The sequence below is a fragment of the Thermosediminibacter oceani DSM 16646 genome (genome assembly GCF_000144645.1).
GTDB classification, from domain to species: Bacteria; Bacillota; Thermosediminibacteria; order Thermosediminibacterales; family Thermosediminibacteraceae; genus Thermosediminibacter; species Thermosediminibacter oceani.
Genome location: NC_014377.1, coordinates 2,072,315 through 2,129,007, shown reverse-complemented (window position 1 = coordinate 2,129,007; position 56,693 = coordinate 2,072,315). Strand labels below are relative to the sequence as shown.

Genomic DNA, 56,693 nt, shown 5'->3' with positions numbered 1-56,693 from the left:
GGCTAGCCCAGAGGATAGTCGAGGGAGAGGTGCCCGAAATTCTGAAAGATAAGCGGATCGTGAGCCTTGATCTGGCTTCCCTCGTGGCGGGCACCAAGTTCAGGGGAGAGTTTGAAGAAAGGCTCAAAAAGGTGATCAACGAGGTTAAACAGGCGGGCAATGTCATCCTCTTCATAGATGAGATGCACACCATAATCGGAGCCGGAGCCGCCGAGGGGGCCATAGACGCTTCGAATATATTAAAGCCCTCCCTCGCCAGGGGCGAACTGCAGACGATCGGTGCGACCACCCTGGACGAGTACAGGAAGCACGTAGAAAAGGACCCGGCGCTGGAAAGGCGATTCCAGCCCATCATAGTCGAAGAACCTTCGGTGGAAGACACCATTAAGATACTGGAAGGCTTAAGGGACAAGTACGAAGCCCATCACAGGGTGAAAATTTCCGACGAAGCCTTGGTAGCCGCGGCCAAACTTTCGGCCCGATATATCACCGACAGATACCTGCCTGACAAGGCTGTAGACCTTATAGACGAGGCTGCTTCCAGGGTGAGGCTGCAGAGCCTGACAGCGCCTCCGGAGCTCAAGGAACTGGAAGACGAACTGGATGCCGTGCGCAAGGAGAAGGACGCCGCCATCAGGGCCCAGGAATTCGAAAAGGCAGCAAGGCTCCGGGATAAGGAACATGAGATCAAAGCCAAGGTTGACAGCCTGAAAACCCGCTGGCAGCAGGAGAAAAAGCTCGAAAATGCTACGGTGACTGCGGCGGATATAGCAGGGATAGTTTCCAACTGGACCGGCATACCCGTGGAGCGCATGACCGAAGAGGAGTCCGAGCGTCTCCTCAGGATGGAGGAAATCCTACACCAGAGGGTGATAGGCCAGGATGAGGCTGTAGAGGCCGTGGCAAGGGCTATCCGCAGGGCCCGCGCAGGCCTTAAGGACCCCAGGCGGCCGGTAGGCTCCTTTATATTCCTCGGCCCCACCGGTGTCGGCAAAACCGAGCTGGCCAGGGCCCTGGCTGAAGCCATGTTCGGCGATGAGGACGCCATGATAAGGCTGGACATGTCCGAATACATGGAGAAATTCGCCGTTTCCCGCATGATAGGTGCTCCTCCGGGATACGTGGGATACGAGGAGGGCGGTGAACTTACCGAAAAGGTGCGCAGGAAACCTTATTCGGTAATTCTGTTTGACGAGATCGAGAAGGCTCATCCCGACGTTTTCAACATACTGCTGCAGATTCTTGAGGACGGCAGGCTTACCGACGCCCAGGGCAGGACCGTGGACTTCAAAAACACCGTTATAATTATGACCTCCAACGTGGGTGCAAACCTCATCCAGCGGGCCAGGACCCTAGGTTTTACTCCCAGGGACGAAGAGACCAAAAATTACTCCGAGATGAAGGACAGGGTGCTGGAAGAACTGCGGCGCACCTTCAGGCCCGAGTTCATCAACAGGGTAGACGAGATAATAGTTTTCCACCCCCTGAACGAAGAGCACATGAAAAAGATCGTGGATCTGATGCTGAAGCAGGTCAACGAAAGGCTGAAGGAGAACGACATAAGTATCGAGGTATCCGACAGGGCCAAGGAATGGCTAGTGAAGAAGGGATTCGATCCCATGTACGGTGCAAGGCCTTTAAGGAGGGTCATCCAGAAAGAGGTAGAAGACAATCTTTCCGAAGAAATTCTAAAGGGCAATGTATCTCAAGGCGATACGGTACTGGTGGATGTCCAGGATGACAGGTTGACCTTCCATAAGAAGGAAGTGTCCGTGGCAAATACCGGTGAATAACCGGACAAAAGCACAGTTCGGCGGCAAAACACCCGGCGGGCCACGCCGGGTGTTGAACTTTGCCGGCAGTAATATTGAGGGAGGGAGAGGATTTTGAAAAGTAAAAGGCGCTTTGTCTGCCAACAGTGCGGCTTTGAGTCGGTCAAGTGGATGGGCAGATGCCCCGATTGCGGAAGCTGGAACAGCTTTGCGGAAGAGCAGGTAACTCGAAGTGCCGGAGTGTCATTTCTTTCTGAACACCAAAAACCCCTCCTTTTAAGCGAAATAGATTATTCGGAGGAGGAGCGGATAAAGACGGGTCTTTTGGAGCTCGACAGGGTGCTAGGTGGGGGTATCGTTCCCGGCAGCCTGGTGCTGGTGGGTGGAGACCCGGGTATAGGGAAATCCACGCTGATGCTGCAGGCGGCGGCAAAGCTCGGCGCCACCGGGAAAATTGTTCTCTACGTCACCGGCGAAGAATCGGCCAAACAGGTAAAGCTGCGAGCCGAAAGGCTGGGGATTTCCGGCGGGCACCTGTACATAGTAGCGGAAAACAATTTGGATGTAGTGGAAAAGCATGTAAGGGAGCTTTCGCCCCAGGTGGTCATAATAGATTCCATACAGACCGCCTACCTTCCAGAGCTCGAGTCAGCTCCGGGCAGCATCAGCCAGGTAAGGGAAGCCACCCTTCGGCTTCTCAAACTTTCCAAGGAAACGGGCACCGCCGTATTCATAGTGGGACACGTCACCAAAGAGGGGAGTCTCGCGGGCCCCAGGACTTTGGAGCACATGGTCGACTGCGTGCTGTATTTTGAAGGCGAGAGATACCAGTCTTACCGCGTGCTGAGGGCGGTGAAGAACAGATTCGGGTCAACTAACGAGATAGGCATTTTCGAGATGCAGACTTCCGGGCTGGCGGAAGTTGACAGTCCGTCTAAATTCCTGCTTTCGGGCAGGCTCGGAAATTCTCCGGGTTCTGCGGTGGTGTGCACCATGGAAGGTACAAGGCCCCTGCTGGTAGAAGTCCAGGCGCTTACCTGCCCCACCGGATTCAACCTTCCCCGCCGGCAGACTTCAGGTATAGATTACAACAGGGCCGCCCTTCTGATCGCCGTTTTGGAAAAAAAATTAGGGCTTAATCTCGCCCATGAAGACGTTTATATCAATGCGGCCGGCGGGATAAAACTCACCGAACCGGCCGTGGATCTTGCGGTTATCACCGCAATAGTATCGAGTTTTAAGAACAAACCGGTAAGGGATGTGGTGATCATAGGGGAAGTGGGTCTTGCGGGCGAGGTAAGGTCCGTAGGCTACATTGAAAAGAGGGTGAACGAAGCCGCAAAGCTAGGCTTTAAAGAAGCGATAATCCCCTATGACAACATGAGGGATTTAAAAAATACGGTAGGCATCGACATTTCGGGGGTAAAGGAACTGAAAGACGCTATAGAAGCCGCTTTTGATTGATCCGTTGAAAATGTCAGGATAAGCTGTAAATACCAAGGGTGGAGAGCTTTTCGTTTTCTTCAACGAACACGTCGTAGAGATTAAGATCCAGAAGATTACAGAGGGCTGCCAGGTAGAAGAGGTGATTTCCCAGTTCCTGTTCCAGCACTTCCCTGCAGTTGGGGCACAGGTTGCCCTTTAGGTGGGTATTCATGTATGCGCTGAGCTCCTGAAGGCTGATGTCGCTGGGGATTTGCTGTTTTTTGGCGTTGACTTCGACGCAGCCGCAGAGTGTAACGGACTTAGCGATGGCTCGGTTAATGCGGCTTACGGTTTCCTGGAGCTTTGTAAGAACATCTATTATGCTTTTGTGCCTCACAAGGCACTGGGAGACTGTGGCCTGAAATTCATCGCAGATCAGGTCCTTCATTGCTATTCCCCCTATTTATTCTTACAAGTCTTATTATATCCAGGAATTCGTGAATTTGTCAAACTTAAGTAAGAATATAGAGAATAATGTGAAGCCTCCTTTGCAACGCAGTTAAAAAATCCGTTGACATTATTCCGGCATTTATAGTATAATAAAAATTTAACTTGACAATAGAGGTATTTTATGTTAATTTAATATCAGTAAAAAGCTTAGGAGGCCTGCGGGATGTTCAATATAGGAGACAAAGTGGTCTATCCCATGCACGGCGCCGGGATAATAGAGGCGATTGAAGAGAAGGAAATCCTGGGAGAAAAACAGAAATACTACGTGATGAGAATGCCTTTCGGAAACATGAGGGTAATGATCCCCATAAACAGCGTCAAGGAGATAGGCGTCCGTCAGATTGTGAGCGATGAAGAGATAGACCAGGTTTTGAAAATCCTTCGCGGCGAAAAGAGCAAGATGCCCGCTAACTGGAACCATAGATACAGGGCCAATATGGAAAAGATAAAGAGCGGTAACATATTCCAGGTAGCCGAAGTAGTGAGAAACTTGGGCCTGAGAGAGAAGGAAAAGGGCCTTTCCGCCGGAGAGAGAAGGATGTTTGAGAACGCCAAGCAGATCCTCGTAAGCGAAATTGCACTTTCCAAAAATATCGACGAGAAGAGCGCCCATGAAATGATAGAAAATGCGTTAGGATAAGGGCGTTCTTTTTATACCTCCAATTTATGGTAGGTTTTTCTATCCTAATATGGATTTAAGAATAAATATATTATATAATGTGATGTAAGGAAAAACTGGGCTAAAAATCGGCAATACTTTATATAGGAGGTGATAACACAGTGATACACAGAATCATACGTGCTACTCTTACCCTCTTAGGCCTGGCTTTAGGGTATGAAATGACGGTGCTGTTGTTTCGCCTGAACGATTTTCTGAAACTTGCTATTATAAGCGAACCCACCGTTATTGCCGGAAAGGTCATAGGTGCTTTGGTTTTCGCAATAATATTCTATTTATTAAGTCCGAGATTCATATTATGGGGAACAAAGACCAGGGAATGGTTGGAAAGCAAGCTGCAGAAAACTCCGATGCGGGATATACTATACGGGTTTCTGGGCCTACTTATGGGACTTATAATCGCCAACCTGTTTTCAAGGGCGCTGCTCAGCATCCCGTGGATTGGGCCTTACCTTCTCGTGGTGGCCAACGTTGTGCTGGGCTACCTCGGAGCCAGTGTAGCAATAAAGAAACGGGAGGAGCTCTCGGCCCTCATACCCATACCTACCGTACAGAAAAAGCAACCCGCGGCGGCTGCGCCTAACCGGCTAAAGCCCAAGATACTGGATACCAGCGTCATAATCGACGGCCGCATAGCCGATATATGCAAGACCGGTTTTCTGGAAGGACCCATCGTAGTACCTGGTTTCGTGCTGGAGGAACTCAGACATATAGCCGACTCTTCCGATGTGCTCAAGAGGAACCGCGGGCGCAGAGGGCTCGATATACTGAACAGGATGCAGAAGGAAATGAAAATAGACGTAAAGATTTACGAAGGAGATTTTGAGGACATATCCGAGGTGGACAGCAAATTAGTCAAACTCGCTCAGATACTCGACGGTAAAATAATAACCAACGATTTCAACCTGAACAAGGTTGCCGAACTCCATAATGTTCCCGTCTTAAACATAAACGAGCTGGCAAACGCGGTAAAACCCGTAGTACTCCCGGGAGAAGAGATGGTGGTGCAGGTCATTAAAGACGGAAAGGAATCGGGCCAGGGGGTCGCTTATCTCGACGACGGCACAATGATAGTCGTCGATGGAGGTAAAAAGCACATAGGCGAAACCATAGGGGTCATGGTTACCAGTGTGCTGCAGACCGCTGCTGGCAGGATGATCTTCGCCAAGCCGAAATCGATGTAGTACGGGGTGACTTTGATGAAAATTGCGGCGGTGATTGCAGCCGGCGGCAGGGGCAGGCGCATGAACTCTACCTTGAGCAAGCAGTTTCTGATGCTGAAAGGCCGCCCCATTCTCTACTATACCCTCAGTACTTTTGAGAGCCTGGAGGAAATTGGGGAAATAATCCTGGTGGTAGGTCCTTCCGATATTTTTTTGGCCGAACAGGAGGTACTTATCCCTTATTGTTTTAAAAAAGTCAAACTTGTAGAGGGAGGACGGGAACGACAGGACTCCGTTTACAACGGTTTGAGGAGCTGCTCTCCTCAAACCGATATTGTTGTTATACACGATGGTGTGCGGCCTTTCGTGACGAAAACGATGATAAAAAACAGTATCGAAGCTGCTGTAAAATACAGGGCCGTCGGCGTAGGGGTGCCGGTAAAGGACACCATAAAGGTTGTGGACAAGGGGCTCATAATAAATACTCCCGCGAGGAGCACCCTCTGGGCCATCCAGACCCCCCAGACTTTTGAATACAATCTGATTCTGAGAGCCCACGAAGAAGCAAGAAAAAGCGGGTTTTACGGCACCGATGATACGGTTCTGGTGGAACGGCTGGGGTATCCGGTCAGGATGATCGAAGGCGCTTACGAAAACATAAAAATAACTACCCCGGAGGACATGATTGTGGCCGAAGCCTTCATGAACATGGGCTACGGCGATTTCAAGAGGTGATGAAGGATGCGTGTAGGAATAGGTTACGACGCCCACCGCCTGGTGGAGGGAAGAAGGCTCGTGCTGGGCGGTGTGGTAATCCCCTTTGAAAAAGGCCTGCTGGGCCATTCCGATGCGGACGTGCTGGTTCACGCTATTAACGATGCGCTGCTGGGGGCCGCTGCTCTCGGAGACATCGGCACCCACTTCCCCGACACCGATCCCAAATACAAAGACATAAGCAGCATCCTGCTCCTTAAAAAGGTGGGAGAGCTGCTGAAGCGGGAGGGCTTCGGGGTGGTGAACATAGACTCGGTAATATGCGCCGAAAAGCCAAAGCTTTCGCCCTTCATAGAAAAGATGCGGCAGAACATAGCGGAGGCGCTGAATATAGCGAAAGAAAAGGTGAGCGTGAAGGCGACCACAACGGAAGGTATGGGCTTTGAGGGTAGGGGGGAAGGTATTTCAGCCCAGGCTATATGCTTGATTAAAAAATTGTAGAAATGGGAATAAATAAAAGTGAGGATTGAAAACCTCACTTTTTTATTTTGCCTATAAATCTACAGTACGCCGAATTTCGCGAAAAGCGAATACGGGGGAACCAGTTTTTGGGGTGAATCCCGAAAGGGAGGGGCTACCTTTCGGCCCTAACCCGTCAGCTAACCCCGGAGGCGGAGAAAGGAGGGGTAAATTGGCCGGGAAATTTGCCGCGGCTATAATCGCAGCCCTGCTAATGGTTTTTACTGTGGGGCCTGTAAAGGGGAGCGAGACGGCGGCCATGCCTGTCGTTAACGTTAAGTCAAGGCCTGTATGCTATTCGGCCGTGCGGGAAAAGAGTGCGGTCGAAAGGCAGGTAAGTAAGCTGCCGTCGCGCAAAAAGGTGTTTACGGGCAAGGCTTCCTGGTACGGGCCGGGTTTTCACGGCAAAAGGACGGCCAGCGGCCAGGTGTTCAACCAGGAATCGCTAACAGCGGCTCACAGGTACCTGCCTTTTGGAACCAGGGTAAAAGTTACCAATCTGGAAAACGGCAAAAGCGTAGCGGTAGTTATAAATGACCGAGGCCCTTACGTAAAAGGCCGCCACATTGACCTTTCCAAAAAAGCTGCGGAAATGCTCGGAATGATAGAAAGCGGCGTCGTGCCCGTGATGATAGAAATTGAGTAAACCCCACCATTTAAGGTGGGGTTTTAACGTGAAAGGGGAATTGGAATTCCCTTGACTTTAGTCGGAAATTCTATTATCATAAATATAAAAATCAATACGAAAAAACTGTGATGGGGATCGTAGGCCCGAAATCCCTTACAGAGAGAAACCGCCGGCGGCTGAGAGCGGTTTTAAGGAAAGGCGGGACCGAAATTGCACCCCGGAGTTCAGGCCTTGAAATAAAGTAGAGGCCTGCGGCTTAGGCCGTTATCTAAAAGAGCTAAAAATCAGAGTGGGACCGCGGGCCTTTCGCCTCTGCAGAGGTGAAGGGCCTTTTTATTTACACCTAAACAAGCACCAAGAATGAAAGGAGGCAAAAGCAATGTCGTTTTTAAAGACTATCAGGGATGACATAAAAGTGGTGTTCGAGCGGGATCCGGCAGTGAAGAGCGTACTGGAGGTAATACTGTGCTATCCCGGGTTTCACGCCATCCTGATGCACCGCATAGCTCATTTCTTTTATAACAGAAAGCTTTTCCTTATAGCCAGGATCATATCCCAGGTGGCAAGGTTTTTAACGGGCATCGAGATTCACCCCGGTGCTAAAATAGGAAAGGGGTTTTTCATAGACCACGGTATGGGTGTCGTCATCGGCGAGACCACGGAAATAGGCGACAACGTCACCCTTTACCAGGGAGTTACCCTGGGAGGCACCGGCAAGGAGAAGGGCAAAAGACACCCAACCCTTGGTAATAATATAGTCGTAGGTGCCGGGGCCAAAGTCCTGGGCCCGATAAAGATCGGCGACAACTGCAAGATCGGCGCCGGTGCGGTAGTTTTAAAGGATGTACCGCCCAATTGCACCGTGGTGGGTGTGCCCGGGAAGGCCGTCGTAAGGAAGAAAATCGATTTTGCAAGAGAAGACTTTACGAAAGTCGACCTGGACCATCACCTGCTGCCGGACCCGGTGGCCGACATGATGAGAAGCTTGCAGAGAAAGCTGGAAGAACTGGAGAAAAAGATCGACTGGCTTGAGAGGAGGGTGAAGGATGAGGATCTACAACACCCTGACGAGAAGGAAAGAGGAGTTCATACCGCTTAACGGCAACAAAGTGACCATTTACACCTGCGGCCCCACGGTTTACGACTTTTTTCACGTGGGGAACGCCCGGGTGTTCATAACTTTTGATGTTATAAGGAATTATTTAAAGTATAAGGGTTATGAGGTGAAGTTCGTGCAGAACTTCACCGATATAGACGACAAGATGATAAAGAGAGCCAACGAAGAAGGCGTTACGGTCAAAGAGCTGGGGGACAGGTTTATCAAAGAATACTTCAAAGACGCTGACGCTCTCAACATAAAAAGGGCCGACGTGCACCCCAGGGCCACCGAGCACATCGAGGATATCATCGAATTCATAAAGGTTCTTATCGAAAAGGGTTACGCTTACGAGGTGGGAGGGGACGTTTACTTCGCCGCCAGGAAATTCCCGGGTTACGGCAAGCTTTCCGGGCAGAACCTGGAGGAACTGGAGGCCGGAGCCAGGGTGGAGCCCGGAGAGAAAAAGAAGGACCCGATAGATTTCGCCCTCTGGAAAGCCAAAAAGCCGGGGGAGCCTTCCTGGCCCAGCCCATGGGGCGAGGGAAGGCCCGGGTGGCACATCGAGTGCTCGGCAATGGCCATGAAACACCTGGGAGAAACTATTGACATCCACGGCGGTGGACCGGACCTCATATTCCCCCACCACGAAAACGAGGTGGCCCAGAGCGAAGCCTTCACCGGCAAACCCTTTGCCAGGTTCTTTATGCACGTCGGTTACCTTAATATAAACAACGAGAAGATGTCCAAGTCTTTAGGAAATTTTTTCACGGTCAGGGATATACTGAAGGAATACAATCCGGAAGTGCTGAGGTTTCTGATGCTTTCCTCCCACTACAGAAGCCCCATAAATTTCAGCCGGGAGCTCTTGGATCAATCAAAGAGCGCCCTGGAGCGCCTTTATAACGCCCTTTACGCCATGGAGCACCTGGAAAACGCAGCCCCCGAACGGCCGTTGAACGGCGAAGAGGAGGAGTATTTAAGGAGACAGCTTGAAAACAAAAATAAATTCAAAGATGCTATGGACGACGACTTCAACACCGCGGGAGCAATAGCGGTGCTCTTCGACATGATCAGGGAATTCAACGTCAGCCTGAACGAAAATTCTTCACGGGAAGCGGTGAAGAAGACCAAGGAGATGGTTTTGGAACTGGGCGGAGTGCTGGGGTTCTTCTCGAAATTCGAGCCGGTGCTCCTGGACGAGGAGATCGAGCAAAAGATAAAGGAAAGGGAGGAGGCCAGAAAGGCGAAAAACTACGCCTTGGCCGATAAAATAAGGGATGAGCTGAGGGCCAGGGGCATTATCCTGGAAGATACCCCCGCCGGCGTGCGCTGGAAGCGGGTATGATTGGAGTGATACACTGATGGAAGGCAAAAAATTAGATGTGTCAGCACTTTCTTCGCTGGCACTGGCTTTTGTGGGCGATGCGGTTTTCAACCTTTTTATTAGGACCATGCTGGTGGGGAACGGTAAAAAGGTGAGGGATCTGCACCACGAGGCGGTCAAATACGTGAGGGCTTCGGCTCAGGCCGAAGCCCTCAAAAAACTGGAAGAGTATCTTACCCCTGAAGAAAAGGATGTGGTCCGTAAGGCTCGCAATGCCAAAGTGAATACGGTCCCCAAGAACGCCGACATTATGGATTACCATTACAGCACCGGGTTCGAGGCGCTCCTGGGCTACCTTTACCTCACCGGGCAAAACGACAGGCTGAACAGGATACTGATGGCGTCCTTCGAGCTGGTCAATTCCGGACGGGATACCGGCCGCAGCTGAGTTCTCCCTCCGGGCAATACCCCGTGGCTTCGCAGGGAGCCCCGGCCTTTTTGAAGAGGTTCGGGGCTATTTTCTTTACCTCGGCCAGCATCATCCGCGCAAGTTCCCTTATCTCCGTCTGGGCCCTCTCGCAGCAGCGAAGGTTGAAGAAATTATACAGGCTCCTGACGTTCATGGTCACCACGAGATTTGTACGGGTTCCCATCGGCAGCACGTATCGGGCATCCTCCCTGTCGATCCCCATTTTCACCATCGCGAGGTAGCTCTTCTTGCAGGTTTCCAGGGCGTCTATGTAGACCAAAAGGGCCTCCGGATTGTTCGCGACGGCTTGGGGGAGCACACAGTAATAGCGATAGGCGATGTAATCTTCCGCCTGCTTTTTTATGCCGCTGAAAAAGTCCGCCGACCTTGTGCAAAGTTCCACCAACTTTTCGCGCAAAAAGAGAGAACCGGCAAAATCAACTCCACCGTAGATGTGGAGGCAGAAGTCCACCGCATCCTTTCCCGAAAGCAGGAGCCTTTCGCCCTCGGCCGTAAATTTAAAGGGGGTGCGGGCTAGAATCGAGGAAAACGTTCCGGGAAAGGATATCGTAAAGCTGCCGTTGGATATTTCTCCCGCCGCGTCGAAAATGCCTCTGACGTAGTGGGAGAGGTTTTCTTCGGGGATTTCTTCGGGAAGGGCCGGTAAAACGCCGGATTCCTCTATAAAGCTCTTATAAAGAGCTTTTTCCCCGCCGGCGTAAAGAAAGCCCTTCAGGTAGGTTTCGTTTTCCGATTTGAGCTTTGCCGCTTCTGTTTCATCTTCTTTTTTGAGTTCTTCCTTAAAGGGATTGTTATACCTCAGGCTCTGGACCGAGTAAGACGCTATCCGGTGGCGGGTGAGCTGGGCTAGCAGCGTGCGGCTGACACCCTCGATGGCGAAGGTGAAGGTTACGTGTTCGGTGGGGGACATGTGTCCCATGTCCATCAATTTCTGTATAAAAGAAGATATCTTTTCCTCGGTCAGGTTTTCCATGATCTCGCAGGCCCCTGCGTTGGAATAGCATAAGCGGGCCGCGGCGGCTACGGTTTTTTCCGGTTCGGGAGTATGGGTTAAAACTTTTACCCTCATGATTACTCGCCTCCTTGACTTTTAAGGCAAATTTAAATATCATTGGTACAAGCCTTTTAACTCAATTATATCATCAAATTCCGGGGAGGGATAGTGATTCTGGAAGATAAAAATGAGGCCAGAATAGAGGGCAGAAATGCCGTGCTGGAAGCCCTTTCGGCCAGCATGCCTTTAAATAAAATCTATATAAAAAAAGGGGAAAGGCACGGGGTTATGCAGAAGATAAGGGAGCTTGCAAGAAGCTCCGGTATACCGGTGGTCGAGCTTGACCCGAAGAGTTTCGAGCACATGGCCCGGACCCGAAACCCTCAGGGTGTTATCGCCCTGTCTTCCCCGAAGGAATACGTCTCGGTGGACGACATCCTTGAAACGGCGGAACGGCGCCGGGAAGCTCCTTTCGTCTTCGTGCTAAACGAGATCACCGACCCCCAGAATCTGGGCAGCATCCTGCGCACAGCCGACTGCCTGGGGGTCCACGGCGTGATCATCCCGAAGAGAAGGGCCTGCGGAGTAACGCCGGCCGTGGTAAAGGTGTCGGAAGGGGCTGCCGGGTACGTAAATGTGGCAAGGGTCACCAATATCGCCTCAACCCTGGAATGCCTCAAAGAAAAGGGGTTGTGGGTGGTGGGGGCTGACATGGACGGTGAACCCTACCACCGGGTGGACCTGACCGGACCAGTAGCTCTGGTCATCGGGGGAGAAGACAAAGGGCTGGGCAGGCTGGTCAGAGAAAAGTGCGACCTTTTGGTTAAGCTTCCCATGCGGGGTCATGTGCCTTCACTGAATGCCGCAGTAGCCGCTGCTGTCCTCGGATACGAAATTTTGAGGCAAAGGGAAGGAAGGCATGACTGAAAAATATGAGGAATATTTATTTGTAGACGGCTATAATGTCATAAATGCCTGGCCTGAGCTCGTTGAGGCAAAGAGCCTGAACCTGGAGGCCGCCAGGGAAAAACTGATAGACATTATGGCCGATTATGCGGCTCAGACGGGGATAAATGTCATCATAGTATTCGACGCCCACCAGGTAGAAGGAGGTAGGCGCATCATCTACCGCGTAAACGGCGTGGAGGTAGTCTTTACCAAAGAAGGGGAAACCGCCGACAACTATATAGAAAAAACGGTGGATTCCATGTCCATGGGACAGAGGGTAAGGGTTGCCACCTCCGACTGGATAGAACAGCAAATAGTCATGGGCCGCGGCGCTATCCGCGTTTCCGCCAGGGAGCTGCACCAGGAAATAAAGGACCTGATCGAAAAAAGGAGGAAGCAGGAGGAAAGGCGCCGGCTGGAAAGGCATACCCTGGAGGAAAGGATAGACAAGAAGATATGGAGCCAGATCATTGAGCGCCTAAAAAACGGCGGGGGAGCTTGACTACTCGGAATCCTATGAGATATAATGAATTACGTGGGTTTATTTCGGCAGGGGGCGATAGTGTGAATGCGGGGCTTCATAAAAACGACTACGCTTACTATGAGGACATGCAGGACGAAGAGGTAGTATACGAAGCCAGGAGAGGCAGCCGGGAAGCTCTGGAATACCTGATCAATAAATATAAAAATTTTGTCAAGTCCAAGGCCAGATCCTATTTCCTGATCGGTGCAGATAAAGAAGACATTATCCAGGAAGGTATGATCGGCCTTTATAAAGCGATCAGGGATTTCAACCCCGATAAGCTATCGTCTTTCAAGGCCTTTGCGGAGCTCTGCATAACCAGGCAGATCATCACGGCCATTAAAACTGCCACCCGCCAAAAGCACATTCCGCTAAATTCGTACATTTCCCTGAATAAGCCGATTTACGACGAAGACTCGGAGAGGACGCTGCTGGATGTGCTTTCCGAGGTGAAGATCACCGACCCGGAGGAACTCATAATCAGTAGGGAAGAAGTTGAGGACATAGAAGGCAAAATGGGCGAAATCCTGAGCAAGCTGGAGTGGGAAGTGCTCATATCCTACCTGAACGGCAAGTCTTACCAGGAGATCGCCAAGGAATTGAGGAGGCATGTAAAGTCCATCGACAACGCCCTGCAGAGGGTCAAGAGGAAGCTGGAAAAATACCTAGAAGTAAGGGATATTTAGGAAGAAAAAAACTATTGACCAAAACGATTTTTATTTTTATAATATATAGAGCAAGATTAATGGAGAGATACCCAAGCTGGCCAAAGGGGGCAGACTGTAAATCTGCTGGCGATGCCTTCGGTGGTTCGAATCCACCTCTCTCCACCATACCTGCGGGAATAGCTCAGATGGCAGAGCACCAGCCTTCCAAGCTGGGTGTCGCGGGTTCAAATCCCGTTTCCCGCTCCAAAAAAATAACGTCGCGGGGTGGAGCAGTCTGGTAGCTCGTCGGGCTCATAACCCGAAGGCCGCTGGTTCAAATCCAGCCCCCGCCACCATAGTGCCCACGTAGCTCAGTCGGCAGAGCGTCGCCTTGGTAAGGCGGAGGTCACCGGTTCGATCCCGGTCGTGGGCTCCATTTTTGTATTGAAACTATTTGAAAATTGGATTTTATTTGGTTATAATATAGTGGACGAGTATTTTTTTATATTTTATTCTACATAATTAAGACGTGCTATGAAAAGTCAATAGGCTAGAGCAAAAATTTCTTGACAATCACATAGAAATTCTGTTCACGCATTTTTGCCGGGAGGAGACCATTGATAATCCGGGTCATACGGCCGGTTATCCTTCCAGAGAGAGTAGATCAGGTGAACAAGTTTTCTTGCAACGGCTCCTGTAGCAACATTCGAGTGCTTTCCCTGGCTGCGTTTTTGCTCATAATAAGCCCTCAACTCCGGGTTAAAACGGCGGGCTGAAACAGCGGCTAACCACAAGCTGTTTCTTAAAACAGGGGAACCGCGTTTAGACATACGGTTACGAGTACCCTCAAACAATCCTGAAGCCCTGACTGTAGCATCTAAACCGGCATAAGCTACGAGAGCCCGGGGGTTAGGGAAACGAGAAATATCACCTATCTCACCGATAATTGCGGCAGCCAGGACAGGGCCAATACCTGGAATAGTTTCAATTACGTGGCGATAAGGGGTATCCTTACTAGGACGAAGCTCCTCCATAACCTCGTTAATTGCATCTTCAATAACCTTTATCTGTTCTTCAATAAATTCAATTTGCTCAACCAACAAACGAAGCTGTAATGTGAAAGCGTCTAAAGCCATTGTGATACCGAAGGTCCCCTTAGCCAGAGATTGAATCTTTTTAGCTCTTTCTTCACCGAACCGACCGCGGGAATGTTCTTTCAGGAAAGCAGATAACTCTGAAAGGTCCACTTCGGCTAATTCTTCCGGCTCCGGGTAAGATTTAAGCAGCTCCCTTGAAGTCCGGATAAACACATCGGAGAAGCAGTCTGGGTATTCAGGGAAAATCCTATCCAAAATACCAAGCACCCTGTTCTTAAGGCCACCGACCTGGCGTACGAACTCAAAGCGGAGTCGGGAGAGCGACTGCAATTTGAGGGTTGTTTCGGAAGGGAGTCTGGTCTCGGGGGCTCTTCCCAATCGCAGCAAGTCAGCAAGGAGCAGAGCATCTTTTTGGTCGGTTTTAGTTTTACGCACATAGAGATTCCGCAAAGCATCCGACTGAATGGGATTGATGACATGAAGTTCAAATCCCTGGTTAGTGAGGTAGCAGTAGATAGGGAGCCAGTAATGGCCGGTGGCCTCTAAGCAGAACTTTACGTCATCAGGCTTTAAACCGAGTCTTTCCAATGCCTGCAAAAGCTTATTCATCCCTTTATGGTTATTGTCTAGATGCATCTTTAAGACTATATCACCGGAGTCGTTTACGAGGCATACTTCGTGACTGTGTTTAGCCACATCAATACCGCCATAGAACATGATTTACATCCTCGCTTTCACTGAATTAGGCAGGGTTCCCGCAATCCTCTATAAGTCTCAACCTTGCGCGTAACTCGAGGCATGCAGCAAGCTACATCCGCAACGTGCTCATTCGAGACATCTCATAGAGGAGGGGCTTCACTCTTAATTTCGGGACAGCGAAAGAGCTTCCCAAGGAGGAAGATCGAAGTCCCCTGCCGCTACGAGAAATATTAGCTAAGTTTTATCAGAATTCCTGTGTGGTTGTCAAAAAACTTTGAATGACCCTTAATTACATTATTAAAGCTAACTATATTGTACAAGGAGGAAACACGATGGCAAAGCAAAAATTTGAGAGGACGAAGCCTCACGTTAACGTAGGTACGATAGGCCACGTAGACCACGGAAAGACCACATTAACGGCAGCGATTACCCGAACCCTTTCCAGCTCGGGGCTTGCCAACTTCGTAGCATACGACCAGATAGACAAAGCTCCCGAAGAGAGGGAACGCGGAATAACAATAGCCACGGCTCACGTGGAATACGAGACTGAAAAGAGGCACTACGCCCACGTGGACTGCCCGGGCCACGCCGACTACGTAAAGAACATGATTACCGGAGCCGCCCAGATGGACGGAGCCATCCTGGTAGTATCGGCAGCGGACGGCCCCATGCCCCAGACCAGGGAACACATACTGCTTGCCAGGCAGGTAGGCGTACCCTACATCGTAGTATTCATGAACAAAGTAGACATGGTAGACGACCCAGAACTTTTAGAACTGGTCGAAATGGAAGTAAGGGAACTCTTGTCCTCCTACGAATTCCCGGGCGACGAGATACCCGTAGTGGCGGGTTCTGCATTAAAGGCTCTGGAATGCGGATGCGGTAAGAGGGAATGCGAATGGTGCGGCAAGATATGGCAGCTCATGGACGCTGTAGACGAATATATACCGACACCGGAGCGCGACGCCGACAAACCCTTCCTCATGCCGGTTGAAGACGTATTCACCATAACCGGGCGCGGCACCGTAGTGACCGGAAGAGTAGAGAGGGGCACCCTGAAAGTAGGCGACGAAGTAGAGATAGTAGGATTGGCTCCTGAGAAGAAGAAGACCGTAGTGACCGGTGTAGAGATGTTCAGGAAGATCCTGGACCAGGCGGTAGCAGGAGACAACATCGGAGCACTCTTGAGAGGCGTAGACAGGGACGAAGTAGAAAGGGGTATGGTAATAGCCAAACCCGGATCCATACATCCGCACACCAAATTCAAGGGCCAGGTATACGTATTGAAGAAGGAAGAAGGGGGAAGGCACACACCGTTTTTCAACGGATACAGGCCGCAGTTCTACTTCAGGACGACCGACGTAACTGGAGTAATAAAGCTGCCCGAGGGCACCGAGATGGTCATGCCTGGTGACAACGTAGTAATGGAGATCGAGCTTATAGCTCCCATAGCGATAGAAGAAGGCCTTCGCTTTGCTATCCGCGAGGGTGGCAGGACCGTAGGGGCCGGTGTGGTGACCGAGATAATCGAATAAAGGAACAAAACGGGGGAATCGGGAGATTCCCCTTAATTTTTGCCTTTTTATTGACAATAAAGACGAATTATGATAAATTGATTTAAGTGACTTACTATATACTCCGAATGCACTGAGCTTAAAGGGGTAGGAGGTGTCCGGATGAGAGTTAACGTAGTGCTGGAGTGCACCGAATGCAAGCACAGGAATTACCACACCGAAAAGAATAAGAAAAACGACCCGGATCGACTTGAACTCAGAAAGTACTGCAAGTTCTGCGGGCGTCACACCCTGCACAAAGAGACGAAATAGAAATAAATGATTCCTTTTGAGGGGGATAATGCTTAATGGCAGCCGGCGGCGAAGGTTTCTTAAAAAGAAGCAGCAGATTTTTTAAAGAAGTCAGGTCGGAACTGAAAAAGGTAACCTGGCCTACCAGGGATGAACTGGTGTCATACACGATCGTTGTACTTGTATCCGTAGCCCTGGTTAGCGGTTTTATATGGATAGTTGACAGCATTCTGATGAATGTTCTGAAGACGATTCTCCGATAAGGGAGGGCAGGGGTTTTACCCCTTGTAAAATATGTCTAAAAACTGGTACGTAATCCATACTTATTCCGGTTACGAAAACAAGGTAAAGGCAAACCTGGAAAAGCGCGTGGAATCCATGGGAATGCAGGACAAGATCTTCCGGGTGCTGGTCCCCGTGGAGGAAGAAGTTGAGATAAAAAACGGGAAGAAGAAGGTAACCCAGCGCAAGATATTTCCGGGATACGTCCTTGTGGAAATGATAGTTACCGACGATTCCTGGCACGTGGTTAGGAACACCCCCGGTGTCACGGGCTTTGTAGGTACCGGGAATAAACCCATTCCGCTGCAGGAATCGGAAATAAAAGCGATTTTGAAGCAGATGGGTATAGAGGAGCCCAAACCGAAGCTCGACATTGATGTCGACCAGAATGTAAAAGTCGTTTCCGGACCTTTCGAAAACTTTGTAGGCAAGGTGCTCGAGATAAACCATGAAAAACAGAAAGTAAAGGTCCTTATATCCATGTTTGGGCGGGAAACACCTATCGAGCTTGACTTTAACCAGGTGGAAAAAATATAATATTTGCGAGGAGGTGCAAATATGGCCAAAAAGGTAATAGCAGTGGTAAAACTCCAGATCCCAGCTGGAAAAGCCACACCTGCTCCTCCGGTAGGTCCTGCCCTGGGTCCGACGGGTATCAACATAATGAACTTCTGCAAGGAGTTCAACGAGAAAACCGCAGCTCAGGCCGGTCTTATTATTCCGGTGGAGTTGACAGTATACCAGGATAGATCTTTCAGCTTTGTACTCAAGACACCGCCGGCATCGGTGCTGCTCATGAAAGCCGCCGGTGTTGAGAAGGGTTCGGGAGAACCCAACAAGAACAAGGTAGGCAAGGTTACCAAGAAGGACATAAGGGAAATTGCCGAGCTGAAGATGAAGGATCTGAATGCCGCCAGCCTCGAAGCGGCCATGAGGATGATAGAGGGTACAGCCCGCAGCATGGGAATTACCGTGGTCGACTGAGGACTATTGGTAAGGACTGGGTGGGAGGAATTTTATTTCCGACACTACCACAGGAGGGAGAAAAATGCCAAAGAGAAGCAAGAGCTATCTAGAAGCGTTGAAGTTAGTGGACAGGACCAGGCTCTATGAACCCAAGGAAGCCATAGAACTGGCCCTCCAGACCGCTAATAAGAAATTCGACGAGACCATCGAAGTAGCCGTAAGGCTGGGCGTTGACCCGCGCCATGCCGACCAGCAGGTGAGGAGCACGGTAGTGCTTCCCCACGGTACGGGCAAAACCGTCCGAGTGCTGGTGTTTGCAAAGGGCGATAAGGCAACGGAAGCCGAGCAAGCAGGCGCAGACTACGTAGGTGCTGAAGACCTGATTGCCAAAATCGAAGGCGGATTTCTGGATTTCGATGTAGCTGTAGCTACGCCCGACATGATGGGCGCCGTGGGTAAATTGGGCCGCATACTGGGTCCGAAGGGTCTGATGCCCAACCCCAAAGCCGGAACCGTTACCTTCGATGTAGCCAAGGCCGTAAAGGAGATAAAGGCCGGTAAGATCGAATACCGCGTCGACAAAACCGGTATAGTTCACGCTCCCATAGGAAAGAAATCTTTCGGTCCCGATAAATTGCTGGATAACTTCACGGCTCTGATGGAGTCCATAATCAAAGCGAAACCCGCCGCTGCCAAAGGAACGTATATAAAGAGCGTGGTAATCTCCAGTACCATGGGTCCGGGGATTAAAATAAATCCGTTGAAAGTAGTTGAGAAAAAGTAATTAAATAATTTATTTCACCGCCTGTGGTGAGTTTGCGGTGAAATAAAGAATCCATTCGCTGCAGACAGTAGGTGCTGGAAGGCTTAATATCCTACCGAGGCGAAGGCAATGTATCAAGTGGGAATACAAGGCCTTTCTGTACCTCTGCAGGAAGGCCTTTTAAGTTTGCTTAAGGAGGTGAGAAGGTGGGAACCAGGGAGGAAAAACAGCAGCTGGTTGCTGAGCTGAAGGATAAGTTCAGCAGGGCTAGAGCAGCCATATTGACCGACTACAAAGGCCTCAATGTGGCGGAGATCACCGAGCTTCGCAGAAAGCTGAGAGAACAGGGCGTCGAATACAAGGTAGTAAAAAACACCCTCACCAAAATTGCTGTAAAGGACTTTGAATACAACCTGGATGAGTACTTAGAGGGTCCTACGGCAGTGGCTTTCGGCTTCGACGACCCTGTTGCTCCGGCCAAGGTACTGGTGGATTTCGCCAAAGACCATAAGCAGCTGGAGATAAAGGGCGGCGTCGTGGAAGGCCGGGTGGCCGACAAGGCCATGATAGAGCAACTGGCAAAGCTTCCCCGGAAGGAGGAACTCATTGCCAAAGCCGTGGGAGCCGTCCAGTCGCCCCTCTACGGCATCGTCTGGGTGCTGCAGGGGCCCATTCTCGACCTGGTATACACTCTGCAGGCCATTCAGGACAAAAAGGCGTCTTAATCACTTTGAAAACGATTCACTGCAGGGCTTCATGCGGTCAGCGTAGCAGACGGTCGCAGACCGCTGCCTGACGGTAAGCGGAAGGTTTTGCAGTGAGTCGAGGAAACGACAAATAAAAAATTTTTAAGGAGGATGTAAAAAAATGACAAAAGATGAAATCATTGCTGCTATAGAGAATATGACCGTTTTAGAGCTTTCCGAACTGGTGAAAGCCCTTCAAGAGAAATTCGGTGTGACCGCCGCCGCTCCGGTGGCCGTGGCTGCCGGTCCTGCTGCTCCCGGCGCTGCTGAGGCTGCAGCTCCCGAGCAGACCGAATTTGACGTGATCCTGGCCAACCCCGGCGCTGAAAAGATCAAGGTAATCAAGGTTGTAAGAGAGCTCACAGGCCTCGGGCTGAAGGAAGCCAAGGACCTGGTAGACGGAGCTCCGAAACCAATAAAGGAAAAGGTCAGCAAGGAAGAAGCCGAGCAGATCAAAGCGAAACTTGCCGAAGTCGGCGCTACTGTCGAGATAAAATAAGAGGTCTAAAAATTGCGGGCGCGTCCCTGGGGCGTGCCCGCGGCGCTTTTTAACGAAACTCTTGACGAAAGAAGTTTTTTATTATAAAATATAAAATGCATTGCGAATTACGACGCGGGGTGGAGCAGTCTGGTAGCTCGTCGGGCTCATAACCCGAAGGTCGCTGGTTCAAATCCAGCCCCCGCCACCAAAGTGAAAATACGGCGGCGTAGCTCAGGTGGCTAGAGCATGCGGTTCATACCCGCAGTGTCCGGGGTTCAAATCCCTGCGCCGCTACCAGAAGTGGCCCTGTGGTCAAGTGGTTAAGACACCGCTCTTTCAAGGCGGTAACAGGGGTTCGACTCCCCTCAGGGTCACCATTTTATTTTTACGACCAAAAAAAGTCGCAGGTTGCGACTTTTATTTTTTTTTGTCTAACGATTTTTTTGCTCGACATCATCATATTGACAATTTTTGTTATTATCAGGGTGTATAATAAAGCCTACCAGAAAGTGAGGTAGGTGATCGAATTGATAAGTAAGACACGTTTAAACAGACCCGGACTTGCCGTCCCGCTTTTGTCTTTTACTCCCGACAGCTTCCTGGTTCACCTCGTAGCCTTTATCTTCGGGAGGGCGCCGGTCATGGGCATTTACCCCCTGGGGATTTCAATAACGGCTGCGGCCGCATTGTACCGCGGCAGGTTTTTTTCGGTAGGGCTGGCGGCTCTTTTCGGCAACCTGACCGCTACCCGTGACTTGACAGCGGGAAGGTATGCGGCGGCAATGATCCTTTTTGCAGTGATTTACTATACGTTTGAAAAGTGGGTCGTCAATAAGAACCTTCTGATCGGCGGCAGTATTTTGGTATCTTACATGGTTCCGGGGTTTTTAATTTTATCTATAAAAGGGACGAGCTTCTACGATTATTTTCTGGTTTTCATTGAAGCGGCGCTGGCCCTGGTAATGACCTATATAATACCCTTCGGCCTTCCCGGCGTATTCAAGACCCGGACAACGAGGATAGAAAGGAGCCTGTGCCTCATACTAATGACGGGTGCCATCCTCAGATTCGTGGGCCTCTGGGAACCGTACGGCACCGGTATAAAGGAATTCCTGAGTGTCCTCGTTATCCTGGTCGCGGCCTTTGCGACAGGTTCCGGAGCCGGGGCCGCGGCGGGTGCCGTAATAGGGATGATCGGATCTCCTGCTGGGGTGGCGCCCTGGTCTAGTGGAATCATGGCGTTTGCCGGGCTTGTAGCAGGAGCTTTTCACAGGCTGGGCAAATACGGTACAATAGCGGGATTTGTGATGGGATACCTGATTTTAAACCTTTACGCAGGCTCTATTGGAAAAGTGGCAATTCAAGTTTCTTCGATGGTTTTGGCTCTTGCAGCTTTCGCTCTGCTGCCGTCCGGTATCTTGAGAAAGGTTACCGAGTACTTTTCGAGCGATAGCAGCGAAGAGGACCTGATTTACAGGCACGAAATGTTCAGGGACAGGCTTTACGAGCTTGCCAGGCTTTTTGAAGACATGGCGGCGGCTTTCACCCTCCCGCTGAAGGAGGAAAACCGCCAGGGGTATTTTACGAGGGTTTACCAAAAGGCTAAAGGCGAAATATGTACCGACTGCGGGCTTCAGAAGACGTGCTGGGAAAGGGAGTTCAAGGCCACGGTCCGGGCTTTTTATGAAATGATGAGGAGCGAGGAAGACCCCTCGCGCGAAGGTCTGCCCAAGTTTTTCAAAGGTCGCTGCGGGAGGACCGAGGAAATAAGGAAACTGATAAGAGACATGAACTTTTTAAGGAGCCTGGAACTCCAGATGGATTCCATAGTAAAGCGCCACCAGGAGATCATTCTTAAAAAGTACAGAGAAACGGCCGGGGTTGTAAGAGCGCTGGCCGACGGAGCTTTCCCCGAGAATGCCGGCGACGGCGTAGAAGAAAAGATAAAACACAGGCTTTCGGAAATGGGTATAAGAGTCGAACACGTATACAGTGTAAAGCAGGCGGACAGGTTGCAGATCAATATAGTCAAGGGACCCTGTATAAGCGGCCGCCAGTGCGAGAGCGACATACCCTCCTGCGTGGCTGAGGCCTTAGGTACCGACGCGGCGGTCAAAATTGTAGACTGTCCGCTTAGAAGCGGGAGCACCAGGTGCAGACTTAAAGCGGTGCCCGCAGGCAGCTACAGGGTGAGCGTAGGAGTAGTCAGCGTTCCCAAAGAAAGTGCCGAAGTTTCGGGCGACAGCTTCTCGTTTATGGAACTGGATGACGGTAAATTTATGCTCGCCATTAGCGATGGAATGGGGGTGGGGGAAAAGGCCAGGAAGGAGAGCGAGCGAACTCTTTCCATCCTGGAAGAGCTTCTGGAAGCCGGCTACGACCATAAGACAGCCCTGGACATTCTGAATTCGGCGATGCAGATAGCAAGGAACGACGATACTTTTTCCACCCTGGATCTTGCTCTGATAGACATGTATTCGGGTCAGGTGGAGTTCATAAAAGCCGGGGCGGTGACCGGGTTCATCAAGCGGGGTAAGCTGGTGGATACTGTAAGAGGGGGTTCGCTGCCCGTCGGGATTGTCGACAGCATAACGGCGAGCACCGTGAAAAAGCGCCTCAAACCGGGTGATATGATTGTGCTGTTAAGCGACGGCGCGCTGGATTCCTTCTCAGACGGAGACGATAAGGAAGCCGAGATGATGGAATTCCTGGCGTCGACCAACACCACCAACCCTCAGGAACTCGCCAACAGGATACTGGAAAAGGTGAGGGAAAAGAGAAAAACCGTAAGGGATGACATGACGGTGCTGGTGGGCCGGATATGGCACCAGCAGTACCGGTAGGGCCGCAAGGCCCTTTCATTTTGTTTGCGCCGGTGGCTTGTGTTTGAAGGGCGGTTCTGATATCATTTAAAATAACGGATTCACAAATTTAAAGGGCAGGTAAAGAGCTTTCTCCTGCTGTTAATTTCATGGTGGGTAGTATGGACATTATCAGCGTCTTTAAGGATACTGTCGATAAATACGGCATGCTGCAAAAAGGAGACAAGGTGCTGGTCGGTGTTTCGGGAGGGCCGGATTCGGTGTGCCTCCTGCACCTTTTACTCCGCCACCGGGAAGAGTTCGGCATAAGCCTTGCGGTGGCGCATCTCAACCACTGCTTTCGCGGTCAAGAGTCGGATGAAGATGAAACCTTTGTGAGGGACCTGGCCGGTCAGTGGGGGCTGCCGTTTTACGGGGAAAAGGTGGACGTGCCCGCCTATATAAAAAAGACCGGGCTGTCGCCTGAAGATGCAGCCCGGCGGGTTAGGTACGCCTTTTTCGAAAGGGTCAGGAGGGAAACCGGGGCCGGAAAGGTGGCGCTGGCCCACAATAGCAACGACCGCGAGGAGACCGTGCTCATGAACATATTCAGAGGCACGGGTTTGGAGGGGCTGGTGGGGATAGAGGCCGTAAGAGACCACTACATCCGGCCTCTTATTGAAGTGGAGAGGGACTCCATAGAGGACTACCTGAAGCGGGAAGGAATTCCTTACCGGATTGACAGCACCAACCTTCAAACTTTTTACTACAGGAATAAGCTGAGGCTGGAGTTGATCCCGTTGATAAAAAGGGAGTACTGCCCCCACCTTTCGGCCGCGCTGAAAAGGCTTTCCGAAATCGCGTCCGTAGACATTTCCCTCCTGGGGAAACTGACGGATGAGGCCTTTGCCAGGGTGGTCAGGGCAATGCCGGACGGGGTGATGATAGACACAAAGAAATTTAATGAGCTTCACGAAGCCCTCAAATACAGGGTGGTGAGAAAGGCCGTGGAGCGAATTCTGGGGGACCTGAGAGATTTTGAATACAGGCACGCCAGAATGACCGTGGAATTTATCGCGGAAAAACCAACCGGTAGCAGGCTCGATCTTCCCGGCGGCCTTACAGGAGTAAAAAGTTACGAATGCTTTTACATTTACAGGGGCGATCCCCCGGTAGCGGCCGATTTTTATTACGAACTTCCGGTGCCGGGGAAAATAGATGTTCCTGAAGCGGGAGTTACCATTACCTCCCGAATTGTAGAAAGAGATGTATATACTTCCTTTAAAACCAGTCCCTTGAAGGCATATCTGGATTATGATAAAATAAAAGGTAATTTAGCCGTGAGGAAGCGGCGACCGGGAGACCGGTTCATCCCCTTCGGGAGCCGGTTTTCAAAGAAGCTCCAAGACTTTTTTGTGGATAACAAAGTACCCGCCGGCGAGAGGGACCGGGTGCCTATTGTCGTAGCGGGAGACCGGATACTCTGGGTCGGCGGCATGAGAATCGACGACAGGTTCAAGGTCACCGGGGATACCAAAAAAATCCTGGTGCTGGAAATACAAAGAAAAAACGGGGGTCAGGAGGAGTCGACGTGTTAGAAGACATAAAGGAAATATTGATAACGGAGGAAGAAATAAAAAACAAACTCAGGGAGCTCGGGGAAAAAATAACCCGGGATTACAAAGACAAGGACAATGTGCTCGTAGTGGGAGTTTTAAAGGGAGCGGTGCTTTTCATAGCGGACCTGATAAGGCACATACAGCTCCCGGTTCAGCTGGATTTCATGGCGGTCTCCAGCTACGGCGCTTCAACCAAGTCTTCGGGAGTTGTTAGAATATTAAAGGATCTGGATGAGGAGGTCGAAGGCAAACACATTCTCATAGTAGAGGACATCATCGATTCAGGTCTTACCCTGAGTTACCTTTACAGCATGCTTAAGTCCAGGAAACCCGCCAGCATAAAAATCTGCACGCTGCTCGACAAGCCCAGCAGGCGCAAGGTGGATATAGAGGTGGACTACCTGGGCTTTGAGATACCCGACCTTTTCGTTGTAGGATACGGCCTTGATTACAACGAAAAATACAGGAACCTCCCGTTTATAGGAATTTTAAAGCCGGAAGTTGTAAAGCCCGCGGATAATCCCGACTAAAACCGGTGTAATGGCAAAAGTTTTGGGTTTTGCAAATATTATAATACTGTGATAGAATATCAGGAGAATTATTCATGCTCTGAAGGGAGGAGCAGTTTTGAACAATTTTTTTCGCAACGCCAGTTTCTACCTGCTGATATTCATTTTGATTTTATCCCTGGTTCAGTGGTACTCCACCAAGAACGAAATCCAGACCAGGGTGGGCTATACAGAGCTTATCCAGATGATCAACAATGGCCAGGTCAAAGAAATCAAAATGATGGACAGCAATATAGAGGGGGCTTTAAAAGACGGGCGCAAATTCTCGAGCTATGTCCCCGATAAAACGGTGTTCATAGAGAGGATTCAGCCCAGGATAGAAAAAGGGGAACTTACCCTCACTGCTCAACCGGTGCCGGCAGTGCCCTGGTGGTCTCAGATACTGCCTTCGGTTTTGATGGCTTTGCTCTTCGTCGGCGCCTGGTTCTTCATAATGCAGCAGAGCCAGGGCGGGGGAAGCAGGGTAATGAGCTTCGGAAGGAGCAGAGCCAGACTCCATACCGACGACAAGAGAAGGGTTACCTTCAAGGACGTGGCCGGTGTGGATGAGGCCAAGGAAGAGCTTCAGGAAGTCGTGGAGTTTTTGAAACACCCCAAGAAGTTCATAGAGATGGGGGCGAGAATACCCAAGGGAGTGCTTCTCGTTGGCCCTCCAGGTACCGGCAAGACCCTATTGGCCCGGGCCGTGGCCGGAGAAGCGGGCGTCCCATTCTTCAGTATAAGCGGCTCGGATTTTGTGGAGATGTTCGTCGGCGTCGGCGCCGCCAGGGTGAGGGATCTGTTCGACCAAGCCAAGAAAAACGCTCCGTGTATCGTCTTCATCGATGAAATCGACGCCGTCGGCAGGCAGAGGGGAGCGGGTCTGGGCGGCGGTCACGACGAAAGGGAACAGACGTTGAACCAGCTCCTCGTCGAAATGGACGGTTTTACAGTAAACGAGGGTATCATAATAATCGCGGCCACCAACAGGCCGGATATCCTTGATCCGGCCCTTTTAAGGCCCGGCAGGTTCGACCGCCAGGTGGTGGTGGACCGCCCGGACGTCAAGGGGAGGGAAGAGATCCTGAAGGTTCACGCCAGGAATAAACCCATTGCTGAAGACGTGAACCTGTCGGTGCTGGCCCGGAGAACCCCGGGGTTTACGGGAGCCGACCTGGAAAATCTGATGAACGAGGCGGCGCTCCTGGCTGCCCGCAGAAACAAGAAAAGGATCACTATGGAGGAGCTGGAAGAGGCTATAACCAGGGTTATAGCCGGGCCGGAGAAAAAGAGCCGCATCATGACCGAGCGGGAAAGGCGCCTGGTGGCTTACCACGAGGCGGGCCACGCAGTGGTGGCCCAGCTTTTGCCCAACGTGGACCCGGTCCACGAAGTATCCATCATCCCAAGGGGAAGGGCTGGAGGCTATACACTGATACTCCCGAAAGAAGACCGCTTCTTCATGGCTAAAAGCGAACTGCTGGACCATGTGACCCACCTACTGGGCGGCAGGGCGTCCGAAGAGCTGGTGCTGCAGGAAGTGAGCACCGGTGCCCAGAACGATCTGGAACGGGCTACGGATATAGCCCGGAGGATGGTCATGGAGTACGGCATGAGCGAAATCCTAGGTCCCATGACCTTGGGTCACAAACAGGAAGAAGTATTCCTGGGTCGGGACCTGGCAAGAGGCAGAAACTACAGCGAAGAAGTTGCTGCTACGATAGACAAGGAAGTGCGCAACATCATAGACATGTGTTACAGCAAAGCCAAAACCCTGCTCAGTGAAAATATAAATAAGCTCCACAAGGTGGCTGAAGCCCTGCTGGAGCGCGAGAAGCTCACGGAAGAGGAATTTCTCGAAGTTTTTGCCAGCGCCTGAAAAGAAATAAAATAGACTCACCCATCGCGGTGGGTCTATTTTATTTTTGGGAATACAAATCGGAATGGGTGAAATAATATATGGCAGGTTCACTCAGTAGCAGTACTACCATAATTTTCCGTAACAAGTATCGATTAGCGGGAAGGTGATCCGGTTTGAACATTTCGGGAGAACTTTTTTTCCTCCTGGTAGCACTTATAGCGGGAGTTTTGATGGCCGTCCAGGGCGCCATGAACTCGGTGGTGAGCCGAGCTATAGGACTTTCGGGGGCTACTTTTATCGTCCATCTTACGGCTACCATCATAATGATCGCGGTTCTCCTTACGGGCATCGGCAAGAGCACCTGGGCGAATTACACCAGAGTCCCCTGGTACGATTACCTGGGTGGCGCTATAGGTGTTCTGATCACGTACACCGTGGTGATGAGCATACCGAGACTCGGAGCGGCCGTAGCGACCACCGCTATCATCGTAGGGCAGGTACTGACTGCATGCCTCCTGGACCATTTCGGCTTATTCGGCCTTGAAAAAATGCCCTTAACGTGGATGCGTTTTCTCGGCCTTATCCTATTGGCTATAGGGGCGAAGCTGTTGCTCAATAAATAAAGCTTGACAATATTTACCTTGGAAACATATAATAGTATCAAACATATCATTATATGTAGATATGATAAAATATCCGGAGGGGGTCTTAAAATGGAAGCTGCCAGGGCATACCTTGGCGAAAAGGTATTGGAGCAGGGAATAAAATTTCTTATGAAGGAACCGATAAATAATATGGAAAAGTTGATCGAATGGGTAGAGAAAATTCCGATGCCCGAACACCACAGGAAAAATGTAGCCTCTGTGAAAAAATTCCTGCAAAACAAGGATACCAACTGGTACAGACTGGCGGAGAGGCTCCTCACCAAGACGCATCCCAGCGTCAGACAGAAAATGGCCATAAACTTTTTCGTAAATGCAAGCTTCCTCGGGGTACCCAAGCAGATAGAGAATGCAAAAAAGCTGGGCTGCTCGGTTCCGTGGGCGCTGTTGGTAGATCCGACGGAAAGGTGCAACCTGAACTGTATCGGGTGCTGGGCGGGTGATTACCAGAAAAAAGAAGAGCTGAGCTTCGAACTGCTTGACAGGATTTGCACTGAAGCTCAGGAACTCGGTATATACTTTATGGCCATGTCCGGCGGCGAACCACTGCTGAGGAAGAACGATATAGTCAAACTTGCCGAGAAACACAGTTCCATGGTGTTCCACCTTTTCACCAACGGTACCCTCGTGGATGATGCACTGATCGAAGACATGAAGAGGTTGGGGAATATAACCCTTGCCTTCAGCATCGAAGGATTCGAGGAAGCCACGGATCGTCGGCGGGGTAGGGGCGTTTTCAAAAAGGTAATGGAAGCCATGGAAAAAATGAAGGAAGCCGGCCTTGTATACGGGGCATCCGTCACTTATACGAGGCACAATACCGAAGAGCTGGCCAGCCCGGAATTCGTAGATATGTTGGTGGAAAAGGGTGCGGCGTTCGCTTGGTACTTCACATACATCCCAATCGGCAAGGATGTGGACCTGGACATGATGGCGACGCCGGAACAGAGGGCCTACATCTACGACAAAATTTTGGAGTACAGGAAGACCAAACCCATATTGATAGTAGATTTCTGGAACGACGGCGAAGCTTCTAACGGCTGCATAGCGGGAGGGCGTAGGTACCTTCACATAAATGCCCAGGGAGAAGTAGAGCCTTGCGCTTTCGTGCATTATTCTACGTGCAACATCAAGAACGTGAGCCTGAAGGAAGCCCTGTGTTCTCCTCTGATGAAGGCGTATCAGAAGCGACAGCCCTTCAACATGAACATGAGGAGGCCGTGTCCCCTGATAGATAACCCCGACATGCTGAGGGAAATCGTCGAGGAAAGCGGGGCCTACAGCACCCAGCTTACCGCTAACGAAACGGCTTCGGAATTCGCTGAAAAATTGAAGCCCTATGCAGAAAAATGGGGTGAAATTGCGGATAAAATCTGGTATGATAATAAACGTGTAGATGAAGTCGCTTGCAGGGAGGGAACTAATTGACGTTGAATCTTACGGAATCGAAAGTGCGGTTTTTGGAAAGTCTCGCCGACAAGACCAGATTGAGAATTGTAGAAGCTTTAAAAGAAAGAGAAAAGACAGTAAGCCAGCTGGTCCAAGAGTTGGGAGCCACCCAGTCAAATATTTCCGGGCATCTGAGACTCCTGAAAATAAGCGGTATAATAAAAAGCCGCCAGGAAGGTAAGTATGTTTATTATAGTTTGAGCAGCAGTGCTATCGCCGATTTTCTCACGAAACTTGAGGACATGCTCGCAATTATGAGAAGGGAAGCCCTGGAAGGCGTATGAGCCGGGCTTCCCTTCTCATATTCATCGATATTTCGCCGAAGATCGCTAAATTATCGAATTTACCTTACCGGGCATTTTGGCCTAGCTTCATTGAGCGCCGGATTACTTACAAGTTGCGATAGCTTCTGCTTTTTCATAGTTGCGGCAAGCCCTGCCGATATATGTTGCGAGTTCCAGGACTCTCATAGTATAGCCATACTCATTATCGTACCATGCCAGGACTTTTACCACTTTGCTATCTATAACCATGGTGGAAAGGCCGTCGACAATGGAAGAGTGGGGATTTTTCAAAAAGTCTGTGGAAACCAGAGGATCTTCGGTATAATCCAATATGCCCTTTAGCTCTCCCTGAGCTGCTTCTTTAAATAAACCGTTTACCTCTTCCTTCGTGGTAGGTTTCTCCACATTAGCGACAAGATCTATTATTGACACCGCAGGAGTAGGAACTCTGAGGGCACAGCCGTTCAATTTCCCCGAAAGATGAGGAATTACAAGGCCTATGGCCTTAGCAGCCCCGGTGGTAGTGGGGATTATAGACATCGCCGCTGCCCTCGCCCGCCTGAGGTCTTTGTGAGTCTTGTCCACCAGACTCTGATCGGCGGTATAAGCGTGGACTGTGGTCATCGACCCGTTGATCATCTTTAAATTTTCGTCCAGTACCTTGACCACCGGTGCAAGGCAGTTTGTGGTGCAGGACGCTGAAGACACGATGAAATCTTTTTCAGGGCAAAAATCTCCTTCATTTACGCCCATGACAATGGTGTTGTCGACACCCTCGGCCGGAGCGGTGATTAAGACTCTTTTAGCGCCGGCTTTTAAATGTTTTTCCGCATCTTGGCGTTTTCTAAATTTGCCCGAGGATTCGATAACAATATCTATTCCCAGCTCATCCCAGGGCAGCTTCTCGGGGTCTTTTTCGGCAAAGAAAGGAATTGATTTTCCGTTTATTATCAGAGCATCATCGGATGCCTCTACGCTGCCGGGGAAAATGCCGTAGACGGAGTCGTATTTAAAGAGGTGAGCATGAGGCCTTGGGCCGCTAGTGCTGTTGATGGCCACCACTTCTATCTCGGGATGTTTGTCTTCCAACCAGATTCGCAAGGCGTTTTTTCCTATCCTTCCAAAACCGTTTATAGCAACCCGAACCTTCATGAATAAAAAGCCTCCCTTAAATTTTTTGTTGGCATAAATATTATATCATAATAAGACTTAATGTGCTATATAAAATTATGTTAATCGGCAAATAATACAACACAATTCTTTAATAATCGCAATTTTGCATGTAAGAATATGTATACTTTCTACAAAACTTGAGGCGCACTCGAAGCCTTTGTTAATGCCAGTTATCGTTGAAAAGGCCGGCTTGCCATTGTAAAAGCCGGGTGACTTTTAATTCACCCGGCCGGAACTGCTCGCTCTTAAAAAATATTAAAAATATATAAATAAATGATAATATTATTTAGCCGGGTTGGGTTTTCGCAAAACATAATTTAAGGCGGAGCGAAATCGGGATGTCCAGTATTATTTGGGATAATAAAAATTTCAATTTATTAATAGCAAGTCAATTTTTATCCAAAATAGATGATTGGATTTTCAGGATAGCGCTCTTCGATTATATTTTCACTCTTAGTAGCCATCGGACATGAGTAAATTATCTATTGCCTTGATGTTGCACTACGTGATTCTGGGACCGTATGCAGGTAGGGTCGTAGATACTTACAATAAAAAACATTTAATGATTTTGTGTGATTTTCTAAGGGCCATATTAATTTTGCTGATGATTTTCTGTAAATCGTATATCCTGTCTCTGGTAATCTTCTGTTCGTTGGTCTAATGGTAATTGGGCCTATATTATCTGGAATTATCGTGGCGGGAATTGGTATCGACTCGTGTTTATTGATAGATGCTTTAACTTTCATCACCTCAATTATAGGTATCGCCTTTTTGGATTATTTCCCCGTTAAATTAGAGGATGATCATCAAAAAAGCCGTTACACCTTCTATGGGGGAATTGAATATATAATAAACAATAAGAATTTATTCAATATTGTGCTGCTTAATATCATCATCCTCGGGCTTGCGGGAGGAGTACTGAATACAGAGTTTTCAGCACAAATTCGATGTTCGTCAACATCGCTTCAGTTATGAATTTGAGTACCTCCGGTTTTTTGGCCGAGATCACAAGCGTAAGATTCGTGTTAATTGTCGCAGGGTTAATGGTATTGCTTGCAGGAATCCTAACTTTATTTAACATCAAAGAACATGATACCGTTTTTTCCTCATAAATGTTTGGTCAGCCTTACGGCGATCGCTTTAAATACTGGCGCCACATGGAGAGAGGGGAAAGAGGGGTTGATCGGTGAGGCCGGTAAAGACGGGAATGAAAACGGAAGATTTGCTTGTGTTATTGAGATTAATGAATTTTGGCATGGGGGCTTTAACCGTATTATATTCTTTCTGCCTATTTTTTAAAAACAAAAGCCTGTCACCTCTATTTATAGCGCTAGCCATAATTACCGCGGGTCCTCTGGAAGACTTGCTCATGCGCCGGGTAAGTCCTAAATACTGGCCGGTGATAGACCAGCTCACGAGCCTGGGCTTTCTGGTGTTTCTGTTTTTGGCTGTACTAAGCTTAGAGAGTTAAATTGCTGTCATTAAAGCCGGGTGAATTTAAGTTCACCCGGCCAAAAGGTATTGAGGGGCTATCTTGCTCCATATAATATTTCGTTAGTGTCGTCTTTTATAAGACTCTTAAAATAATTTACAACCTCATGAGATTCAATAAGCTGCATATTTTTTCCCCCTCATAATATAGTCGTTTAATCCCCTCAAAATGTTCCCAGAAAAATAACGTCAATGTTCTTCGGCGTTGTTTTTTGCTTGTGCCCTGGCCTTTAGAATTCAAAAGAAAAAAATTATAAATTACTTGACTTTAATTGGTCGGTTGTGTATATTAATAATAGTAATCAATATTAAAAACCAATATTTAACTGCGCTCAGGGAGAGGGGGGTGATCATGGGCGTAGATATTGAGGGCTTGATCAATGAGGTTTCAAAATGCTGTTTGGGAGAGAGCGTATGCGGTAAATGTGATAGGGAGAATTGTTTAATCGGGTATTGTAAAAAAATGCTCACAACTTCCTTAAAGCAGCGAAGCGAATTTATTGATGGCGGTATTGATAACTTGCCTTATTACGATACGAAGATTTATGACGATGTTGTTATTACGGATGCTATTGGATATCTGCTCAATCAGTGCAGAAACTGCAACCTTTACCATGATGAAAATTGCATAATCAATATCGTAAGAAGTGCTTTAGAAATTATATTGCTGGGAGATGCCCAGGAATATAAGGGAAGCGTTTTGATCTACCTTAACGATATTAAAAAAGTAAATGAAAAAGTTGCGGATAAGATTTTTGAAGCTTTTAACCGAAGGAAAAATAAACAAACGACCGATGAGGTTGGCTAAAAAATTTTTATTAATTAAGACGTGCTATGAAAAGTCAATAGGCTAGAGCAAAAATTTCTTGACAATCACATAGAAATTCTGTTCACGCATTTTTGCCGGGAGGAGACCATTGATAATCCGGGTCATACGGCCGGTTATCCTTCCAGAGAGAGTAGATCAGGTGAACAAGTTTTCTTGCAACGGCTCCTGTAGCAACATTCGAGTGCTTTCCCTGGCTGCGTTTTTGCTCATAATAAGCCCTCAACTCCGGGTTAAAACGGCGGGCTGAAACAGCGGCTAACCACAAGCTGTTTCTTAAAACAGGGGAACCGCGTTTAGACATACGGTTACGAGTACCCTCAAACAATCCTGAAGCCCTGACTGTAGCATCTAAACCGGCATAAGCTACGAGAGCCCGGGGGTTAGGGAAACGAGAAATATCACCTATCTCACCGATAATTGCGGCAGCCAGGACAGGGCCAATACCTGGAATAGTTTCAATTACGTGGCGATAAGGGGTATCCTTACTAGGACGAAGCTCCTCCATAACCTCGTTAATTGCATCTTCAATAACCTTTATCTGTTCTTCAATAAATTCAATTTGCTCAACCAACAAACGAAGCTGTAATGTGAAAGCGTCTAAAGCCATTGTGATACCGAAGGTCCCCTTAGCCAGAGATTGAATCTTTTTAGCTCTTTCTTCACCGAACCGACCGCGGGAATGTTCTTTCAGGAAAGCAGATAACTCTGAAAGGTCCACTTCGGCTAATTCTTCCGGCTCCGGGTAAGATTTAAGCAGCTCCCTTGAAGTCCGGATAAACACATCGGAGAAGCAGTCTGGGTATTCAGGGAAAATCCTATCCAAAATACCAAGCACCCTGTTCTTAAGGCCACCGACCTGGCGTACGAACTCAAAGCGGAGTCGGGAGAGCGACTGCAATTTGAGGGTTGTTTCGGAAGGGAGTCTGGTCTCGGGGGCTCTTCCCAATCGCAGCAAGTCAGCAAGGAGCAGAGCATCTTTTTGGTCGGTTTTAGTTTTACGCACATAGAGATTCCGCAAAGCATCCGACTGAATGGGATTGATGACATGAAGTTCAAATCCCTGGTTAGTGAGGTAGCAGTAGATAGGGAGCCAGTAATGGCCGGTGGCCTCTAAGCAGAACTTTACGTCATCAGGCTTTAAACCGAGTCTTTCCAATGCCTGCAAAAGCTTATTCATCCCTTTATGGTTATTGTCTAGATGCATCTTTAAGACTATATCACCGGAGTCGTTTACGAGGCATACTTCGTGACTGTGTTTAGCCACATCAATACCGCCATAGAACATGATTTACATCCTCGCTTTCACTGAATTAGGCAGGGTTCCCGCAATCCTCTATAAGTCTCAACCTTGCGCGTAACTCGAGGCATGCAGCAAGCTACATCCGCAACGTGCTCATTCGAGACATCTCATAGAGGAGGGGCTTCACTCTTAATTTCGGGACAGCGAAAGAGCTTCCCAAGGAGGAAGATCGAAGTCCCCTGCCGCTACGAGAAATATTAGCTAAGTTTTATCAGAATTCCTGTGTGGTTGTCAAAAAACTTTGAATGACCCTTAATTACATTATTAAAGCTAACTATATTGTACAAAGGAGGAGAAGTTGAGATGGAAAAGAGGAAGTTGACAGTAGAAAATTTGATAGGGGAGACGAAAGGAACCGAACTTGAAGGAATCGTAAAACAGAATTTTACGGGTGAAACAAAAGAAACGGGTATTTACTTGGCCATGGCAAGATTAGCCCAGCGCCAGGGCTATGCCGAAATTGCTGAAGTGCTCAAAACCATCGCTTGGGAAGAAGCCCAGCATGCTGCAAGATTTGCAGAACTCAACGGCATGATACATGAAGACTTATTTGAAAACATCAGACAAATGCTAGATGGAGAGACCGCCGCCAATGAAGGCAAAAAACAGGCTGCCGATAAAGCTGCTGCTTTAGGATTGGACACGGCTAGAGATTACTTCAACGAATCGGCCAAGGATGAAGCAAGACATGCGAGAATGTTAGAAGGAATTTTAATGAGATATGCCAAATGACAGGTTAGTATATTAAATTCCCACGCTCCTTTCCGGGAAGGGTTGATATAAGACCGGAAAGGAGCATTTTCTATGTTTTAAAGATCTGCAGGTTCCCTCCCACAGGTCATTTTCCAGTTTATGAATGTAATCCATTGTCTCAGTCCGATTGAATACACACGTCAACGCTCCTCGGCGTTGATTTTTCATATATATATGATAAAATAGTGCTGTAATTTTGTCCGGCATCCGGAAGGAGCCGGAACGGAGGTGAAAAAATGAATAGCAGCAGGACTAAGGGAACGGTACTGCGGGCCAAGTCCCTGGCGATAGCGGGGGTTTTAGGTGCCGTCTCCATAGTGCTGGGGATGACTCCCCTGGGGTTCATACCCGTTCCTACGGCGGCGGGACATGCCACCATAATGCATATCCCGGCCGTGCTGGCAGGAGTGCTGGAAGGACCGGTTACAGGCGGCCTTGTGGGCTTGATCTTCGGCCTTCACAGCTTCATCAGGATGGGTTCCCCGCTTTTTGCCGATCCCGTAATTGCCGTTTTGCCCAGGATCATGATCGGGGTGGTGGCGCACCTTGCCTACCGGCTGACCGGCAGCGTTGCCCTTGCGGCGGCCCTCGGCACCGTGACCAATACGGCCGGCGTTCTGGGCCTGGCGGTGGTGAGGGGTTATATCGCCGCACCGGTAGCCTGGGGTATAGCCGTGACTCACGGGTTCCCCGAGGTAGTGGTCGCTGTTTTATTAACCACCCTGGTATATAAGAGTTTGAAAAGAACGAGAAGGTGAAAAACATGCTTCTCACGATTGACGTGGGAAATACCAATATAGTATTCGGAATATACAGCGGTAAGGACCTGCTTACCCACTGGAGGATCTCCACCCACAAGGAACAGACGGAAGATGAGTATGGCATAATTCTGAAAAGCCTTATAGCGGACGCCGGAATAGACTTTCGGAAAATAAAGGGAGTGATAATATCGTCGGTGGTCCCCACGATTACGCCCTATCTGGAAAAAATGAGTAGGAAATACCTTGGGATTAAACCCCTGGTGGTGGGGCCGGGAATAAAAACCGGTATAAATATAAAGTACGAAAATCCCCGGGAGGTCGGGGCTGATAGAATAGTCAACGCCGTCGGGGCGTACCATAAATACGGCGGCCCTCTTATAATCGTCGATTTCGGCACCGCCACCACCTTCGACGCGGTCAGCTCCAACCTGGACTACCTGGGAGGCGCCATAGCGCCGGGTCTGGGGATCTCCACCGAAGCCCTCTTTAGGAGGGCGGCGAGGCTCTACCGGGTGGAGATAGCCAAACCCGAGAAGGTAATCGGCAGGAATACCGCTTCCAGCATGCAGGCGGGGATATTTTACGGCTACGTGGGGCTGGTGGACCACATAGTCGAACGGATGAAGAAGGAAATGGGTGAAGACAACGTCTTTGTGGTGGCTACGGGAGGCCTGGCATCCCTTATATGCAGCGAGACCAGGACCGTAGATAAAGTGGACCCCATGCTGACTTTAGAGGGGCTGAGGATAATCTATGAAAAGAACGCCGAATCGGTATAGGGAAAACCAGGGGGTTTTCCCTTTCCTTGATTTTTACCCGGTTTTTCTAGCGCCGATGGCGGGCATAACGGACCTTCCCTTTAGGACTATATGTAAGGAACTCGGCGCCGATGTGGTGATAACAGAAATGGTCAGCACCCGCGGAATATACTACAACGACTCCAAGACGGCGGCTCTCCTTACAATAGACCCCTGTGAACATCCGATAGGCGTCCAGCTCTTCGGTAACGATCCGGAGTTTTTTGCACATGCAGTTAAAAAGATCGAGGACATACCCTTCGATTTTATAAATATAAATATGGGATGTCCCACTCCGAAGATCGTCAAAAACGGCGACGGGTGTGCTTTGATGAAGGATCCGGAACTGGCCGGTAAAATAATAGAAGCTACCGCTAAAGCCTCGGATAGGCCGGTAACGGTGAAAATCCGCAAGGGCTGGGACGAAGACAGCGCCAACGCCGTGGAATTCTCAAGGATGGCCCAGGAGAGCGGTGCCGCCATGGTTATAATCCACGGCAGGACAAGAGAGCAGTTTTACAGCGGCAAGGCCGACTGGGATATAATAAGAAGGGTGAAAGAAGCGGTGAGCATCCCGGTTATAGGCAACGGCGACGTTTTTTCGGCTCAGGATGCGGCCAAGATGCTGGAATATACAGGATGCGACGGTGTCATGGTCGGCCGCGGGGCTCTTGGCAACCCCTTCATCTTCCGGGAAATAAAGCACTTTCTGAAGACCGGGGAAAAGCTCCCACCGCCGGCGCTGGAAGAAAAGAAAGAAGTGATTTTTAAACACCTGGATATGGCCCTGGAGTTTCACGGCGAGCGGGTAGGCATCCTTGAAATGAGAAAACACATAGCCTGGTACCTGAAGGGCCTTCCTCATTCTTCGGCTGTAAAACAGAAAATCCAGCAAAGCAAACATGCTGATGAAATAAAATATTTACTGGATGAATATTTTCGAAAGCTTGGTCTTGCCGCCGGGCAGGAGGTGATTTAATTGGAAATGTTTGCGCTTCCCATCACCAACGGAGTTTTTCCCCGGGTCGACGGCGGAGTGCTGCAGGGCCTTTTTCTGGACCCGTACTTTTCAAAGATGCTGGTCCGGGCGGGAGTCGGAAACGAAATCTTCCTGTTTCCCATATCCGTCGAAGACAGGGATTTCTACCCGGTAGGTGTGCTGGCCAGAATAGAGGACCTCTGGACCCAGCAGGTTGTACCGGAAAAAAACATTGTCGGGCTTTGTGCCAGGGTATCGGGCAGGGAAAGGTGCAGGGCCGGAGGATTTGAGTTCCGGGACGAAGGCCTGGTGGCTTACGGCGTGGAAAAGATCGACTTTAGGGAACTGAGGGCCTTAGGTTATCCGGTGATTTGCGGAGCAGGGTGGCGACCCACCGGTGGCTATACCACCTTTGGCTCCGACAGGAAGAGCATAGAGATAACCATTTACGGCTGGGAATACGAGACCGGCAGGGATGTGGCCATAGTGGGCCGTCTGAACGGGCAGGTGGAGCCGGAGCAGGCCCACACCATAGAGCACGCCATAATCCGGTCTTTGAAAAACTACGCCATTTGCACGCCGAAAACCCTGCGGGAGTGCATGAGGAGGGAAACCGAGGAACTCAAATGGTCGGTGGAGGTCGGCATCGCCCACAAGCTGCCGGAGGTTTTCGGCGTCACAAGGAGCGGCGTTTGCGGCAACCCCATGACCCAGATGGCATCAATGTATTTGACCGAAGAGCTTAGAAAACAGCTCAAAAAGGGCCTCGATATTTTCGAATCCCTGAGTGAAGCAAGGAGAAAGACCGTGTCCCGGCTCACCCGGGATATGGACATATCCACCGAAAAAGGTGTGAGGGCTCTCCAGGGGCTTAAGAAGGGTATGTTTCACGACGACTCTCCCGGAGAGATGAAAAAATTAAAAGACATACTGAAGAGATTTCCGCAAGACCCATGGCATTAAATGGGTCTTTTTTATTGATTTCTTGTGCGGGATGGTATAAAATATAATTTGATGAGCACAAAATTGTGCACAGAAGGTGAAGCTATTGGATCTCATTCGTATAGGCGACAAGCTCATTAGCCTCGCAAAGATAACGGGTGCGCTGGAAGAAATGCTGGCGCTCAGGCAAAAGGGCATGTCCCAGGCAGAGGTGGCCAGAAAATTCGGCATTGACAGGTCGTTTCTTTCAAGGGTTGAAACCCTGGGAGAGATAAGGAAGGGAAGGACTATAGCCCTGGTGGGGTTTCCTTTGAAGAATACCGACGAGATCGAGCGGGTTGCCCGGGAGGAAGGGGTCGATTTCATCCTTCTTATGACGGACCGGGAACGGTGGGATTTCGTCTACAAGAAATCGGGTATAGAGCTCATCAATGAAATAATGAACTGGATCTACAGGGTCAGGCAGCACGATGTGGTGATAATCCTGGGCTCCGACCAGAGGATAAAGCTCTTCAGGGCTTTGCTGGACAACGAGGTTGTGGCCGTAGAGATAGGCAAGTCTCCCATGAAGGACGACGCTTACGTAGAACCGGAATACCTGAGGGAAATCATAAGGAAGGTAAAGGAGAGGTGATTACCCTTTGAAACACGTGATGAGTGTCAGCCTGGGTTCCTCCAAAAGAAACCACAAGGTGGAGATTAATATACTGGGAGAGGATTTTATAATAGAGCGCGTCGGTACCGACGGAGACAAGAAGAAGGCCATAGAACTGATCAGGGAATATGACGGCAGGGTTAGTGCTTTCGGCCTTGGAGGTATTGATCTTTATCTCTGGGCCGGCAACCGGAGGTATATAATAAGAGACGCCCTCCATTTTGCCAATGCCGCCAAAATCTCCCCCGTCGTTGATGGTTCGGGACTTAAAAACACCCTGGAAAGAAGGGTCATAGAATACCTGCAGAGGGAAAACCTGGTGGAATTCAGGGGTAAAAAGGTGCTGGTGGTTTCGGCCACCGACCGCTTCGGCATGGCGGAGGCTCTGGAAAAAACCGGCGCCGCGATGACGTACGGCGATTTGATTTTTGCTCTCGGGATACCCATTCCCCTTCATTCCCTGAGGACCATAGACATCCTGGCAAGGATCATCATTCCTGTGGTCGCCCGATTGCCCTTCGAGATGATATATCCCACCGGCGAAAAGCAGGAGAGCACAAAATCCAAGTATGGCAGGTTTTTTGAAGAAGCGGACATAATAGCCGGGGATTTTCACTACATAAAAAGGTATTTGCCTTCGAAAATACCCGGCAAGGTGATAATCACGAATACGGTCACTTCCGAGGACGTTAAAATGCTGGCCGAGAGGGGCGCCTCCATGCTCATAACCACTACCCCGGAACTGGAGGGCAGGTCCTTCGGCACCAACGTGATGGAGGCGGTGCTCGTATCCCTTTCGCAAAAGCCGTATAAAGAGTTGACCCCCCGGGACTACGAAGAACTTCTGGATAAACTCGCATTTCTGCCGCGGATAGAAAAATTAAATTGAGATATTCGAGGTGTTTAAATATGGACAGTTTCGCGTTTATAATCCATCCAATAGATACCTACGATGTGGCTAGAAAGTTCAAATTCATGAAAAATTGGCCCGAAAAAGTTATAGAAGGCGTGATGAAGCACCTACCCCCTGTAAAAGTCTCCCACATAACGGGGGTCAGATCCCCCTACAACGAGGTGGAGGGCTGGTTTGTGGGATGTCCTCTCACGACCAGGCAGATGATGACCCTTCCTGAAGAATTCGTGATCCAAAAGATAATTAAGGCCGGTAAGCTGGCGGAAAAGCTGGGGGCGAAAATAGTGGGACTGGGCGCCTTCACGTCGGTGGTGGGCGATGCCGGCATAACCATATCCAAAAACTTAAACATTCCGGTCACAACGGGTAACAGCTATACGGTGGCCACCGCCATCGAGGGTGCCGTGAAAGCGGCCGAAATAATGGGTAAGGATATTAAGAATGCCGAGGTTGTTGTGATAGGTGCCACGGGTTCCATAGGAAAGGTGTGCGCCGAGATTCTGGCTAGAGACGCCAGGTTTCTCACTCTGGTAGGCAGGAATACCCAGAGGCTCGAGAGCATTGCTGAAAAGATACTGCGCGAAACCGGGCTTTCGGTGAGGATAACCTCTAACGTGAAGAACGCCCTTAAGAAGGCCGACGTGATAATCACCGTTACGAGCAGCGTAGATTCCGTAATAGATGCTGAAGACCTGAAGCCGGGGGCCGTGGTGTGCGATGTGGCAAGGCCCAGGGACGTTTCTAAAGAGGTGGCGGAAAAGCGCGACGACGTGCTTATAATCGAGGGCGGTGTCGTGGAAGTACCCGGAGACGTAAACTTTAACTTCAATTTTGGATTCCCGCCGAAGACCAGTTACGCCTGCATGGCGGAGACAATGATACTGGCGCTGGAACAGCGGTACGAGTGCTTCACCCTGGGCAGGGACCTGACGGTGGAGCAGGTGGAAGAGATTTCAAGGCTTGCCAAAAAGCACGGCTTCAAACTGGCCGGTTTCAGGAGCTTCGAGCGGCCGGTGACGGAAGAACAAATAGAGAGGATAAAGGAAAACGCAAGAAAAAATCTCGCAAAGTGGGAGAGCAAAGCTATATAAGAAGGGCGCCGAAAAGGCGCCTTTTTTTATACAAAAATGGTATAATATGTATGCGGCCTTTTTATTATCGTTGGACATATTTTGGAAATACTTGAAATGAGGCCTGAAAGATGTTCTAAAAAAACGGGGGAAAATCCGCCTGCTGGGGATCCCCCAACAGAAAGGGCGGAATAAAAATACCCCAGCCCCGGGCTGAGCCCGGGTAAAGAAGGCCGGTTATGGGTATAGTAGGCTGTTACCTGATGCCCCACCCCCCGATAATGGTCCCCGAAGTGGGCAGGGATGAAGCGCGGAAAGTCGACAAGTCCATTGAGGCTGCTAGTGAAGTTGGAAGGGAAATCCGGGACTTAAAACCGGATACCCTGGTGCTGATTTCACCCCACGGCCCGGTTTTTCAGGATGCCGTTTGCATCTATGATTTCCCTTTAAAGGGAAGTTTAGCTTCCTTCGGAGCTCCGGAGGTGAGGCTCAAATTTGAACCCGACGAGGAGCTCAAGAAGGAGATCATAGAAAGGGCCGGTAGGACCGGAATTCCCGTGGTAAAGTCCAGCAGCGTGCGCCTTTCCCGTTACGGCATGAGGGAAGAGCTGGACCACGGTGCGATGGTTCCGCTTTACTTCATAACCCAGCATGCCAAGGATTTTAAACTGCTTCCCCTGGCCTTCGGTATGCTGCCCTACGAGGACCTTTACGCCTTCGGAAGGGTTATCCGCGAATCCGCCGATGCTCTGGGAAAGAATGTTGTGGTAGTGGCAAGCGGCGACCTTTCCCACAGGCTAACTCCCGACGCACCGGCCGGTTTCAACCCCCAGGGCAGGGCCTTCGACGAAAAGCTGGTTTCGATCCTGGAAGGCTTCGACCTCGAAGCACTATACAACCTGGACCCTGCACTGGTGGAGAAGGCGGGGGAGTGCGGCTTGAGGTCCATATGGATAATGCTGGGGGCTCTGGACGGTTTGAGCGTAAATTCCAGGGTGCTGTCCTACGAAGGCCCCTTCGGAGTAGGATACTGCGTTGCCCGGTTCCGGCCTGAGGGTAAAGCCGAAAGCTGGGTGGAAAAGTTTTACCAAAAGAGGTCGGAAAAGATTAAAATGCGCCGGGAAAAGGAGGATATCTACGTAAAGCTGGCCCGCCAGAGCCTGGAGACTTACGTCAAGACCGGCAGGGTAATGGAAGTACCCGAGGATCTACCCCGGGAGATGCTAGAGCAAAGAGCCGGAGTTTTCGTTTCAATAAAAAAACACGGTCAGCTCCGGGGGTGTATCGGCACTATCATGCCAACCAGGAGGAATATAGCCGAAGAGATCATAAAAAACGCTATCAGCGCCGGATGCGAGGACCCCAGATTTTTCCCGGTGGAACCAGAAGAACTTCCGGAGCTCATTTACTCGGTAGACGTTCTTACTCCTCCGGAGCCCATCGATTCGCCGGATAAGCTGGACCCCAAAAAATACGGCGTTATCGTGAAGAGGGGAAACAGGACCGGGCTTTTGCTGCCTGACCTGGAGGGCATCGATACCGTTGAAGAACAGATAAACATAGCCCTGAGGAAGGCGGGTATAAGGCCCGACGAGAGTTACGAACTTTTCAGGTTTGAGGTCATACGGCACCATTAAAAGATCAAGGGGTGTTAAGCCGTGACTACTCCGGTTGATTCGGGAGCCAGGAAAGAAGCCATGTATTACGAGAAGGTGGGGGATGGTCACGTTCAATGTTTTCTCTGCCCCCACCACTGCAGGATTTTACCGGGAAGGTCGGGTATATGCAGGGTGAGGAAAAACATCGACGGCAGGCTTAATTCGATGAACTACGGCAGGGTATCCTCCTGGGGCATGGACCCGATAGAGAAAAAACCCCTCTATCACTTTTACCCGGGGAGCTGGATTTTTTCGGTGGGCAGCTTCGGGTGCAACTTCCGGTGCAAATTCTGCCAGAACTGGCAGATCGCCCAGGTGGAAGATGTTCCTACCGAAGGGGTTTCGGCAAAGCAGCTTGTGGAAGTAGCGAAAAAACAGACCGGGAATATCGGCATAGCCTACACCTACAACGAGCCCTCCATATGGTATGAGTACGTGATCGAGTGCGCAATGCTCGCAAAAAGAGAAGGGCTGAAAAACGTGCTGGTCACCAACGGATTTATAGAGAAAGAGCCGCTGGAGCAGCTGCTTCCCTATGTGGACGCCATGAACATCGACGTCAAGGCTTACACCGAAGATTTCTACAGGGACCTGACCTCGGGGAGCCTTTCGGCGGTCAAACGGACCGTGGAGCTGGCCCGGGAGGCCTGCCACGTGGAGATAACCACCCTGCTCATCCCCGGGCTCAACGACGGCGAAAAAGAAATAGAAGCCCTGGCCCGCTGGCTTTCTTCAATCCGGCGGGATATCCCGCTGCACCTTACGCGGTATTTCCCCAATTACAGGATGGACCTGCCGCCAACCCCCGTGAGCAGCCTGAAAAGGGCGAGGGAGACAGCCTCGAAGTACCTGGACTACGTATACATCGGGAACGTCGCCGATGAGGAGGGCAGCAACACCTACTGTCCCCGGTGCGGGGAAGTTGTTATACGGCGGTATAACTACAGGGTGCAGGTAGAGATGGACGACGGCAAATGCGGAAAGTGCGGTTATAAAATTTCTGTGGTTACATGATTCGAAAATGCGACAGAACGGTATGTCTATTTCCCGGGAAATGTAGGGTAAAATGTCGTTTCGTTATACGCATAGGGGGGGGAAAGAGTTTATGGGGAACTTTACCGTTAGGGAAATAACGGCGGGCGACAGAGAATGGGTAGCCCGGTTCTTAGAAAAAAACTGGGGTTCGACAAAAATAGTCAGCAGAAACCGGATTCATGAGGCCGTTAATCTTCCCGGATTCCTTGCTGTAGAGGAAGGAAATCCACTGGGTGTCATTATTTACAGCATTGAAGGCGACCAGTGCGAAATCGTGGTACTGGAAAGTACAGCCGAGAACAGGGGCATAGGGTCGGCGCTGGTGGAAGCCGTCAAAAAGGCAGCCGCTTCCGCAGGATGCAGGAGGCTCTGGCTCATTACCACCAACGACAATATGAGGGCTCTGAAGTTTTACCAGAAAAGAGGTTTCTTACTTGTGGCTGTTCATAGAAACGCCCTGGAACAGGCTCGAAAGCTAAAACCTCAGATACCCTTGATAGGAATTGACGGTATTCCCCTGCGCGATGAAATAGAACTGGAACTGCCTCTTCTGCCTTCAAAAGGGGATGAAAGATGATTCTGGAAAGACTGGCCGAAAAATTATTTTCCGGCGCGGAAAATGATAAGGAAAAAGCTAAAAGAAACGCATACGGAATCTTGAGCGGCGTCATGGGTATAGCCGTGAATGCGCTGCTGTTTGTGGTAAAGTTTGCAATAGGAAGGATCACGAACAGCATAGCCGTCTCCGCCGATGCCTTCAACAACCTGGGCGATATAGGTTCTTCGGTGGTGACGATAATAGGGTTTAAAATAGCTTCTATGCCTCCCGACAGGGAACACCCCTTCGGCCACGGAAGAATCGAGTATATAACGAGCCTTATAATATCAATTATCGTAGTACTTATGGGTTTCGAGCTGCTGAGGGACTCCATCGGCAGGGTGCTAAACCCGGCAGCCGTCGAGTTCAATCTGGTATCCTTCATAATACTGCTTTTTGCCATTGCCGCAAAGTTATGGCTGGGCAAATTTACCGAAAAGCTCGCTGAAAAGATCGACTCAAAAGCCTTAGACGCCAGTTCCCTTGACAGTTACGGTGACGTCATATCGACCTCCACGGCGGCAATGGCTCTGCTGCTCTCGAGGTTTACGACTCTTCCCCTGGACGGGTACCTGGGAATCCTGGTTTCCCTTTTCATAATGTATTCGGGCTACAACCTGGTCAGGGAATCGGTGGACCTCCTGATAGGAGGACGGCCCGATCCGGAATTAGTGGAAGAAATAAAGCGGCGGATATTGTCGTATGAGGGGATAATAGGAGTCCACGACCTTATGGTGCACAACTACGGCCCGGGCAGGTGCGTGGTGTCGCTGCACGCCGAAGTTCCCGAAGACATGCCGGCGATGAAGGCCCACGACATCATTGATACCGCCGAGAGGGAACTTTCGGAAGAACTGGGTGTGTTCCTCACGATTCACATGGACCCGGTCAGCGTGGACGACGAAGAGGTCGAAAGGACGAGAAGAAATATCGAGAAGGTCCTCCGGGAATTTCCCGAGGTGCTTTCGATTCACGACCTGAGGGTGGTCGGTTCGGGTAGCAGGAAAAATGTAATCTTCGATGCGGTGGTATCCGGCGACGTCAGGGAGCAGGAGGAGAAGGCACTAAAACGGAGGCTTGCGAAGAGAATAAAGGAAGCTTACCCGGGGTATAATCCCGTGATAATAATCGACAGGCAGTACGTATAACAAAAAAAACTTTCATTTTAGCCGTAACCCTTGTGTAAAAAAATCACGTATGCTATAATAACAAAGGTTAGGTACCGTTGTTTTTTATTTTCTCAAGAGTAAAAAAAGAGTACGGAAAATATATTCAAAAGAGGTGATATAAATGAAGGAAGGCATCCACCCCAAGTACGGGAAAGCCATAGTAAGGTGCGCCTGCGGCGAGACCTTCGAGACCGGTTCTACAAAACCCGAGATTCACGTAGAAATTTGCTCCAAGTGCCATCCTTTCTTCACCGGAAAGCAGAAGCTCGTTGACACCGGCGGCCGCGTGGAGCGTTTCAAGAAAAAGTTCGGCATAAAGGACGAGGAATAATTTAAAGGTTAGAGTTTTCACTCTAGCCTTTATTCATATTATTAGGAAGGGAGAAAGAAATGGGCAGAACAAAGCCCACCATCGGCGGCCAGGCGGTTATGGAAGGAGTCATGATGAGGAGCCCGAAATTTACCGCTATTGCCGTCCGGAAAAACGATGAAATAATAGTGAAGAAAGAGGAAAACAGCTCGATAGCCGATAAATACCCGGTTTTAAAGCTCCCGGTACTGAGGGGGGCTGTGGCGCTCATCGAAATGCTGGTCATAGGCGTAAGGGCTCTGTCTTACTCGGCAGGGATAGTGGCCGGCGAGGAGGAAGAGCTTACCGGCAGGGACATTTTCTATGCGGTGGCATTGGCCATCGGATTTGCTGTACTTCTTTTTATCGTTGTTCCAACGGTTCTGGTCAAATTGATTGCGGGAGACGTAAAAAGCCACCTTTTTTTAAATCTCATAGAGGGGCTTATCCGCATAGCTGTTTTTTTATTGTATCTGATATTCGTCTCTTCTATGAAGGATGTCAGGAGGTTCTTCGAGTACCACGGGGCCGAACATAAGGCCGTGTACTGTTACGAAAACGGCGAGGAGCTGACCGTCGAAAACGCAAGAAAATACACCACCCTTCACCCCCGGTGCGGCACCAGCTTCCTGCTGGTGGTGATGATCGTGAGCATCCTTTTGTTTTCCCTGCTGGGATGGCCCGGGATACTCGCTCGAATAACCTCCAGGGTATTGCTTTTTCCGCTGGTGGCCGGGATATCGTACGAATTTATAAGGCTGGCCGGAAGGAGCCGGTCGCCGATTATCAAAGCCATCAGCGCGCCGGGGATGTGGCTCCAGAAGCTCACCACGCGCGAGCCCGACGATTCCCAGCTCGAAGTGGCCTTGGAGGCTTTGAAGTGCGTTTTATCAGGAGGTGATACCCTTGCTGGATAAACTCGATGCCATAGAAGAAAGATACGAAGAACTCACCCGTGAAATAAGCGAGCCCGCCGTGATCGCGAGACAAGAAGAGTGGAGAAAGCTAGCCAAGGAACACGCTTCCCTGGAAGAGATAGTATCGTGTTACAGGGAGTACAAAAAAGTCGTAAGCGAGATAAAAGAGAGCAGGGAGCTCTTAAAGGAGACCTCCAACGACAGGGAAATGGAGGAGTTTATAAAGGAAGAATTGGAAAACCTTCAGAAAAGGGAAAAGGAGCTGCAGGAAAGGCTCAAAATACTTCTCCTGCCGAAGGACCCCAACGATGAGAAGGACGTCATAATGGAGATAAGGGCCGGGGCCGGAGGTGAGGAAGCGGCTCTGTTTGCCGGGGACCTTTTCAGAATGTACACCCGCTACGCCGAGCGGCAGGGCTGGAAGGTGGAGCTTATGAGTTCCAGCCCGACAGAACTGGGCGGCTTTAAAGAGGTCATTTTCGAAGTAATGGGCAGGGGCGCTTACAGCCGCCTGAAATACGAGTCCGGTGTCCACCGGGTGCAGAGGATACCGGTGACCGAGGCCGGAGGCCGCATCCATACCTCCACGGCTACGGTGGCGGTGCTGCCGGAGGCCGAAGAAGTGGATGTGGAAATAAACCCCAACGAGCTCAGGATAGACGTGTTCAGGTCTTCGGGCCACGGAGGGCAGTCGGTCAACACCACCGACTCGGCGGTGAGGATAACCCACCTCCCCACCGGTATCGTTGTCACCTGCCAGGATGAGCGTTCGCAGCTCAAAAACCGCGACAAGGCGATGAAGATACTGAGGGCCAAGCTCCTGGAGATGAAGCAGCGGGAACAGAACGAAAAGATTGCCCAGAGCCGCAGGAGCCAGGTGGGCACCGGCGACAGGAGCGAGAGGATCAGGACCTACAATTTCCCGCAGGGGAGGGTTACCGACCACCGCATAGGCTTCACCACGCACCAGCTGGAGAACATACTGGACGGGGAACTGGACGAGCTGATAGAAAGGCTCATAGCGGAAGACCAGGCAAGGAGACTCGCCGAGGCCGATGATATCGAAATGAGGGCGGCTCAGTGAACGTAAAAGAAGCTCTTGACTACGGCAGAAAAAGGCTTACTACGGCCGGTGTAGAAAGCCCATCCCTGGACGCCGAAGTAATCCTGGCCAATGTGCTCGGGGTAAGGCGGATAGACCTTTTTATTCATCCGGAAAGGCGGCTCTGCGCGGAAGAAATCCGAACCTACAGGGCACTCGTGGAAAAGCGATCTTCCCGGGTGCCTGTGGCTTATATAACCGGCAGTAAGGAGTTTTTCACCCTGGATTTTCACGTCAGGGAGGGCGTTTTAATCCCCAGGCCGGAGACCGAATTTCTGGTGGAAGAGATACTCCGCCGCATATCGTGGGTAACAAAACCAAAAGTCGTTGAGCTTTGCTGCGGCAGCGGAGCCGTTGCGGTGTCGGTGGCGTTCTTCAAAAAAGATGCGGTGGTATACGCCTCCGATATATCGGAGACGGCAGGGGATGTTACCCTCTTGAACGCTGTCAAACACGGAGTCGAAGATCGGGTTCTTTTCCTTAAGGGGGACCTCTGGGAACCTTTTGAAGCGGAAGGCCTCGGAGACTTCGATGTGGTGGCAGCGAATCCGCCGTACATCCCGTCGGGGGAAATAGAAAACCTGCCGGAGGACGTAAAATACGAACCGAGGGTGGCCCTGGACGGCGGCCCCGACGGCCTTAAATTTTACAGGCGCATTATAGCCGGTGCGCCGCGGTTTTTAAAGCCGGGCGGCAGTATAGTCCTGGAGTTCGGAAAGGATCAGGCAGGCCAAATCGCCGATCTATTGAAGCGGGCGGGGTTCGGCGGCATAAAGATATTGAAGGATTACGCCGGCCTGGAGCGAGTTATAGCGGCATCCTTACATGCGGGAGATGGGAGCATTGGGTGAAAGAAGACTTTCCCCCCGGCAGCTTCTTTCCATGTTCTGGGTCTTTTTTAAAATCGGAGCCTTCACCTTAGGGGGCGGCTATGCAATGATACCCCTGATGAAGGTGGAAATAGTGGACAGGCAAAACTGGCTTGAGGAAAAAGAATTCCTGGACATAATAGCGGTTGCCCAGTGCTCGCCGGGAGCTGTGGCGATAAATTCTTCCGTTTACATAGGATACAGGCTGTTCGGGCTTGCAGGTGCGGTTATAGCGACTCTCGGGACGGTGCTGCCTTCTTTTCTTTCCATTCTGAGTATCGCCCTTGTTTACACCGGGGTCCGGGCGTACCCCGCCGTTCAAAAGGCATTCAGGGGAATATACCCGGCACTGGTCGTGCTGATACTGGCCGCTGTTTTCAACCTGCAAAAGGCTGCCTTTAAAAACCGAATCGACGTGGCGGTGGCGATCACCGGCCTGATAGCTCTGGTGGTTTTCGACGTGCACCCCATCCTGGTGATTCTGGCTTCGGGGATTACGGGATTAATCCGTTATTTTGCCGGAGGCCGGAGGGAAAGGAGTGCCGGCGGGTGATATACAGAGTCCTCTTCTTGTCCTTTTTTAAAATAGGCCTTTTCAGTTTCGGCGGCGGCTACGCCATGATACCCCTCATCCAGAAGGAAATAATAGATATAAACGGGTGGCTTACCTTAGAACAGTTCATGGACATAATAGCCATCTCCCAGATGACCCCCGGGCCCATCGCTGTAAACGCGGCTACTTTCGTGGGCTACCGGATCGCGGGTTTCTGGGGGGCTGCGGCGGCCACGGCGGGCGTTACCGCCCCGTCCCTTATCATCATCCTGCTTTTAGCGTTTCTCATTAAGAAATACAGGGGGCTTGCCTGGGTCGATGCCTTCTTCTCCGGAGTCAGGCCCGCCGTGATAGCCCTAATTGTGAAAGCAGCCTATTCGCTCGGGAGGGGTTCCATTCTCGGCATAAAAGATATAATTTTAGCCCTTGCAGTGCTGGCCGGGCTTTACATTTTCAAGCTGAACCCAATCCTGATAATAGCTCTGGCGGCGGCCGCCGGCATTCTGATCTATTAATTTGAGGAACGTGATAGCATGGAGACGAAATTGATAAAAGTAAATCCAGAAAATCCGGAACCTGAAAGCATAAATCTGGCAGCGCGGGTCATAAAAAACGGTGGCCTGGTGGCTTTCCCTACAGAAACCGTTTACGGCCTCGGGGCAAATGCGCTGGACGAAAAGGCGGCTTTTAAAATATACCAGGCCAAGAAAAGGCCCCAGGATAACCCTCTTATCGTCCACATACATTCTCCCGGGGAACTGGATAAACTCGCAAGCAATGTTCCCCGTACTGCCCGTATACTGATGGAAAAATTCTGGCCGGGCCCGCTCACCATCGTGCTTGAAAAGTCGGGGGCGGTTCCCTACGGCACCACCGGCGGGCTCGACACCGTCGCCGTAAGGATGCCCAGGCACCCCGTGGCCCTAGCCCTCATAAGGGAATCGGGAGTTCCCATAGCCGCACCTAGCGCCAATATTTCCGGCAGGCCCAGCCCCACCACTGCCGGGGACGTATACGAAGACCTGGCGGGCAGGGTGGATATAATTTTGGATGGAGGTCCCTGCGAGGTTGGTGTAGAATCCACCGTGCTGGACCTGACCGGAGAAGTGCCCGTAATCTTGAGACCGGGCGGAGTGACCCGGGAGGAGCTGGAGGCGGTTCTCGGAAGGGTGGAGCTGGACCCGGGCCTGGCCGAGGGACAAAAACCCAAATCCCCCGGACAGAAGTACAAGCACTATTCACCCAAGGCGCGGGTGCTGGTCGTGGAAGGGCCCATCGAAGCTCAGGTAAGGAAGATCACCGAACTTGCAAAAAAACTTACCGCCGAAGGGAAAAAGGTGGGGATAATGGCCACGGTTCAGACGCGGGGATATTATGAGACCGGGTGCGTGCTTTCCGTAGGAGATCGGGAGGCCCCTCTCACCATATCCTCAAACCTCTTTTCCGTTCTGCGGAAGTTCGATAAGCTGGGGGTCGAGGAAGTACTGGCCGAAGGTATCCCGGAAACAGGCTTGGGCCTGGCGGTGATGAATAGGCTAAGAAAAGCCGCAGGGTATAATATAATTAAACTGGAATGAAATTTTCGGGAGGTTTTCTCAATGAAAAGGGTAGTTTTTGTGTGTACGGGCAACACCTGCCGGAGCAGCATGGCCGAGGGTCTTTTCAGGAAGATGCTGCGTGAGCGCGGCAAAGATAAGGATATTAAGGTGGACTCCTGCGGTATAGCCGCTGTGGAAGGAATGCCCGCATCACCCCAGGCCCGAAAAGTGATGGAAGAGCAGGGCGTGGACCTTTCCTCCCACAGGGCGAAGATGCTCTCCGAAGCCCTTTTAAACGCCGACCTCATACTCACCATGACCAGGAGCCACAGGGATTATATTATAAATAAATTTCCGCATACTAAAGGTAGGGTTTTTGTGCTCTCGGAATTCGCCGAAGGACAGGTCGACGGTGACGCCGATATAGCCGACCCCTACGGTGGTGACGAGGAAACCTACCGCCGGGTGGCGGATATGATAAGGGAAAAGCTCGAGAAGGTTTTGGAAAGGCTGGAGAAAGAACTGGACAAGGCCTGATATTTTTAAATATAATTTAGTTGAACATATAAAATGGGAGGAAAAAACATGAAAATAGCTGTAGCCTGCGACCACGGCGGACTGAACCTAAAGGTCGAAGTTATAAAGCTGCTGGAACACAAGGGTATCGAATACGAGGATTTAGGCACTTTTTCCGACGAACCGGTAGATTACCCCGATATAGCCCTTTCGCTGGCCGAAGCGGTGGCCCGGGGGGAGTACGACAGGGGTATCGTTATATGCGGCACGGGAATAGGCGTCTCTATTGCGGCCAACAAAGTGAAGGGCATCCGCGCCGCCCTTTGCCACGATGTATATTCGGCCAGGATGTCGCGGCTTCACAACGACGCCAACGTGCTGGCGATGGGAGCTAGGGTAATAGGACCGGGCCTGGCTCGGACGATCGTTGAGGAATGGCTGGAAACCGGGTTTGAGGGAGGCCGACATAAGAGGCGGATCGATAAAATAAGCTCCTATGAAAACCGATAAAAGTGGGGTGTAACTTCATGGAGATTTTAAAACTAGTCGACCCAGAGATCGCCGAAGTTATTGAAAGCGAAATGAAGCGCCAGCAGAACAACCTGGAAATGATCGCATCCGAAAACTTTGCCAGTAAGGCGGTAATGGAAGCTCAAGGTTCGGTGCTCACAAATAAATACGCGGAGGGATATCCCGGCAATAGGTATTACGGCGGTTGCGAATTTGTGGACGTAGTTGAAAACCTGGCCAGGGAGAGGGCCAAGAAACTTTTCGGAGCAGAGCATGTCAACGTCCAGCCCCATTCCGGAACCCAGGCCAACACCGCCGTATATTTTTCTGCCCTGAACGTGGGCGATAAGGTAATGGGCATGAACCTGGCCCACGGAGGTCACCTGACTCACGGCAGTCGGGTAAACATATCCGGCAAATATTTCAACTTTATCCCTTACGGTGTTTCGAAGGAGACCGGATACATCGATTACGATGAAGTCGAGGCTCTGGCCGAGGAACACAGGCCCAGGATGATTGTAGCAGGAGCCAGTGCCTACCCCAGAATAATTGACTTTTCCAGGATGGCCGAGATAGCCAAAAAGGTAGGAGCATACCTCATGGTAGATATGGCCCATATAGCCGGCCTCGTAGCCGCAGGGCTTCACCCGAGCCCGGTGCCGGTATCCGACTTTGTTACAACCACCACCCACAAGACCCTCAGGGGGCCAAGAGGTGGCATGATCCTGTGCAAACAGGAATACGCCCGGTCTATTGATAAAGCCGTATTTCCCGGTATCCAGGGCGGACCGCTGATGCACGTCATCGCTGCTAAGGCGGTATGCTTCAAAGAAGCCGGTACGGAGGAATTCAGAAAATACCAGGAACAGGTAGTTAAAAACGCAAAGGTACTGGCTAAAGCTTTGATGGAGAGAGGCTATAACCTGGTAACCGGTGGTACGGACAACCATCTGATACTGGTAGATCTAAGAAATAAGAACCTGACGGGGGTCGCCGCCGAGAAGCTGCTGGATGAGGTGGGCATCACTGTAAACAAAAACGCAATACCCTACGACCCCGAAAAGCCCAATGTGACCAGCGGCATCCGCATCGGCACGCCGGCGCTCACGTCCAGAGGCATGAAGGAAGCCGAGATGGAGGAAATAGCCGAGCTCATAGATATCACACTGACCCACCGGGACGACGAAATAAAGAGAGCCAAAGTGGCCAAGGCGGTAAAGGCCCTTTGCCAGAGATTTCCGCTTTACGCAAATATGAGGTAGAAATGGGGGATAGAATGAAAAACGTTTACGTGATAGACCATCCGCTGGTGCAGCATAAACTCGCCCTTATAAGGGATGAAAATACGGGGGCTAAGGAATTTAGAGAACTGGTGGAAGAAGTGGCCATGCTGATGGCCTATGAGGTCACCAGGTTTTTACCCCTGGAAGAGGTGGAAATAAGAACGCCCATCGGCCCTTGCAAGGCCAAGATGATCGCCGGGAAAAAACTCGGAGTGGTGCCCATACTCAGGGCCGGCCTGGGGATGGTGAACGGCCTTTTGAAACTGATTCCCGCAGCAAAGGTGGGGCACATCGGGCTTTACAGGGATCCGGACACCCTGTCACCGGTGGAGTACTACTGCAAACTGCCCGCCGACGTGCAGGAGCGGGAACTCATAATACTGGACCCGATGCTCGCAACGGGGGGGTCCGCCACCATGGCCGTTGACCTGCTGAAAAGGAAGGGAGCAAACAGCATAAAATTAATGTGCCTAATCGCATCCCCTGAAGGGATAGAAGCCCTGCACAGCAAGCATCCCGACGTGGACATATACACTGCAGCCGTCGACGAGCGCCTGAACGACCACGGGTACATCGTGCCCGGCCTCGGAGATGCCGGCGACAGGCTCTTCGGCACTAAATGAGGGAGATTATGAGACCGTCCTGGGATGACTATTTTATGGAAATTGCCGGGGTGGTGGCCAAAAGGTCCACCTGCCTTCGCCGCAGTGTCGGGGCCGTGGTGGTGCTGGAAAAGCGCATACTGACCACAGGATACAACGGAGCACCGACGGGCCTTTCACACTGCGGGGACGTGGGGTGCCTCAGGGAAAAATTGAGGATTCCTCCGGGAGAGAGGCATGAGCTCTGCCGCGGCCTTCACGCCGAACAGAATGCCATAATCCAGGCGGCAATCTGGGGAACGAGCATAAAGGGAGCCACCATTTACGTGACCCACCAGCCCTGTGCCCTTTGCGCAAAAATGCTCATAAACGCCGGCATCAGGAGAATAGTATTTAAAGGAGAATATCCCGATAATCTGGCTCTAGAGCTGCTCTCCGAAGCTGGAGTGGAAATATGCCGGTATACGCAGAATTGACAAGTGAGCTCTTGTAGAATAAAATTAAAAAGACGAAAGTAAGAAAGCAAAGGGGCGATTAAAGTGCCATTATACATATACGCCTTTTTTATGGCGATGGCAGTTGCTTACCTTGCCACGCCGAAGGTAATGAAACTCGCGTGGAAGGTGGGAGCCGTCGACGTCCCAAAGGATGCCCGCCGGATTCATAAAAAGCCCATGCCGCGGCTCGGCGGGCTGGCCATCTTCATAGCCTTCACGGCAGTAGGCCTCATCACGCTGCCCCTCGAGTACAGCTCAATCCGCGGCATACTGGTGGGAGGAGCTTTCATAGCAGCGGTTGGCGTTCTGGACGATATTTACGGGCTCCCCGCGAAGGTAAAGCTTCTCTTTTAGACTGCTGCGGCCTTTATCCTGGTACTTTTCGGATTGAAGGTAGAGTGGGTCACAAACCCCCTCGGGGGCATGTTTTATCTGGGTAAGTGGAGCATACCCGTTACCCTCTTTTGGGTGGTAGGCATAACCAATACATTGAATTTCATCGACGGTCTCGACGGTTTGGCGGCTGGTATTGCAGCCATAGCGTCGGTGACCATGATGCTAGTGAATATAAGCCTCGGACAGGTTAACGCAACCCTGGTGACAGCCCTACTGGCCGGTGCTGCTCTGGGATTCCTGCCCTATAATTTCAACCCGGCCAAGATTTTCATGGGCGATACCGGAGCTATGTTCCTGGGTTTCGTTTTAGCCGCCGTCGCTGTTGACGGAGCCGTAAAGAGCGCCACAACCATCGCGTTAGTAGTCCCTATCTTGGCCCTGGGGCTGCCCATTTTCGATACAGCCTTTGCAATAGTGAGGAGGTTCCTCAAAGGAAAGCCCATAATGCAGGCCGACAGGGGCCACATCCACCACAGGCTCTTAGATGTAGGCTTTTCCCAGAGGCAGGCGGTAGTTTACATGTATTTAATGAGCCTTGCTCTCGGGCTTTGCGCGGTGATCCTCATATGGGTCGGGGTAAAACAGGCTTTGCTGACGCTTTTTGCCTTACTTCCGGCCTTTGTGATGGTAGGTCGCCAGATGGCGGCTTCCCAGAATAAAAAATCCCAGCAGCTATAGAACACTGAATAAAGGGGTATGGACCTTTGAAGAAGATAAAGGCTTTAACCGTCTTCGGCACCAGACCCGAGGCTGTTAAAATGGCCCCTCTGGTGCAGGAGCTCAAGAAAACCAATTTAATAGACTGCGAAGTGGCAGTGACAGCTCAACACCGCCAGATGCTCGACCAGGTGTTGAGCCTTTTTGATGTAGTACCCGATTACGACCTGGATATAATGGAAGACAGGCAGACCCTGTTTGACATTACCCAAAGGGCGCTCATCGGGTTAAAGGAAGTGCTGGAAAAATCGAAGCCCGACCTGGTTCTGGTCCACGGGGATACGACCACCACCTTTGTAGGAGCTCTCGCCTCTTTTTACATGCACATAAAGGTGGGACACGTGGAAGCCGGGTTGAGGACCCACAATAAGTGGCTGCCCTTCCCGGAAGAGATGAACCGCAAGCTCACCGGAGCCCTTTCCGACCTTCACTTTGCACCCACGATGACCGCCAGGGAAAACCTGATAAGGGAAGGCGTCGATCCCAAATCCATTTTCGTGACCGGGAATACGGTAATAGACGCCCTGAAGACCACCGTCAAAAAGGACTACGTTTTCAACGAGCCCGTCCTGAACACCCTTGATTTTAAGAAAAACCGGGTCATCCTTGTTACCGCCCACAGGAGGGAGAACCTGGGACAGCCCCTAAAAGATATATGCTGCGGCCTTCTGGATGTGGTTAACCGGAATCCGGATGTGGTACTGGTATATCCGGTCCACCTGAATCCTGCAGTCTGGGATACAGCTCATGAGATCCTGGGAAATCACGAGCGCATAATACTTCTGTCACCCCTGGACACCGACGAGCTACATAACCTGATGGCCAGGTGCTACATGGTCTTGACCGACTCCGGCGGCCTGCAGGAAGAGGCGCCTTCGTTAGGCAAGCCTGTGTTGGTGTTGAGAAACGAGACCGAGCGGCCCGAGGCGGTGAAGGCGGGCACCGTGAAGGTCATAGGCACAGCGAGGGAGAACGTCCTAAGGGAAGCAGAGGTACTCCTGAGCGATGAAGACGAATACGCCCGCATGGCAAATGCGGTGAACCCCTACGGAGACGGATTCGCCTCCAGGCGGATAGTGGAGAGTATCCTGTACTACTTTGGACTTTCGGACAAAAGGCCCGAGGAGTTCAGGCCTGAAATGTGATATAGGACCTAAAGTTTATCACGGAAAATAACTATTGACCATCCTCATTTGATGGTCTCAGACTGTCGACAAAGTAGC

The 56,693-nt window shown here is 50.5% G+C and carries 60 protein-coding genes, 7 tRNA genes, 2 pseudogenes, 1 riboswitch and 1 other annotated feature (1 of these 71 cut by a window edge); of the genes and pseudogenes, 63 read left to right on the top strand and 6 right to left on the bottom strand.

The features are described 5' to 3' along the window. Positions 1-1,793, top strand: the 3' portion of a protein-coding gene (locus TOCE_RS10695) for an ATP-dependent Clp protease ATP-binding subunit (RefSeq protein WP_013276845.1). Its footprint begins 652 nt before the window's first position; 1,793 of the gene's 2,445 nt are visible here — the last part of the coding sequence; the start codon falls outside the window, past its left edge; it ends in the stop codon at positions 1,791-1,793. Positions 1,794-1,886: 93 nt separating this feature from the next. Further along, positions 1,887-3,236, top strand: coding sequence for a DNA repair protein RadA (radA, locus tag TOCE_RS10690; protein WP_013276844.1), 1,350 nt, complete (start codon positions 1,887-1,889; stop codon positions 3,234-3,236). A 13-nt stretch (positions 3,237-3,249) separates the two neighbouring features. Here the strand turns inward: radA and TOCE_RS10685 are convergent, their stop codons facing one another. Next, entirely contained in the window at positions 3,250-3,645 is a 396-nt protein-coding gene (locus TOCE_RS10685) for a nucleoside triphosphate pyrophosphohydrolase family protein (protein ID WP_013276843.1), read from the bottom strand. 225 nt (positions 3,646-3,870) lie between these two features. Here TOCE_RS10685 and TOCE_RS10680 point away from each other — a divergent pair, with 225 nt between their 5' ends. From TOCE_RS10680 to TOCE_RS10645, 8 genes are all read left to right on the top strand, one after another. Next, positions 3,871-4,347 (top strand): CarD family transcriptional regulator, encoded by a 477-nt coding sequence (locus TOCE_RS10680; RefSeq protein WP_013276842.1) that lies wholly within the window; start codon positions 3,871-3,873, stop codon positions 4,345-4,347. Positions 4,348-4,487: 140 nt separating this feature from the next. Next, on the top strand, positions 4,488-5,570 hold the full coding sequence (locus TOCE_RS10675) for a PIN/TRAM domain-containing protein (protein WP_013276841.1): 1,083 nt from the start codon (positions 4,488-4,490) through the stop codon (positions 5,568-5,570). Positions 5,571-5,585: 15 nt separating this feature from the next. After that, entirely contained in the window at positions 5,586-6,284 is a 699-nt protein-coding gene (gene ispD / locus TOCE_RS10670; protein WP_013276840.1) for a 2-C-methyl-D-erythritol 4-phosphate cytidylyltransferase, read from the top strand. Positions 6,285-6,290: 6 nt separating this feature from the next. Further along, on the top strand, positions 6,291-6,764 hold the full coding sequence (ispF, locus tag TOCE_RS10665) for a 2-C-methyl-D-erythritol 2,4-cyclodiphosphate synthase (protein WP_013276839.1): 474 nt from the start codon (positions 6,291-6,293) through the stop codon (positions 6,762-6,764). Between the two features lie 57 nt (positions 6,765-6,821). Next, positions 6,822-6,952: riboswitch (cyclic di-AMP (ydaO/yuaA leader) on the top strand. A gap of 2 nt (positions 6,953-6,954) precedes the next feature. Beyond that, positions 6,955-7,428: a septal ring lytic transglycosylase RlpA family protein gene (locus TOCE_RS10660; RefSeq protein ID WP_013276838.1), complete on the top strand. Its 474-nt coding sequence runs from the start codon at positions 6,955-6,957 to the stop codon at positions 7,426-7,428. Positions 7,429-7,789: 361 nt separating this feature from the next. Beyond that, on the top strand, positions 7,790-8,509 hold the full coding sequence (gene cysE, locus TOCE_RS10655; protein WP_013276837.1) for a serine O-acetyltransferase: 720 nt from the start codon (positions 7,790-7,792) through the stop codon (positions 8,507-8,509). Beyond that, positions 8,457-9,854 carry a cysteine--tRNA ligase gene (cysS, locus tag TOCE_RS10650; RefSeq protein ID WP_013276836.1) on the top strand — a complete coding sequence of 466 codons (1,398 nt, stop codon included), beginning with the start codon at positions 8,457-8,459 and terminating at the stop codon, positions 9,852-9,854. The genes cysE and cysS overlap by 53 nt, the downstream gene beginning before the upstream one ends. A gap of 16 nt (positions 9,855-9,870) precedes the next feature. After that, a complete protein-coding gene (locus TOCE_RS10645; protein WP_013276835.1) occupies positions 9,871-10,281 on the top strand; it encodes a Mini-ribonuclease 3 in 411 nt (136 codons plus the stop codon). On the opposite strand, the gene thyX (TOCE_RS10640) is transcribed toward TOCE_RS10645, so the two are convergent. Together thyX (TOCE_RS10640) and thyX (TOCE_RS12985) are read right to left on the bottom strand one after the other, a co-directional pair. Beyond that, positions 10,250-11,038, bottom strand: a complete 789-nt coding sequence (gene thyX, locus TOCE_RS10640; RefSeq protein WP_425358484.1) for an FAD-dependent thymidylate synthase — start codon at positions 11,036-11,038, stop codon at positions 10,250-10,252. The two genes, TOCE_RS10645 and thyX (TOCE_RS10640), sit on opposite strands and share 32 nt — an antisense overlap. Before the next feature lie 78 nt (positions 11,039-11,116). After that, a pseudogene (gene thyX / locus TOCE_RS12985) lies at positions 11,117-11,392 on the bottom strand (FAD-dependent thymidylate synthase); the annotation flags it as partial. 93 nt (positions 11,393-11,485) lie between these two features. Here thyX (TOCE_RS12985) and rlmB point away from each other — a divergent pair. The 7 genes from rlmB (at position 11,486) to TOCE_RS10605 (ending at position 13,871) form a co-directional block, all read left to right on the top strand. Next, entirely contained in the window at positions 11,486-12,244 is a 759-nt protein-coding gene (gene rlmB, locus TOCE_RS10635; RefSeq protein ID WP_013276833.1) for a 23S rRNA (guanosine(2251)-2'-O)-methyltransferase RlmB, read from the top strand. Then, positions 12,237-12,767, top strand: coding sequence for an NYN domain-containing protein (locus tag TOCE_RS10630; RefSeq protein ID WP_013276832.1), 531 nt, complete (start codon positions 12,237-12,239; stop codon positions 12,765-12,767). Before rlmB ends, TOCE_RS10630 begins: the two co-directional genes overlap by 8 nt. 62 nt (positions 12,768-12,829) lie before the next feature. Continuing rightward, on the top strand, positions 12,830-13,474 hold the full coding sequence (gene sigH / locus TOCE_RS10625; RefSeq protein ID WP_013276831.1) for an RNA polymerase sporulation sigma factor SigH: 645 nt from the start codon (positions 12,830-12,832) through the stop codon (positions 13,472-13,474). A 61-nt stretch (positions 13,475-13,535) separates the two neighbouring features. Then, positions 13,536-13,621: transfer RNA gene (locus tag TOCE_RS10620), tRNA-Tyr, on the top strand. A 5-nt stretch (positions 13,622-13,626) separates the two neighbouring features. Then, positions 13,627-13,702: transfer RNA gene (locus TOCE_RS10615), tRNA-Gly, on the top strand. Positions 13,703-13,714: 12 nt separating this feature from the next. Next, positions 13,715-13,791, top strand: a tRNA-Met gene (locus tag TOCE_RS10610). Between the two features lie 4 nt (positions 13,792-13,795). After that, positions 13,796-13,871, top strand: a tRNA-Thr gene (locus tag TOCE_RS10605). 154 nt (positions 13,872-14,025) lie between these two features. Here TOCE_RS10605 and TOCE_RS10600 read toward each other — a convergent pair. Continuing rightward, entirely contained in the window at positions 14,026-15,249 is a 1,224-nt protein-coding gene (locus tag TOCE_RS10600; RefSeq protein ID WP_013274925.1) for an IS110 family RNA-guided transposase, read from the bottom strand. Positions 15,250-15,563: 314 nt separating this feature from the next. Between TOCE_RS10600 and tuf the strand changes: the two genes are divergently transcribed. The 18 genes from tuf to TOCE_RS10510 all read left to right on the top strand — a co-directional run bounded on the left by tuf (position 15,564) and on the right by TOCE_RS10510 (position 29,498). Next, complete coding sequence (gene tuf, locus TOCE_RS10595; RefSeq protein WP_013274960.1) at positions 15,564-16,766, top strand: elongation factor Tu; 1,203 nt, start codon at positions 15,564-15,566, stop codon at positions 16,764-16,766. A gap of 141 nt (positions 16,767-16,907) precedes the next feature. After that, positions 16,908-17,057 (top strand): 50S ribosomal protein L33, encoded by a 150-nt coding sequence (rpmG, locus tag TOCE_RS10590; protein ID WP_013276830.1) that lies wholly within the window; start codon positions 16,908-16,910, stop codon positions 17,055-17,057. 35 nt (positions 17,058-17,092) lie between these two features. After that, positions 17,093-17,299, top strand: coding sequence for a preprotein translocase subunit SecE (secE, locus tag TOCE_RS10585; protein ID WP_013276829.1), 207 nt, complete (start codon positions 17,093-17,095; stop codon positions 17,297-17,299). A 31-nt stretch (positions 17,300-17,330) separates the two neighbouring features. Continuing rightward, positions 17,331-17,855 (top strand): transcription termination/antitermination protein NusG, encoded by a 525-nt coding sequence (gene nusG, locus TOCE_RS10580; RefSeq protein WP_013276828.1) that lies wholly within the window; start codon positions 17,331-17,333, stop codon positions 17,853-17,855. A 21-nt stretch (positions 17,856-17,876) separates the two neighbouring features. Continuing rightward, positions 17,877-18,302 (top strand): 50S ribosomal protein L11, encoded by a 426-nt coding sequence (rplK, locus tag TOCE_RS10575; RefSeq protein WP_013276827.1) that lies wholly within the window; start codon positions 17,877-17,879, stop codon positions 18,300-18,302. A gap of 64 nt (positions 18,303-18,366) precedes the next feature. After that, positions 18,367-19,068, top strand: coding sequence for a 50S ribosomal protein L1 (gene rplA / locus TOCE_RS10570; protein WP_013276826.1), 702 nt, complete (start codon positions 18,367-18,369; stop codon positions 19,066-19,068). Between the two features lie 40 nt (positions 19,069-19,108). Then, positions 19,109-19,240, top strand: a sequence feature (ribosomal protein L10 leader region). Between the two features lie 13 nt (positions 19,241-19,253). Continuing rightward, complete coding sequence (rplJ, locus tag TOCE_RS10565) at positions 19,254-19,772, top strand: 50S ribosomal protein L10 (RefSeq protein ID WP_013276825.1); 519 nt, start codon at positions 19,254-19,256, stop codon at positions 19,770-19,772. A gap of 142 nt (positions 19,773-19,914) precedes the next feature. Further along, the gene (gene rplL, locus TOCE_RS10560; protein ID WP_013276824.1) at positions 19,915-20,292 is read left to right on the top strand and encodes a 50S ribosomal protein L7/L12; all 378 of its coding nucleotides are present in this window, start codon (positions 19,915-19,917) and stop codon (positions 20,290-20,292) included. 113 nt (positions 20,293-20,405) lie between these two features. Then, positions 20,406-20,482 (top strand) — tRNA-Met (locus TOCE_RS10555). A gap of 12 nt (positions 20,483-20,494) precedes the next feature. Continuing rightward, positions 20,495-20,571 (top strand) — tRNA-Met (locus TOCE_RS10550). Positions 20,572-20,576: 5 nt separating this feature from the next. After that, positions 20,577-20,651 (top strand) — tRNA-Glu (locus tag TOCE_RS10545). Between the two features lie 150 nt (positions 20,652-20,801). Then, the gene (gene spoIIE, locus TOCE_RS10540) at positions 20,802-23,117 is read left to right on the top strand and encodes a stage II sporulation protein E (protein WP_187286571.1); all 2,316 of its coding nucleotides are present in this window, start codon (positions 20,802-20,804) and stop codon (positions 23,115-23,117) included. 140 nt (positions 23,118-23,257) lie between these two features. After that, positions 23,258-24,673 carry a tRNA lysidine(34) synthetase TilS gene (gene tilS, locus TOCE_RS10535; protein ID WP_013276822.1) on the top strand — a complete coding sequence of 472 codons (1,416 nt, stop codon included), beginning with the start codon at positions 23,258-23,260 and terminating at the stop codon, positions 24,671-24,673. Beyond that, positions 24,667-25,224 carry a hypoxanthine phosphoribosyltransferase gene (gene hpt / locus TOCE_RS10530; protein ID WP_013276821.1) on the top strand — a complete coding sequence of 186 codons (558 nt, stop codon included), beginning with the start codon at positions 24,667-24,669 and terminating at the stop codon, positions 25,222-25,224. Before tilS ends, hpt begins: the two co-directional genes overlap by 7 nt. A gap of 97 nt (positions 25,225-25,321) precedes the next feature. Further along, the gene (gene ftsH / locus TOCE_RS10525) at positions 25,322-27,121 is read left to right on the top strand and encodes an ATP-dependent zinc metalloprotease FtsH (protein ID WP_013276820.1); all 1,800 of its coding nucleotides are present in this window, start codon (positions 25,322-25,324) and stop codon (positions 27,119-27,121) included. A 155-nt stretch (positions 27,122-27,276) separates the two neighbouring features. Beyond that, positions 27,277-27,726, top strand: coding sequence for a DMT family transporter (locus tag TOCE_RS10520; protein WP_013276819.1), 450 nt, complete (start codon positions 27,277-27,279; stop codon positions 27,724-27,726). A gap of 90 nt (positions 27,727-27,816) precedes the next feature. Then, the gene (locus TOCE_RS10515) at positions 27,817-29,193 is read left to right on the top strand and encodes a radical SAM protein (protein ID WP_013276818.1); all 1,377 of its coding nucleotides are present in this window, start codon (positions 27,817-27,819) and stop codon (positions 29,191-29,193) included. Next, positions 29,190-29,498, top strand: a complete 309-nt coding sequence (locus tag TOCE_RS10510) for an ArsR/SmtB family transcription factor (RefSeq protein ID WP_013276817.1) — start codon at positions 29,190-29,192, stop codon at positions 29,496-29,498. The genes TOCE_RS10515 and TOCE_RS10510 overlap by 4 nt, the downstream gene beginning before the upstream one ends. A gap of 102 nt (positions 29,499-29,600) precedes the next feature. Here the strand turns inward: TOCE_RS10510 and gap are convergent, their stop codons facing one another. Further along, positions 29,601-30,650: a type I glyceraldehyde-3-phosphate dehydrogenase gene (gene gap / locus TOCE_RS10505; protein WP_013276816.1), complete on the bottom strand. Its 1,050-nt coding sequence runs from the start codon at positions 30,648-30,650 to the stop codon at positions 29,601-29,603. Positions 30,651-31,857: 1,207 nt separating this feature from the next. Here gap and TOCE_RS10495 point away from each other — a divergent pair. Continuing rightward, a complete protein-coding gene (locus TOCE_RS10495; RefSeq protein WP_013276814.1) occupies positions 31,858-32,142 on the top strand; it encodes a hypothetical protein in 285 nt (94 codons plus the stop codon). 372 nt (positions 32,143-32,514) lie between these two features. Further along, on the top strand, positions 32,515-32,970 hold the full coding sequence (locus TOCE_RS10490) for a hypothetical protein (protein ID WP_041423944.1): 456 nt from the start codon (positions 32,515-32,517) through the stop codon (positions 32,968-32,970). 82 nt (positions 32,971-33,052) lie between these two features. Here the strand turns inward: TOCE_RS10490 and TOCE_RS10485 are convergent, their stop codons facing one another. Continuing rightward, the gene (locus tag TOCE_RS10485; protein WP_013274925.1) at positions 33,053-34,276 is read right to left on the bottom strand and encodes an IS110 family RNA-guided transposase; all 1,224 of its coding nucleotides are present in this window, start codon (positions 34,274-34,276) and stop codon (positions 33,053-33,055) included. A 318-nt stretch (positions 34,277-34,594) separates the two neighbouring features. On the opposite strand from TOCE_RS10485, the gene TOCE_RS10480 reads away from it, so the two are divergent. From TOCE_RS10480 to wecB, 26 genes and pseudogenes are all read left to right on the top strand, one after another. After that, positions 34,595-35,023: a ferritin-like domain-containing protein gene (locus tag TOCE_RS10480; RefSeq protein ID WP_013276812.1), complete on the top strand. Its 429-nt coding sequence runs from the start codon at positions 34,595-34,597 to the stop codon at positions 35,021-35,023. A 257-nt stretch (positions 35,024-35,280) separates the two neighbouring features. Continuing rightward, positions 35,281-35,802, top strand: coding sequence for an ECF transporter S component (locus TOCE_RS10475; protein WP_013276811.1), 522 nt, complete (start codon positions 35,281-35,283; stop codon positions 35,800-35,802). 5 nt (positions 35,803-35,807) lie between these two features. Continuing rightward, a complete protein-coding gene (locus TOCE_RS10470) occupies positions 35,808-36,584 on the top strand; it encodes a type III pantothenate kinase (RefSeq protein WP_013276810.1) in 777 nt (258 codons plus the stop codon). After that, positions 36,559-37,581 (top strand): tRNA dihydrouridine synthase DusB, encoded by a 1,023-nt coding sequence (dusB, locus tag TOCE_RS10465; RefSeq protein WP_013276809.1) that lies wholly within the window; start codon positions 36,559-36,561, stop codon positions 37,579-37,581. The genes TOCE_RS10470 and dusB overlap by 26 nt, the downstream gene beginning before the upstream one ends. A 6-nt stretch (positions 37,582-37,587) precedes the next feature. After that, a complete protein-coding gene (locus TOCE_RS10460; RefSeq protein ID WP_245523189.1) occupies positions 37,588-38,544 on the top strand; it encodes a hypothetical protein in 957 nt (318 codons plus the stop codon). Between the two features lie 85 nt (positions 38,545-38,629). Continuing rightward, complete coding sequence (locus tag TOCE_RS10455; RefSeq protein ID WP_013276807.1) at positions 38,630-39,157, top strand: helix-turn-helix domain-containing protein; 528 nt, start codon at positions 38,630-38,632, stop codon at positions 39,155-39,157. A 7-nt stretch (positions 39,158-39,164) separates the two neighbouring features. Beyond that, positions 39,165-40,067 (top strand): hypothetical protein, encoded by a 903-nt coding sequence (locus TOCE_RS10450; RefSeq protein WP_013276806.1) that lies wholly within the window; start codon positions 39,165-39,167, stop codon positions 40,065-40,067. A 20-nt stretch (positions 40,068-40,087) separates the two neighbouring features. Beyond that, entirely contained in the window at positions 40,088-41,182 is a 1,095-nt protein-coding gene (locus TOCE_RS10445) for a saccharopine dehydrogenase NADP-binding domain-containing protein (protein WP_013276805.1), read from the top strand. Positions 41,183-41,400: 218 nt separating this feature from the next. Continuing rightward, entirely contained in the window at positions 41,401-42,798 is a 1,398-nt protein-coding gene (gene amrA, locus TOCE_RS10440) for an AmmeMemoRadiSam system protein A (protein WP_013276804.1), read from the top strand. A 60-nt stretch (positions 42,799-42,858) separates the two neighbouring features. After that, positions 42,859-43,833 (top strand): AmmeMemoRadiSam system radical SAM enzyme, encoded by a 975-nt coding sequence (gene amrS / locus TOCE_RS10435; protein WP_041424255.1) that lies wholly within the window; start codon positions 42,859-42,861, stop codon positions 43,831-43,833. A gap of 91 nt (positions 43,834-43,924) precedes the next feature. Continuing rightward, positions 43,925-44,431 carry a GNAT family N-acetyltransferase gene (locus TOCE_RS10430; protein ID WP_013276802.1) on the top strand — a complete coding sequence of 169 codons (507 nt, stop codon included), beginning with the start codon at positions 43,925-43,927 and terminating at the stop codon, positions 44,429-44,431. Beyond that, positions 44,428-45,600 carry a cation diffusion facilitator family transporter gene (locus TOCE_RS10425; RefSeq protein WP_013276801.1) on the top strand — a complete coding sequence of 391 codons (1,173 nt, stop codon included), beginning with the start codon at positions 44,428-44,430 and terminating at the stop codon, positions 45,598-45,600. Before TOCE_RS10430 ends, TOCE_RS10425 begins: the two co-directional genes overlap by 4 nt. Before the next feature lie 142 nt (positions 45,601-45,742). Then, entirely contained in the window at positions 45,743-45,952 is a 210-nt protein-coding gene (rpmE, locus tag TOCE_RS10420) for a 50S ribosomal protein L31 (RefSeq protein ID WP_013276800.1), read from the top strand. A 59-nt stretch (positions 45,953-46,011) separates the two neighbouring features. Beyond that, positions 46,012-46,887, top strand: a complete 876-nt coding sequence (locus TOCE_RS10415) for a DUF1385 domain-containing protein (RefSeq protein ID WP_013276799.1) — start codon at positions 46,012-46,014, stop codon at positions 46,885-46,887. Further along, on the top strand, positions 46,877-47,971 hold the full coding sequence (gene prfA / locus TOCE_RS10410) for a peptide chain release factor 1 (protein ID WP_013276798.1): 1,095 nt from the start codon (positions 46,877-46,879) through the stop codon (positions 47,969-47,971). Before TOCE_RS10415 ends, prfA begins: the two co-directional genes overlap by 11 nt. After that, complete coding sequence (prmC, locus tag TOCE_RS10405) at positions 47,968-48,840, top strand: peptide chain release factor N(5)-glutamine methyltransferase (RefSeq protein WP_013276797.1); 873 nt, start codon at positions 47,968-47,970, stop codon at positions 48,838-48,840. The genes prfA and prmC overlap by 4 nt, the downstream gene beginning before the upstream one ends. Continuing rightward, complete coding sequence (locus TOCE_RS10400) at positions 48,833-49,411, top strand: chromate transporter (RefSeq protein ID WP_013276796.1); 579 nt, start codon at positions 48,833-48,835, stop codon at positions 49,409-49,411. Before prmC ends, TOCE_RS10400 begins: the two co-directional genes overlap by 8 nt. Next, positions 49,408-49,926 (top strand): chromate transporter, encoded by a 519-nt coding sequence (locus TOCE_RS10395; RefSeq protein WP_013276795.1) that lies wholly within the window; start codon positions 49,408-49,410, stop codon positions 49,924-49,926. The genes TOCE_RS10400 and TOCE_RS10395 overlap by 4 nt, the downstream gene beginning before the upstream one ends. A gap of 18 nt (positions 49,927-49,944) precedes the next feature. Next, the gene (locus TOCE_RS10390) at positions 49,945-50,988 is read left to right on the top strand and encodes an L-threonylcarbamoyladenylate synthase (RefSeq protein ID WP_041423943.1); all 1,044 of its coding nucleotides are present in this window, start codon (positions 49,945-49,947) and stop codon (positions 50,986-50,988) included. A gap of 21 nt (positions 50,989-51,009) precedes the next feature. After that, positions 51,010-51,486 carry a low molecular weight protein arginine phosphatase gene (locus TOCE_RS10385; protein ID WP_013276793.1) on the top strand — a complete coding sequence of 159 codons (477 nt, stop codon included), beginning with the start codon at positions 51,010-51,012 and terminating at the stop codon, positions 51,484-51,486. Between the two features lie 48 nt (positions 51,487-51,534). Beyond that, positions 51,535-51,975, top strand: a complete 441-nt coding sequence (gene rpiB, locus TOCE_RS10380; protein ID WP_013276792.1) for a ribose 5-phosphate isomerase B — start codon at positions 51,535-51,537, stop codon at positions 51,973-51,975. A 17-nt stretch (positions 51,976-51,992) separates the two neighbouring features. After that, a complete protein-coding gene (locus TOCE_RS10375) occupies positions 51,993-53,237 on the top strand; it encodes a serine hydroxymethyltransferase (protein ID WP_013276791.1) in 1,245 nt (414 codons plus the stop codon). A 2-nt stretch (positions 53,238-53,239) separates the two neighbouring features. Beyond that, complete coding sequence (gene upp / locus TOCE_RS10370) at positions 53,240-53,881, top strand: uracil phosphoribosyltransferase (protein WP_041423942.1); 642 nt, start codon at positions 53,240-53,242, stop codon at positions 53,879-53,881. A gap of 8 nt (positions 53,882-53,889) precedes the next feature. Continuing rightward, positions 53,890-54,336: a deoxycytidylate deaminase gene (locus TOCE_RS10365; protein ID WP_041423941.1), complete on the top strand. Its 447-nt coding sequence runs from the start codon at positions 53,890-53,892 to the stop codon at positions 54,334-54,336. 63 nt (positions 54,337-54,399) lie between these two features. Further along, positions 54,400-55,431 (top strand): annotated as a pseudogene (locus TOCE_RS10360) (glycosyltransferase family 4 protein). Positions 55,432-55,457: 26 nt separating this feature from the next. After that, entirely contained in the window at positions 55,458-56,615 is a 1,158-nt protein-coding gene (gene wecB / locus TOCE_RS10355) for a non-hydrolyzing UDP-N-acetylglucosamine 2-epimerase (RefSeq protein WP_013276788.1), read from the top strand. Positions 56,616-56,693: the final 78 nt, after the last annotated feature.

Bases quoted from the DNA above. Each gene is read 5' to 3' on its own strand.
- dusB (WP_013276809.1), top strand. From the start codon at position 36,559: ATGAAAAGAACGCCGAATCGGTATAGGGAAAACCAGGGGGTTTTCCCT.
- TOCE_RS10630 (WP_013276832.1), top strand. From the start codon at position 12,237: ATGACTGAAAAATATGAGGAATATTTATTTGTAGACGGCTATAATGTC.
- cysE (WP_013276837.1), top strand. From the start codon at position 7,790: ATGTCGTTTTTAAAGACTATCAGGGATGACATAAAAGTGGTGTTCGAG.
- amrS (WP_041424255.1), top strand. From the start codon at position 42,859: ATGTATTACGAGAAGGTGGGGGATGGTCACGTTCAATGTTTTCTCTGC.
- rplL (WP_013276824.1), top strand. From the start codon at position 19,915: ATGACAAAAGATGAAATCATTGCTGCTATAGAGAATATGACCGTTTTA.
- TOCE_RS10375 (WP_013276791.1), top strand. From the start codon at position 51,993: ATGGAGATTTTAAAACTAGTCGACCCAGAGATCGCCGAAGTTATTGAA.
- ispD (WP_013276840.1), top strand. From the start codon at position 5,586: ATGAAAATTGCGGCGGTGATTGCAGCCGGCGGCAGGGGCAGGCGCATG.
- TOCE_RS10390 (WP_041423943.1), top strand. From the start codon at position 49,945: ATGGAGACGAAATTGATAAAAGTAAATCCAGAAAATCCGGAACCTGAA.
- amrA (WP_013276804.1), top strand. From the start codon at position 41,401: ATGGGTATAGTAGGCTGTTACCTGATGCCCCACCCCCCGATAATGGTC.
- nusG (WP_013276828.1), top strand. From the start codon at position 17,331: ATGTCTAAAAACTGGTACGTAATCCATACTTATTCCGGTTACGAAAAC.
- cysS (WP_013276836.1), top strand. From the start codon at position 8,457: ATGAGGATCTACAACACCCTGACGAGAAGGAAAGAGGAGTTCATACCG.
- TOCE_RS10445 (WP_013276805.1), top strand. From the start codon at position 40,088: ATGGACAGTTTCGCGTTTATAATCCATCCAATAGATACCTACGATGTG.
- TOCE_RS10515 (WP_013276818.1), top strand. From the start codon at position 27,817: ATGGAAGCTGCCAGGGCATACCTTGGCGAAAAGGTATTGGAGCAGGGA.
- TOCE_RS10430 (WP_013276802.1), top strand. From the start codon at position 43,925: ATGGGGAACTTTACCGTTAGGGAAATAACGGCGGGCGACAGAGAATGG.
- rplK (WP_013276827.1), top strand. From the start codon at position 17,877: ATGGCCAAAAAGGTAATAGCAGTGGTAAAACTCCAGATCCCAGCTGGA.
- rpiB (WP_013276792.1), top strand. From the start codon at position 51,535: ATGAAAATAGCTGTAGCCTGCGACCACGGCGGACTGAACCTAAAGGTC.
- TOCE_RS10425 (WP_013276801.1), top strand. From the start codon at position 44,428: ATGATTCTGGAAAGACTGGCCGAAAAATTATTTTCCGGCGCGGAAAAT.
- TOCE_RS10600 (WP_013274925.1), bottom strand. From the start codon at position 15,249: ATGTTCTATGGCGGTATTGATGTGGCTAAACACAGTCACGAAGTATGC.
- secE (WP_013276829.1), top strand. From the start codon at position 17,093: ATGGCAGCCGGCGGCGAAGGTTTCTTAAAAAGAAGCAGCAGATTTTTT.
- upp (WP_041423942.1), top strand. From the start codon at position 53,240: ATGGGGGATAGAATGAAAAACGTTTACGTGATAGACCATCCGCTGGTG.
- TOCE_RS10460 (WP_245523189.1), top strand. From the start codon at position 37,588: ATGTTTGCGCTTCCCATCACCAACGGAGTTTTTCCCCGGGTCGACGGC.
- TOCE_RS10680 (WP_013276842.1), top strand. From the start codon at position 3,871: ATGTTCAATATAGGAGACAAAGTGGTCTATCCCATGCACGGCGCCGGG.
- tilS (WP_013276822.1), top strand. From the start codon at position 23,258: ATGGACATTATCAGCGTCTTTAAGGATACTGTCGATAAATACGGCATG.
- rplA (WP_013276826.1), top strand. From the start codon at position 18,367: ATGCCAAAGAGAAGCAAGAGCTATCTAGAAGCGTTGAAGTTAGTGGAC.
- TOCE_RS10480 (WP_013276812.1), top strand. From the start codon at position 34,595: ATGGAAAAGAGGAAGTTGACAGTAGAAAATTTGATAGGGGAGACGAAA.
- TOCE_RS10490 (WP_041423944.1), top strand. From the start codon at position 32,515: ATGGGCGTAGATATTGAGGGCTTGATCAATGAGGTTTCAAAATGCTGT.
- ispF (WP_013276839.1), top strand. From the start codon at position 6,291: ATGCGTGTAGGAATAGGTTACGACGCCCACCGCCTGGTGGAGGGAAGA.
- TOCE_RS10385 (WP_013276793.1), top strand. From the start codon at position 51,010: ATGAAAAGGGTAGTTTTTGTGTGTACGGGCAACACCTGCCGGAGCAGC.
- gap (WP_013276816.1), bottom strand. From the start codon at position 30,650: ATGAAGGTTCGGGTTGCTATAAACGGTTTTGGAAGGATAGGAAAAAAC.
- tuf (WP_013274960.1), top strand. From the start codon at position 15,564: ATGGCAAAGCAAAAATTTGAGAGGACGAAGCCTCACGTTAACGTAGGT.
- TOCE_RS10485 (WP_013274925.1), bottom strand. From the start codon at position 34,276: ATGTTCTATGGCGGTATTGATGTGGCTAAACACAGTCACGAAGTATGC.
- rpmG (WP_013276830.1), top strand. From the start codon at position 16,908: ATGAGAGTTAACGTAGTGCTGGAGTGCACCGAATGCAAGCACAGGAAT.
- TOCE_RS10645 (WP_013276835.1), top strand. From the start codon at position 9,871: ATGGAAGGCAAAAAATTAGATGTGTCAGCACTTTCTTCGCTGGCACTG.
- TOCE_RS10470 (WP_013276810.1), top strand. From the start codon at position 35,808: ATGCTTCTCACGATTGACGTGGGAAATACCAATATAGTATTCGGAATA.
- TOCE_RS10415 (WP_013276799.1), top strand. From the start codon at position 46,012: ATGGGCAGAACAAAGCCCACCATCGGCGGCCAGGCGGTTATGGAAGGA.
- TOCE_RS10475 (WP_013276811.1), top strand. From the start codon at position 35,281: ATGAATAGCAGCAGGACTAAGGGAACGGTACTGCGGGCCAAGTCCCTG.
- TOCE_RS10365 (WP_041423941.1), top strand. From the start codon at position 53,890: ATGAGACCGTCCTGGGATGACTATTTTATGGAAATTGCCGGGGTGGTG.
- TOCE_RS10685 (WP_013276843.1), bottom strand. From the start codon at position 3,645: ATGAAGGACCTGATCTGCGATGAATTTCAGGCCACAGTCTCCCAGTGC.
- rpmE (WP_013276800.1), top strand. From the start codon at position 45,743: ATGAAGGAAGGCATCCACCCCAAGTACGGGAAAGCCATAGTAAGGTGC.